Origin of the sequence: Streptomyces sp. NPDC005761 (assembly GCF_040630635.1) — a bacterium.
Taxonomy (GTDB): Bacteria; Actinomycetota; Actinomycetes; order Streptomycetales; family Streptomycetaceae; genus Streptomyces.
This window is the reverse complement of record NZ_JBEXXX010000035.1, coordinates 1-57,671: the sequence shown is the minus strand read 5'-3', so window position 1 is coordinate 57,671 and position 57,671 is coordinate 1. Positions and strand designations below refer to the sequence as shown.

Here is a 57,671-nt window from a genome sequence, read left to right as displayed (position 1 = left end):
GATCCGGCGCCGGGACCCGCGCGGTCGCGGGCCGCCGCCCGGGGCTGGTGATCGTTCATCCACTGGGGCGCACGGATTACACCGACCCGCACACCGGCACCACCGCGGCGTGGGACTACGCCACCTGGACCTCACCGGTCCACCGCTCCACCGTTCCTGCGACCGAGGTGATCGCGTCCTGGAACGCGGACACGCCCGCGGGCACCTGGATCCAGATCGAACTGCGGGGCGACTACTCGGACGGCACCGAGACACCCTGGTACGTCATGGGCCGCTGGGCCGCGGGCGACGGCGACATCCGCCGGACCTCCGTCGACGACCAGACCGACGGCAAGAGCTCCATCTGGACCGACACCTTCTCGGTGGACGACGCGGCGGGCGGCCTGCGCCTGCTGTCCTACCGCCTGCGTCTGACCCTGTACCGCACGCCGGGCACCCGGCTGACGCCCACGGTGTGGCGGGTGGGGGCGATGGCTTCGGACATCCCCGACCGCTTCACCGTGCCCGCTTCCGCCCCCGGCCTCGCCGGGGAGCTGCCGGTGCCGCGCTACTCGCAGAACGTGCACGTGGGGCAGTACCCGGAGTACGACAACGGAGGCGAGGCGTGGTGCAGCCCGACCTCCTCGCAGATGATCGTCGAGTACTGGGGCCGCAGGCCCAGCGCCGAGGCCCTCTCGTGGGTCGAGCCGGGTCTCGAGGACCCGCAGGTCTGCCACGCGGCGCGCTTCACGTACGACAACCAGTACGAGGGCTGCGGGAACTGGCCGTTCAACGCGGCCTACGCGGCCACGTACGAGGACATGAGCGCCGTGGTGACCCGGCTCGGCTCGCTGAACGACCTGGAGACCCTGATCCGGGCCGGCATCCCGGTCATAACGTCTCAGTCGTTCCTCAAGACGGAACTGACCGGTGCGGGCTACGGCACATCCGGCCACCTGATGACGGTGATCGGCTTCACCGAGGACGGCGACGTGATCGCCAACGACCCGGCGTCGCCGAGCAACGAGGCGGTGCGGCGGGTCTATCTGCGGCACGAGTGGGAGACGATCTGGCTCCGCACGAAGCGCTACAACGCGAGCGGCAACGTGTCGTCGGGTACGGGCGGGGTCTGCTACGTGTACTTCCCCGCACACCCGGCCCCCGCCCAGCGTCGCGCTCTGCGGTCGCTCGGTCTGCTGTGAGCACGTAGGACCCACGGCCGCCTCGACGACCTCACGGACCGCGTGTCCGACTGCTTCGTGCGAGGTGGCCGTACCGGTCCACCGTGGCCCTGACCGAGCGACGGCCGAGCCGGCGGGACACGCCGCGCGGACGGACCCCGCCGGCCGAGGTCACGGCCGTTCCTGCGCGCGCCCCCGGCGATCGTGCTGCCGGGCAAATGTGTTCGAGGAGTCCGGTGGCGCGGGCGTGGACCTCTGTCCGGAGCGCGGTGGCTCAGTGCCGCGACGGCGGTGGAGCCGTGCTCGCGCGGATGACGAGGCGGGTGGGGACCAAGGTCGTGCCGTGGTCCGGCCCGCTGCGGCGCATCTGGTGCAGGACGCCCTCCACGCAGCGCCGGCCGACCTCGCCGAAGTCCTGGTGGACGGTGGTCAGCGGGGGCTGGAAGGAACCTGCTTCGGCGATGTCGTCGAAGCCGACGACGGACACCTCATCGGGCACTTTGCGGCCCCGCTCGTTCAGGGCGCGCAGCAGGCCGAGTGCCATCTGGTCGTTGGCCACGAACACCGCGGTGCAGTCGGCCTGTTCGGCCAGGTGAAGGCCCGCCCGATAGCCCGACTCGGCCGACCAGTCGCCCCGCACGATCTCCGGCGTGGCCCGACGGGCCCTGCGGAGCGCGGTGCGCCAGGCGTCCGTCCGGCGCTGCGCCGCGTACGACTCCTCGGGTCCCGCCAGGTGCCAGACCGTTTCGTGGCCGAGGTCGAGCAGATGATGAACCGCCTCGCGGGTGCCGCCGGCCTGGTCCGTGTCCACCACCGCGTACCGGTCGCCGGCGTCGGAGTCCGCCACCACGACCTTCACGTGGGGCGGGAGCGAAAGGCGGGCCTCGTCGAGGAGGTGGACCTCCATGATGACGATGACCGCGTCCACCGCGAGTTCGCCGAGCCGTGAGAAGGCGCCGCGCACCTCGTCCTGCGTGGGGACGGCGACCGGCAGCAGCGTGACGGCGTAGCCCTCCTGGGCGGCCGACGTGGCGATGGCCTCCAGTGTCCGGACATTGCCGGTCGTGGAGAGGGTGAACGTGATGACGCCGATGGTGCGGAACTCGCCGCGCTTGAGGGCGCGCGCGGCGCTGTTGGGGCGGTAGCCGAGGTCCTTCATCGCCGCGAGAACCTGCTGACGCGTCTCCTCGTTGACGCCGGGAAAGCCGTTGGACACGCGCGAGACCGTCTGCGACGAGACCCCCGCGAGGTGGGCGACGTCCGCCATCGAGACGGACCTGCGGGCGCGCGAGGTCCGTTTCGCCGGGCCCGGCCCGGTCTGCTCCGCATGCGGTTCTGGGGCGTGTCCGCCTGCTCCGTCCACCGGTTCCCTCATCAAGTGCCGCCCTTTCAGAGCGACTCTTGACCGCTCATCTGGAGGCAGTGTAGACATGCCGCCACCGAATGTTTACGCAAACATAACGCCTGGCGGCGGAATGACCCAGCCGGTGAACCGGCCCGGAACATATGCGTGGATCACCGTTCGGTCGGGTGAAGCAGGAGCGAGGGGCGCGAGATGACGACGCTGCAACCGCCGGCGGCCGCGGTGGCCGAGCCGGCCGGGCCACCGGTGCGCAGGACGCGCCGTTCGTGGACGGGATGGGGGTTCATCGGCCCCTTCGTCCTCGTCTTCGCGCTGGTCTTCCTGGCCCCGCTCGCCTACTCGGTCTACCTGAGCCTCTTCCGTACACAGCTCATCGGCGGCACCTCCTTCGTGGGCCTGGACAACTACCAGCAGGCGCTCCAGGACGGGCAGTTCTGGGACGGCGTCCTGCGCGTCGGACTGTTCCTGCTGATCCAGGTCCCGATCATGCTGGGCATCGCCCTGCTCGTCGCGCTGGCGATCGACAGCGGCCGGCTGTTCGGCAAGGACTTCTTCCGGATCGCCGTCTTCCTGCCCTACGCCGTGCCCGCCGTCGTGGCGACCCTCATGTGGGGCTTCATGTACGGGCCCCGCTTCGGTCTCGTGGGCGACATCAACGACGCCCTGGGCGCGAACCTGCCCGACCCGCTGTCCTCCGACCTGGTCCTGGCGTCCATCGGCAACATCGTGACCTGGGAGTTCGTCGGCTACAACATGCTGATCTTCTACTCCGCGCTGCGCGTCGTCCCGCACGCCCTGTACGAGGCCGCGGAGATCGACGGCGCGGGTCAGTGGCGGGTGATCTCGGCGATCAAGCTCCCGGCGATCCGGGGGGCCCTGGTCATCGCCACGATCTTCTCGGTCATCGGCAGTTTCCAGCTCTTCAACGAGCCCGCCATCCTCCAGAAGCTCGCGCCGAACGCGATCACCACCGACTACACCCCGAACTACTACACGTACTCGCTGTCCTTCTCCGGTCAGCAGCACAACTACTCCGCGACAGTCGCCATCGTCATGGGCGTCATCACGATGGTCGTGGCCTATGTCGTCCAGCTGCGCGGCATGCGCAAGGGAGCGTGACCACGATGAGCAGCACCGCCACCGCCCCGCGTCCGGTGAAGCCGCCGAGGTCCGCAGCCCCGCGTCTGCGTACCCCCCGCCGTGCGCACGCGCCGGGCCGGCCGCGCCGCAGCGTCCTGCTGACCGCGCTCACCGGCATCGTCCTCCTCTACAGCCTGCTGCCGCTGCTGTGGCTCGTCATCAGCGCCACCAAGTCACAAGCCGGGCTCGCCCGTTCCTTCGGCCTGTGGTTCGACCAGGACTTCGACCTCTGGGACAACGTCAGCCAGACCTTCACGTACCAGGACGGCGTCTTCGGCCGCTGGCTCCTCAACACCCTGCTGTACGTGGTGGCGGGCGCGGGCGGCGCGACCCTCCTGGCCGTGCTCGGCGGTTACGCCCTCGCCAAGTTCCGGTTCCCCGGCAAGCGTGCCGTGTTCGCGGTCGTCATCGGGGCCGTCGCGGTGCCCACCACGGCCCTGGCCGTACCGACCTTCCTGATGTTCAGCAAGATCGGGCTGACCGACACCCCGTGGGCCGTCATCATTCCCTCCCTGATCTCGCCGTTCGGCCTGTACCTGATGTGGGTCTACGCCACCGACGCGATCCCCGCCGAGCTGATGGAGGCGGCCCGCATCGACGGCGCGAGCGAGCTGCGTACCTTCTTCCAGGTCGCCCTTCCCCTGCTCGCACCCGGCACGGTCACCGTCCTGCTCTTCACCACGGTCGCGACCTGGAACAACTACTTCCTGCCGCTGATCATGCTCAAGGACCCCGACTGGTATCCACTGACTCTCGGCCTCGACGCCTGGAACAAGCAGGCGGCCACGGCCGGCGGTGAGGCCGTCTTCAACCTGGTCGTCACCGGCTCGCTGCTCACCATCGTGCCGCTCGTCGCCGCCTTCCTGCTCCTCCAGAAGTTCTGGCAGTCAGGCCTGTCCGCCGGAAGCGTCAAGGAGTAGCGCAGTCGCGAGCGGCCTCCCCGAAGCGCTCCGGAGCAGGTCACCGCGCCGGGGCCCCATAGGCCATGCATCCGTGGGTCACACCCGCGGAGTTGCGCGTCCGTAAGTCCTGTCGAACCACGAGGAAGTGGAAGTACCGCCATGTCCAAGCACTCCCGCCGCCTGCTGCGCGGCCTCGGCCTCGTCTGCGCCCTGGCCCTCGGGGCGACCGCCTGCGGTTCCGACGACGACAGCGGTGGCCACGAGCAGGTGGGCGCCACCGACCTGCAGACCGCGCTGAAGAACGGCGGCACCGTCACCGTGTGGGCCTGGGAGCCCACGCTGAAGCAGGTCGCCGCCGACTTCGAGAAGAAGTACCCGAAGGTCGACATCAAGCTGGTCAACGCGGGCACGAACAACGACCAGTACAAGGCGCTGCAGAACGCCATCTCGGCGAAGAAGGGCGTCCCGGACGTCGCGCAGATCGAGTACTACGCGCTCAGCCAGTACGCCCTGACGAAGTCCGTCACCGACCTGAAGGCCTACGGAGCCGACAAGCTGGCCGGGTCGTACTCGCCGGGTCCGTGGAACTCGGTGCAGGCCGGTGACGGAATATACGGCCTGCCCATGGACTCCGGCCCCATGGCGCTGTTCTACAACAAGAAGGTCTTCGACAAGTACGGCATCGCCGTGCCGACGACCTGGGACGAGTACGTCGACGCCGCCCGCAAGCTCCACAAGGCCGACCCGAAGGCCTACATCACCAGCGATGTCGGCGACGCGGGACTGACCACCAGCCTTCTGTGGCAGGCGGGTTCGCACCCCTACAAGGTTGACGGGACCGAGGTCGGCATCGACTTCGGCGACGAGGGAGCCAAGAAGTTCACCGATACGTGGCAGAAGCTCATCGACGAGAAGCTCGTATCGCCCGTCTCCGGCTGGAGCGACGACTGGTACAAGGGCCTCGGTGACGGCACCATCGCCACCCTGCCGACCGGTGCGTGGATGCCCGCGAACTTCGCGTCCGGCGTGAAGGGCGCGTCGGGTGACTGGCGCGCGGCCCCGCTGCCGCAGTGGACGAAGGGCGCCGACTCCTCCGCCGAGAACGGGGGCAGTTCGCTCGCGCTGCCCGAACTGGGCAAGAACAAGGAACTCGCCTACGCCTTCGTCGAGTACGCCAACTCGGGTGCGGGTGTGCAGACCCGGATCAAGAACGGCGCCTTCCCGGCGACCACGAAGGACCTGAACGACCAGGCCTTCCAGGACACCGCGTTCCCGTACTTCGGAGGGCAGAAGGCCAACAAGGTCTTCGCCGACGCCGCGAAGGCGGTTCCCGCCGGCTGGAACTACCTGCCGTACCAGGTGTACGCCAACTCGATCTTCAACGACACCGTGGGCAAGGCCTACGTCTCGGACACGAAGCTCGTCGACGGGCTTAAGGCATGGCAGGACGCGTCCGCCAAGTACGGCAAGGAGCAGGGCTTCACCGTCGAGAAGTAGCCCACCCCGCGACACGACCACGCATCACTGGAAGGACCGGTATGACCTCCCCCCTCACCTCTCGGTTCCCGTACGCGAAAGGGCCCGACGGCAGCCGTCGGCTCGGCTACGGCGCCGACTACAACCCCGAGCAGTGGCCGCGGGAGGTGTGGGAGGAGGACGTCCGGCTGATGCGCGAGGCAGGGGTCAACATCGTCTCCCTGGCGATCTTCTCCTGGGCCCGGATCCAGCCCACCGCCGACACCTGGGACTTCGGCTGGCTGGACGAGGTGATGGACCTGCTGCACGCCGGAGGCATCGGTGTCGACCTGGCCACGGCCACGGCTTCACCGCCGCCCTGGCTCACCACCGCGCACCCGGAGATCCTGCCGGTGACCGCGACCGGCGAGACCGTGTGGCCGGGCGCCCGCCAGCACTGGCGCCCCACGTCCCCCGTCTTCCGGGAGCACGCCCTGCGTCTCGTCGAAAAGCTGGCGACGCGCTACGCGGACCACCCCGCGCTCGTCGCCTGGCACGTCAGCAACGAACTGGGCTGTCACAACGTCTACGACTTCTCCGACGACGCCGCACATGCCTTCCGCGCCTGGCTGCGCCGCCGGTACACCACGCTGGAGGCCCTCAACCACGCCTGGGGCACCGCCTTCTGGTCGCAGCGCTACAGCGACTGGGGCCAGATCCTGCCTCCGAGGCTGGCCGCCTCACATCCCAACCCCACGCAGCAGCTCGACTTCAAGCGCTTCTCGTCGGACGCGCTCAAGGTCCATCTTCTGGCCGAACGCGAGCTACTGGGCGAGCTCACCCCCGGCGTGCCCGTCACCACCAATTTCATGGTGATGAGCGGTATCAAGGGCATGGACTACGCGGACTGGGCCGACGCCGTCGATTTCGTGGCCAACGATCACTATGTGATCCCCGGGCCGCAGGACCGTGACGAGCTGTCGTTCTCCGCCAATCTGACGAGCGGCATCGCCGGCCACCGCCCGTGGTTCCTGATGGAGCACTCCACCAGCGCGGTGAACTGGCAACCCGTCAATGTGGCCAAGCGTCCGGGCGAGCTGGCCCGCGACTCGCTTCTGCACGTGGCACACGGCGCCGACGCCGTGTGCTTCTTCCAGTGGCGTCAGTCGGCGGCCGGCGCGGAGAAGTACCACTCCGCGATGGTTCCGCACGCCGGTGCCGACAGCGAGCTCTTCCGGTCGGTGGTGGACCTCGGCGGGACACTGGAGGCCCTCGCTCCGATCGCGGGCACCGAGCGTGAACCCGCCCGGGTGGCCGTTCTCTTCGACTGGGACTCGTGGTGGGCCGCAGAGCACGACTCCCACCCCACCTCACGACTCGACTACCACCGCGAGGCCCTCGACTGGTACTCCGCACTGCTGCGTCTGGGCATCCGCGCCGACATCGTGCCCGCCCACCGCACCGACCTCTGCGCGTACGACGTCGTGATCGCCCCGGTCCTGCACATGGTGTCGCAGACGGCCGCCAAGAACCTCACCCGGTACGCCGAGAACGGCGGCCACCTCGTCACGACGTACTTCTCGGGCATCGTCGACGAGAACGACCACATCTGGCTCGGCGGCCACCCCGGCGCGCTGCGCGAGCTGCTGGGCATCCGGATCGAGGAATTCGGGCCGCTGCTGGACGGTGAAACCGTCGACCTCGGCCTCGAACTGCCCGACGGCACCGCCACCGGGAGCCTGTGGACCGACCGGATCGATGTCACCGGGCCGGACGTCGCGGTCCTCGCGCGCTACCGCACGGGTGCGTACGCGGGGCGGCCGGCGGTCACCCGCCGCAGCACCGGCGGTGGCACGGCCTCCTACGTCTCCACGCGCCTCGGCGTCGAGGGTCTCGCGGGACTGCTGCCCTCTCTGCTCGCGCCGGCGGAGGTCACGAGTGAGCTACCGCAGGCGGCGCACGGGGCTGTGGAGCTCGTGGTGCGTCGCGACGCGCACAACCGCTACCTGTTCCTGGTCAACCGGGGCGGGACTCCGGTCGACCTGCCGGCGATGGCCGGTGAGGTGCTGGTCGGCCCGGCCGCCGACGAAGGGCTTGTCGTGCCGCCGCGCGAGGTCGTGGTCCTGCGGCAGCAGGTACCGGGGAGCGTCGGCGCGGAGCACGGTCGCCCCATCGGGTGACGCTCGCCGAAAGGCCCGGGGCGGGGGGCCGCATCGGTGAGCTGCCGTCCTGGGCCTGCGCCCCGGCGTGACGGGGGCGGGGGCCAGCCGGACCGGGAGGGGGGATGCCCTGATGGACTGCGGCGGTGTGGTGTCGGGCACAGGCGGCCCTCGCCGCCGGTGCGCCCCGCTCGCCCGTCACCGCCCGGCGCCGGGCCCGGTGGGGGCGGGCGGCCGCTGACGCCGTCGGGCCGCCCCGGGGGCAGTGACGCAGATCTCTACCCCGGGAGCCCGTCCGGCTGGCACTGTGGTCGGGTCCTCGGGGGACACCGACTGCCGGCCGACCGAACGAGATGCCATGACCGCGACTGCTGCCGCAACCACCACCCCTGCCCGCCGCCGCGCGCGGACCGGCGGGCCCGAGGACGGCTCCAAGCTGCTGGAGAACGTCCTGGGCTGGACGCTCGTCGTCGTGATCGCCATGTTCGTCACGCAGCTCGGCCTCATGTGACCCGCGTCCCTTTCCGGAAGTGAAGGGGGCGGGAGGCCCGCCCGGCCTGCCGCCCCCTTCACGCCTGCCGCGACGACGTCAGTCGATCGCCTTGATCAGCTCGCCATCAGTCGTGTCTCCGCTGAGCTCCCAGAAGAAGGTGCCTCCCAGACCCTGCTGGTTCTTGTACGCCATCTTGGTGCCGATGGTGGCCGGGGTGTCGTAGCTCCACCAGTCGGTGCCGCAGTGCGCGTACGCCGTACCGGCGACGGTGCCCGTCGTGGGGCAGCTGTTCCTCAGCACCTTGTAGTCCTCGATGCCCGCCTCGTACGTGCCCGGGGCCGCACCGGTCGCCGTACCGCCGGGCTCGTCCTGGGTGACGCCCGTCCAGCCGCGGCCGTAGAAGCCGATGCCGAGCAGCAGCTTCGAGGCAGGAACGCCCTGCGCCTTCAGCTTGTCGATGGCCGCCTCACTGTTGAAGCCCTCCTTGGGGATGCCCGTGTAGGAGGTGAGCGGGGAGTGGGGGGCCGTCGGGCCCTTCGCGTCCCAGGCGCCGAAGAAGTCGTACGTCATCGGGTTGTACCAGTCGACGTACTTCGACGCGCCACCGTAGTCGACGGCGTCGAGCTTGCCGCCCTCGGAGCCGTCCGCGCTGATCGCCGAGGTGACCAGAGCGTCCGTGCCGAACTCGGTGCGCAGGGCGGACAGCAGGTTGCCGTAGGCGTCACGACCGCTGGTGTCGCAGGTGAGACCACACGCGTTCGGGTACTCCCAGTCGATGTCGATGCCGTCGAAGACATCGGCCCAGCGCGGGTCCTCCACCAGGTCGTGACAGGACTTGGCGAACGCGGCCGGGTTCTGTGCCGCCTCGCCGAAGCCGCCGGACCAGGTCCAGCCGCCGAACGACCAGATGACCTTGAGGTCGGGGTGCAGCTTCTTCAGCTTGCGCAGCTGGTTGAAGCTGCCCCGCAGCTCCTGGTCCCAGGTGTCCGCGACCCCGTCGACGGACTGGTCGGCGGTGTAGGCCTTCTCGTAGTCGGCGTAGGAGTCACCGATGGTGCACTTGCCGCCCTGGACGTTGCCGAAGGCGTAGTTGATGTGGGTGAGCTTGTCGGCCGAACCGGAGGTCTCGATGTTCTTGACGTGGTAATCGCGCTGGTAGACACCCCAGTTGGTGAAGTATCCGACCACCTTGCTGCCGGCCGCTGTGGGGGCGGCCGGTGCTGCTGCCGGTGCGGCGGCCCGCTGGGCGGCGGGGGCCGCTCCGGCCGGCCCGGTGCCCGCGACGCCCAGCAGGGCGGCGCCCAGGGCGGCGGTACAGGCCACAGCGGCGAGAGCCCGCGGACGGGCCCACGGGCGACGAAGTCCGGTCATGGTTGCTCCTCGTGGGGGAGGGGACGTGCCAGTGGACGACCGGCTTCCGGCGGACGTGCGAATTTGGCATGAACGCGGAAAGCCGGTTGGCCGAAACCGTAGATGGACTAGACCAGTTGGGTCAATGGTTCGGACCAGTTCCCGTGATCGTCCCGGCCGTCACCACCGCTTTCCGGGCGTGATCTGTCAACCGGTGACGGATACCGTCCGATCGGGCATACTCAAGCCGCCACAGCCGCCTGCCTGCGCCTCTCGTAATCCGGGAGGGCAACATCGGCTGGGCAGCAGTGTTTTCCGGGCATCGTCCGGAGATCCCCCCGGCGGCGCCGCTCACACCCCGCGCGCGCGACCGCCGCAACGCCCGACAGGGAGGAGAGCGCCGTCATGTCCGACCGTGCCCCGCAATCGGTGGAACGCCGTCTGCCCACCGAGGAGTCCAGGCAACTCGTCGCGCTCGTCCGTGACATCGCCCAGCGGGAGATCGTGCCGCGGGCAGCCGAGGAGGAGGACGCGGGCCGTTTCCCGCGCGAGATCTTCACTCTGCTCTCCGAATCAGGCCTGCTCGGCCTGCCCTACGACTCCGCCCACGGCGGTGGGGACCAGCCGTACGAGGTCTACCTCCAGGTACTCGAAGAACTCGCCGCGGCCCGGCTCACCGTCGGACTCGGCGTCAGCGTCCACTCCCTCGCCTGCCACGCGCTGGCCGGCTACGGCACGAAGGATCAGCAGACCGAACACCTTCCGGCGATGCTCGGGGGCGGCCTGCTGGGCGCCTACTGCCTCTCCGAGCCCGCCTCGGGCTCCGATGCCGCCTCGCTGCGGACCAAGGCCGTACGGGACGGTGAGGACTGGGTCATCACCGGCACCAAGGCGTGGATCACCCACGGCGGCATCGCCGACTTCTACACGGTCCTGGCCCGCACGGGGGTCGAGGGCCCCCGCGGGATCACCGCCTTCCTCGTCCCCGGCGACGCCGCGGGTCTGAGCGCCGCCGTCCCCGAGAAGAAGATGGGGATGAAGGGCTCACCCACCGCCCAGCTGCACTTCGACGGAGTGAGGATCCCCGACGCGCGCCGGATCGGTGACGAGGGGCAGGGCTTCGCGATCGCCCTGTCCGCGCTCGACTCGGGCCGGCTGGGCATCGCCGCCTGTGCCATCGGTGTGGCCCAGGCCGCGATGAACGAGGCCGTCGCGTACGCCACCGGGCGCCGGCAGTTCGGCCGTCCCATCGCGGACTTCCAGGGCCTGCGGTTCATGCTCGCCGACATGGCCACACAGATCGAGGCGGGCCGCGCGCTCTACCTGGAGGCCGCCCGGCTGCGCGACGCGGGCAGCCCCTTCTCGCGGCAGGCGGCCATGGCCAAGCTCTTCTGTACGGACGCCGCGATGCGCGTCACCATCGACGCCGTCCAGGTGCTCGGCGGATACGGCTACACGCTGGACTTCCCCGTCGAGCGGCTGATGCGTGAGGCGAAGGTGCTGCAGATCGTCGAGGGCACCAATCAGATCCAGCGGATGGTCATCGCCCGCCACCTCGCGGGTCCTGAGACGCGCTGACCCGCAGCAGCCGGTCCGACCACACCGGCGTCGTCATGATCCGGTTCCACTCCTGGTCATGGCGGCCCGGCAGGGTCCTGCCGGTGCTCTCCCAGTGCTGGAGCAGCGCCCGGTAGATGGGCGGATCGGTCGAGTGGGGCGCCGATCGCGGTGCAGGGCCCGGCGAATTCGACGGTGCCGGCGAGGGGCGGGACTGCGGAACCGATTCTTCGGAGGCCGGAGCGGCGAGACGGCGGCGGCCGGGGCCGGCCGTGGAGTGCAGCAGGGTCATGCCGGGCCAACGGCGCGATGCCGGGCCGGGTCACTGCCCGGCCGATGCGAGCGCCTGTTCGGCACGTCCTCTTGGCGCGCCGTGACCGGCCGGGGGCGGCGGACTGCCCGCGGCTCCGGCGGGGGCCGTGGTGCGGGCAGCCGGGCTCATCGCCCCCGGGCGGCGGGTCTCAGGCGGCGTCGCGACGCAGCTGGTGGGGCACCCGGAGCGGGCGCGAGCCCGAACCCCCGGCGTGCGAGAACGGTTGCATCCTCCAGTCGAGCCCCTGAGGGAGCGTCAGCAGCAGCGCCGTCTCCTGCTCCTGGGCGCCGGCCGACTCGTCGGCGGGCCGGGCCTCGGACGCGGCACGTCCGGTTCCGGCGCACACCGTCAGGACGAACGGGTTCCACGGCGTGGGGCACAGCGCGTGCTCCGGCAGTACGTCCTCGTCCGCCAGGAGCGCGATGGGCTGCGCGCAGTCCGGGCAGACGACCCGGTACATCTCGAACATGTCGTACGCGTCGGGAGCGGTGTCCTCGAAAGGATCAACGGGCTCCGGTTCGGTACGTCCGGTGAGCTTCAGGCTCTGCATGGGAAATTCCCCCCTCGGGTGGGCCGACAAGGCGCCGCGGCCTCGACCACAGCAAGCACTTCCCGTCGCACCTCCGCCGTAACCGCGAGGGGCTCGGCTACCGGCGCGTAAACCTGTGGCATTGGTCACATGCCGCTCGCAGGTGCCCTTCACGGGCCCTCCACGACTGTGCCTGGAGGGCCCGGGGCCATAGATTGATCCATATGGAGGAGCTGGACCGACAAATCGTGGAGTTGCTCGTCAAGGACGGGCGGATGAGCTACACCGACCTGGGCAAGGCCACCGGCCTGTCCACCTCGGCCGTTCATCAGCGCGTCCGCAGGCTGGAACAGCGCGGGGTGATCCGGGGCTATGCCGCGGTCGTCGACCCCGAGGCCGTCGGCCTGCCGTTGACCGCGTTCATCTCGGTGAAGCCCTTCGACCCGAGTGCGCCGGACGACATCGCGGAGCGGCTCGCCGGCGTCCCGGAACTGGAGGCCTGCCACAGCGTCGCGGGCGACGAGAACTACATCCTCAAGGTGCGGGTGGCGACCCCACTGGAGCTGGAGCACCTGCTCACCCGGATCCGCTCGCTCGCCGGCGTCTCCACCCGCACCACCGTGGTCCTCTCCACGCCCTACGAGGCGCGCCCGCCGCAGATCTGACGCCCTCACCCGCCGCCGTTCGCGGGTGAGGCCGTAAGGGGGGCCGCGCGCCGCGCGGACCCCGGCAGGCGGGAGACTGGTGCCCATGACCGAGAGCACCGCCCCCCAGAGCGAACACCGCACCGTGCTGCTGCGCGGTGGAGACGTCCACAGCCCCGCCGACCCCTTCGCGACCGCCATGGTGGTCGAACGCGGGCATGTCGTGTGGGTGGGCTCCGAAGGGGCCGCCGACGCCTTCGCGAGCGGTGTCGACGAAGTCGTCGACCTCGACGGGGCCCTGGTCACTCCCGCGTTCACCGACGCGCACGTCCACACCACCTCGACCGGTCTGGCCCTCACCGGTCTCGACCTCTCGGGCGCCCGCACCCTCGGCGAGGCCCTTGCCCTCGTGCGGACGTACGTGGCGGCGCACCCCGCCGACCGGGTGGTCCTGGGCCACGGCTGGGACGCCACGCGCTGGCCGGAGCAGCGCCCGCCCACGCGCGGCGAACTGGACGCGGCCGCCTCCGGGCGGCCGGTCTATCTGCCCCGGATCGACGTGCATTCGGCGGTCGTCACCACGGCCCTGCTCGATCTCGTCCCCCACATCGCCTCGATGGGCGGCTACCGGCCCGACGCGCCGCTGACGGGTGCCGCCCACCACGCGGTGCGCGCGGCCGCCCACGGTGCCGTCTCGCCCCGCCAGCGTGCCGACGCCCAGCGTGCCGCGCTGGCCCACGCGGCGTCCCTCGGGATCGGTTCCGTCCACGAATGCGGTGGCCCGGACATCTCCGACGAGGACGACTTCACTTCGCTGCTGAAGCTGGCGGCCGCCGAGCCGGGGCCGCGGGTCTTCGGCTACTGGGCCGAGCAGGTCGGCAGCGAGAAGGACGCCCGGCGTGTGCGGGAGCTCGGTGCGGTGGGCGCGGCGGGGGACCTCTTCGCCGACGGGTCGCTGGGCTCCCACACCGCCTGCCTCCACGAGCCGTACGCCGACGCACCGGTCACGGGCGCCGCCCATCTGGATGCCGCGCAGATCGCCGCCCATGTCGCCGCCTGCACCGAGTCCGGGCTTCAGGCGGGCTTCCACGCCATCGGCGACGCCGCTCTCTCCGCCGTCGTCGACGGCATCCGGGCGGCCGCCGGGAAGGTCGGCCTCGGGCGGGTGCGGGCCGCCAGGCACCGGGTCGAGCACGCGGAGATGCTCACGCCCGAAACCGTGGCCGCCTTTGCCGAGCTCGGCCTCACCGCCTCGGTCCAGCCCGCTTTCGACGCCGCCTGGGGCGGTGAGGAGGGCATGTACGCCCGCAGGCTCGGTGCCGGGCGGTCGAGGACCCTGAACCCGTACGCGGCGCTCCTGCGGGCCGGTGTGCCCCTCGCGTTCGGCTCGGACAGTCCGGTGACCCCCCTGGACCCGTGGGGGACCGTGCGGGCCGCCGCGTTCCACCGGACACCCGAACACCGGATCTCGGTACGGGCCGGCTTCACCGCCCACACCAGGGGCGGCTGGCGGGCCGTCGGCCGTGATGACGCGGGCACGCTGGTGCCGGGTGCCCCTGCCGACTACGCGGTCTGGCGCACCGAGGAACTCGTGGTCCAGGCCCCGGACGACCGGGTGGCCCGCTGGTCCACGGATCCCAGGTCGGGAACGCCGGGGCTGCCGGATCTCAGCCCCGGGGCCGAGCTCCCGGTCTGCCTGCGCACGGTTGTCTTCGGACAAACTGTCTACGTACGGCCGAACGAGTGACGTCGGGACATTTCGTACCGCCGATCGAAGTCGCCCTCGTTCTGCCACGACCTGGGGATCTTCGGGACTGACCAGGCAAGTTCGGTAAACGGTGCAGGTCAGGCAACTATTGACAGAATGCGCCCACAGGCCGGTAGGTTCGGCCGAGTCCACCACAGGACGTCCGACCGGTTAAACCTCCACGCAGTCGTCGAACGCCGCTGGGTCATGGGGTGGTGTGCCGCACCGGCGCACCACCCCTGACAGCCAGGTTCAGCGCCCGCGCCTCGGGGGCGAGGGAAGGTTTCAGCCGGTTGGAGGGTGCGACCCGGGTGGGGCCCGGACGTTCAGTAGACAACGGCTCTAGGTCGACCCGCAGCCGGCGGGTCCCAGGTCGGCCCGAAGGGCGCCGGGCCCCGATCCGCAGTTCTGTCCGCACTTCCGCTCTTCTGTCCGCCGTCGCCTCCCACGCCGCCCGACCGCGTCGGTCGGCGCGCGCGCCGCGCTCGATATGGTGTGCATCTGCGTACGGACTTAAGGGGCAGTAAGTGAACGACGGCGGTCAGAGGCGATACGGCCCGCTCGGCAGAGCTCTGGTGATCATTCCGACCTACAACGAGGCCGAGAACATCAAGCCGATCGTCAGCCGGGTGCGCGCCGCCGTGCCGGAGGCTGACATTCTGGTCGCCGACGACAACAGCCCGGACGGCACCGGAAAGCTCGCCGATGAACTCGCCGCGGCCGACGACCAGGTCCACGTGCTGCACCGCAAGGGCAAGGAGGGACTCGGCGCGGCCTACCTCGCCGGGTTCCGCTGGGGCATCGACCACGACTACGGCGTCCTCGTCGAGATGGACGCCGACGGCTCCCACCAGCCCGAGGAACTGCCCCGCCTGCTCACCGCCCTCAAGGGCGCCGATCTCGTGCTCGGCTCCCGATGGGTCCCGGGCGGCCGGGTGGTCAACTGGCCCAAGTCCCGCGAGATGATCTCCCGCGGTGGCAGCACGTACTCCCGGCTGCTGCTCGGACTGCAGACACGGGACGTCACCGGCGGTTACCGGGCCTTCCGCACCGAGACGCTGCAGGGCATCGGCCTGGACGAGGTCGCCTCCCAGGGATACTGCTTCCAGGTCGACCTGGCCCGCCGCGCGATCGAGGCCGGTTTCCACGTGGTCGAGGTCCCGATCACCTTCGTGGACCGGGAGATCGGTGACTCCAAGATGAGCCGCGACATCCTGGTCGAGGCGCTCTGGCGCGTGACCGCGTGGGGTGTCACCACGCGTACGAACCGGGTGTTCGGCCGCCGGACCCCCTGACCCGGGCCGCGCGGGCCTCTGTCACCCCCTTACCCCGTCCGGACGCCGCTCCAGGCACACTGGGGGCATGACGACCGGCACACCGCCCCCGACCGCCCGCAGGCGCTCGCGCGCCCGGACCTTCGTACCTCTCGCCATCGCCGCCTGGGCGGTGCTGGAGATCTGGCTGCTCATCGTGGTGGCGGACGTGGCAGGCGGGTTCACCGTGCTGTTGCTCCTGGCCGCGGGGGTCGTCCTGGGGGCCGTGGTGATGAAGCGGGCCGGCCGCCGCGCCTTCCGCAATCTCACCGAGACGCTCCAGCAGTCGCCCGGGCAGCCGGGTGCCGGTGGATCGACGCCCGCCCCTGCGAGCACCCGGGGGAACGGCTTCCTGATGCTCGCCGGGCTGCTGATCATGATCCCCGGGGTGATCTCGGATGTGGCCGGCCTGCTGCTCCTGGTGCCGCCGGTCAGGTCGGCACTCAGCAGGTATGCGGAGAGCTCACTCGAACGGCGGATGAGGGCGGCGGGTCCCGGCAGCCTCTCGGACGCCTTCCAGCAGGCCCGGATGCACCGCCCGGACGGGAAGGTCGTCCAGGGCGAGGTGATCCGGGAGGAGCCCTCCCGTCCGGACGACAACCCGCGCCCGCCGCTGACGCCGTAACCTACGCCCAACACAGAGCCGCGGGCCGCGACACACAAGGTGTCGCGGCCCGCGGCTCTGTCTCGATGCTGTGCTACGCGGTCAGGCAGACTTTCTGCTGTCCCGCGGATGCACGGCGATGTTCATGGCGCCGGAGCGCAGAACCGCCAGCCTCTCGGCCAGCACCTCCTCAAGCTCCTCGCGTGTGCGCCGCTCCATGAGCATGTCCCAGTGCGTACGCGCAGGCTTGCCCTTCTTCTCCTCGGGGCCATCCCCGTCCACCAGGAGTGCCTGGGCGCCACACGCCTTGCACTCCCACTCCGGCGGAATTTCCGCCTCTACCGAGAACGGCATCTCAAATCGATGTCCGTTCTGGCATGCGTACTCCACCGCCTGGCGCGGGGCCAGATCGATGCCGCGGTCCGTCTCGTAGCTGGTAACCACGAGTCGCGTGCCGCGGAGAGCTCGCTCACTCATGAATCGTGCCTCCCGGGCTTGTCGCCCACAGGACAAATGTCGCTGTCGTCGTCATCCGGTCAACGTCCGGTCGGCGGCAAAGATTCCCGTTGCCGGTCATGCGTCGCCCGTCGTGCCGCTGCTTTTTCAGGTTTGCGAGTGTTGAAGTACCCGCCAATGCCCGGTTTGTCACATCTGGCGGAAGTTGTCACCCAACGGTTTGGATTCTTCCACTCGCAGTAACGGTCCTCCGGGCAGGCCAAAGGCGTACACTACCGGCCTTTCACTTCAACGTCTAAATCCGTTCGGGAACAGGGTTCCCGGCGGCCGCCACCGCCTGCCGCACCGGCACCCTCGCGAGCAGCACGGAACCGACCACGAAGAAGACCACCAACGAGATGATCGCATCCCGATAACTGCCGGTCAGCTGGTACGCGAGCCCGAACACCAGTGGCCCCAGCCAGCTCAGTCCGCGGTCGCTCATCTCGTACGCGGAGAAGTACTCCGCCTCCTTCCCGCGCGGCACCAGATGCGAGTAGAGGGACCTGGAAAGCGCCTGGCTGCCGCCGAGGACGAGGCCGATCGCCGCGGCCAGCGCGTAGAAGAAGACCGGCGAGTCGGCGGGCAGGAAGTAGCCGGCGACCAGGATGAGCGTCCAGACCACGAGTGAGCCCAGGATCGTGTGCTTCGCGCCGTGGACGCGCGCCATGCGTCCCATTCCGAGCGCCCCGGCGACCGCCAGCACCTGGACCAGCAGTACAGCCGTGATCAGCGTCGTCTGGCTCAGGCCCAGTTCCTCGGAGCCGTACACGGACGCCTGGGAGATGACCGTCTGCACACCGTCGTTGTAGACGAGGTACGCCAGCAGGAAAGAGAGAGTGAGCGGGTGACGGCGCATGTCGCGCAGGGTTGCCATCAGCTGCCCCCACCCGGATCCGACCACCTCGCCGCCGCCGGCCCCGGTGTTCCGGTCGCGCAGCCGGCGCAGCGGGATGACGGTGAACGCGCCCCACCAGACACCGGCGGAGGCAAGACAGATCCGCACGGCGTCCGACTCCGAGAGGCCGAACGAGTCGTGGCCGGTGTACAGGATCAGATTGAGGACGAGGACCAGTGCGCCCGAGGTGTAACCGAACGCCCAGCCGCGGGAGGAGACCGCGTCGCGTTCGTCGGGCTCCGCGATCTGCGGCAGATAGGCGTTGTAGAGCACCATCGACACCGAGATCGAGGCGTTCGCCACGATGAGCAGGAAGGCGCCGAGCAGATAGCGGTGGCCGTCCAGGAAGAACATCGCAGCCGTCGCGGTGGCACCCGTGTAGGCCGCTGCCGCGAGGAGGGGCTTCTTGCGGCCCGTACGGTCGGCCGCGGCGCCGGCCATCGGCATGAGGATCACGGCGAGGACGAGGGAGGCCGAGATCGTGTACGCGAACAGCGATCCCGCGCGGACCGGGATGCCCAGCGGATGGACGTAGCCCTCGGCGTCGGCGGCGGCCTTGGCGACCGACGTCAGATACGGCCCCAGGAACACCGTGACGACGCTCGTCGAGTAGACGGAGCACGCGAAGTCGTAGAAATACCAGCCACGCTGCTCACGGCGCCGGGCGTCGGGGCCGTTCGCCCCGGCGGGGCCGTCCGCCGGCTCGGCGGTGTCCGTGGTCTCGGCGCTCATTGCGCACCCCTCGTCTCTCCCCGTGGAGACGTGACCGGGCCGGCGTCAGGGCCAGGCCCCCCGCTCGCTCAGCACCGTGCGCAGCGTCTCGATGTGATCGGTCATGATGCCATCCACTCCGAGGTCCAGGAGCGCGGTCATCCGCTCCGGCTCGTTCACCGTCCAGACGTGCACCTGGAGGCCGCGCGCGTGTGCCTCCCGCACGAAGCGCCGGTCGACGACGCGCACGCCGCCCTGCGTCTCCGGAACCTGTGCGCAGACCGCGCCGGCGCGCAGCGCCGCCGGGATCCCGTACGAGCGCAGGCGCAGCCCCAGGACGCCTCGGACACCGTAGGAGGTGGCGAGCCGGGGGCCCGCCAGCCGGTGCGCCGCGGCCACCCGTGCCTCGGAGAAGGAGCCGACGCACACCCGGTCCCAGGAGTCCGTCCGGCGGATCAGCTCCACGAGCGGTGCGAGCGCCGGCCCGGCCTTGATGTCCACGTTCCAGCGGGCCTCGGGGAATGTCTCCAGGAGTTCCTCGAACAGCGGCAGCGGCTCACGCCCGGCCACGCGGGCCCGTCGTATCTCGCTCCACGGCAGCTCCGCTATCCGGCCCCGGGAATCGGTGACCCGGTCCAGGGTGGAGTCGTGGAAGGCGACCAGTCGGCCGTCCGCCGAGGCGTGCACATCGGTCTCGAAGTACCGGTACCCGGCATCTGCGGCGCGGCGGAAGGCGGCCGCCGTGTTCTCGATCCCGTCCGCCGCCCCGCCCCGGTGGGCGAACGCGAGAGGGGCGGGGTGGTCCAGATAGGGGTGGCGTACGGAAGTCACCGCCGCAGTATGGCCTGCCCGGATGTCCGGGCGGCAGCCGTGGTGCCCCCGTCGTCCGTGGACGCGAAGAAGCGCAGGAAGAACTGGGCGAGCGGGCCGATGGCCAGGGCGTACAGGACCGTACCCACGCCGAGGGAGCCGCCGAGCAGGAACCCGGTCACCACGACCGCCACCTCGATCGCCGTGCGGACGAGCCGGATCGACCGGCCGGTCCGCCGGTGGAGACCGGTCATCAGCCCGTCCCGCGGCCCGGGACCGAACCGGGCGGCAATGTAGAGCCCCGTCGCCACGCCGTTGAGGACGACCCCCGCCACCATCGCCCCGGCCTGTGCGGGCAGCCCGTGCACCTCGGGGACGAGGGCCAGCGTGCCGTCCATCGCGAGACCGACGACGAAGACGTTCGAGACGGTGCCCAGGCCCGGCCGCTGCCGGAGCGGAATCCAGAGCAGCAGCACGATCGCACCGACGATGATCGAGACGACGCCGATGCTGATCCCGGTGCGCTCGGCGAGCCCCTGGTGCAGTACTCCCCAGGGCTCCAGGCCGAGTCCGGCGACAACCAGCAGAGCGGAACTCGCCCCGTACAGCGCCAGGCCCGCGTAGAGCCGGATCAGCCGCCGGGTGAGGTGAGCCCCGCGCGGCACGGCGGTGATGGACAAGTGGTGCCCCCTGGTGTGGTGGTTGTGGACTGCTGCATGTCACTCTGTGGCAGGGGATTGGCTGCCAACTATGGCCAATCCGAGGAAGGTGGACTGATTCTCATGGCGCAGTGGACTTCGGCCGTCGGTGCGGCACAGCTCGCCCGGCAGCTCCACGCCCAGCAGCCCCGGCCCGCGGGCCCCGGCACCCGCAGGCCGCCCGCCTATCGTGCGCTCGCCGACGGCATCCGGCTGCTCGTCCTCGAAGGCCGCGTCCCGGTCGCCGCCCGGCTGCCCGCCGAACGTGAGCTGGCACTCGCCCTCTCCGTCAGCCGTACGACGGTCGCCGCCGCCTACGAGGCCCTGCGGGCCGAGGGCTTCCTGGAGTCCCGGCGCGGGGCCGGCAGCTGGACGGCGGTCCCGGCGGGCAATCCGTTGCCCGCCCGCGGACTGGAGCCGCTGCCGCCCGAGGCGCTCGGATCGATGATCGACCTGGGCTGCGCCTCACTGCCGGCCCCCGAGCCGTGGCTCACCCGGGCCGTCCAGGGTGCCCTGGAGGAGCTGACCCCGTACGCCCACACCCACGGCGACTATCCGGCCGGGCTGCCGGCGCTGCGGCAGATGATCGCCGACCGCTACACCGCGAGCGGTATTCCGACGATGCCCGAACAGATCATGGTCACCACCGGGGCGATGGGCGCGATCGACGCGATCTGCCACCTCTTCGCCGGTCGCGGCGAACGGATCGCGGTGGAGTCCCCGAGCTACGCCAACATCCTTCAGCTGATGCGGGAGGCGGGCGCCCGGCTCGTGCCGGTGGCCATGGAGGAGGGGCTCGGGGGCTGGGACATGAACCGGTGGCGCCAGGTGCTGAGGGACGCGGCCCCCCGGCTCGCGTACGTCGTCGCGGACTTCCACAATCCCACCGGCGCCCTCGCCGACGAGGACCGCCGCCGCGCGCTGGTGGATGCCGCCCGCTCGGCCGGCACGGTCCTGGTGGTCGACGAGACGATGAACGAGCTGTACCTGGACGACGACGTGGACATGCCGCGCCGGGTCTGTGCCTTCGACCCGGCCGGCAGCACCGTGCTCACCGTCGGGTCGGCCAGCAAGGCCTTCTGGGCCGGCATGCGCATCGGCTGGGTCCGTGCCGCCCCGGACGTGATCCGCAGCCTGGTGGCCGCGCGCGCCTACGCGGACATGGGGACCCCGGTCCTCGAGCAGCTGGCCGTCAACTGGCTGATGCGTACCGGTGGCTGGGAAGAGGCCGTGCAGATCCGCCGGGAGCAGGCGCGGGACAACCGGGACGCGCTCGTCGCTGCGGTGCGCCGGGAACTGCCGGACTGGGAGTTCGCCGTACCGCGCGGCGGTCTGACCCTCTGGGTGCGCACCGGCGGGCTCTCCGGCTCGCGGCTCGCGGTGGCCGGGGAACGGGTCGGGGTCCGGGTGCCCTCCGGCCCCAGGTTCGGAGTCGACGGGGCCTTCGAGGGCTATGTGCGGCTGCCGTTCACGGTGGGCGGGCCGGTCGCGGACGAGGCGGCCCAGCGCCTCGCCGCCGCCGCCCGGCTGGTCGGTTCGGGGGCGGGCGCGGGGGCGGAGGCGCCCCGTACCTTCGTGGCCTGAGCGCCTGCGGCATACGACGAGGGGCCCGCGGATCCATCGGTCCGCGGGCCCCTCGTCCCTCAACGTCCGGGTCAGTCGCTGAGGGCCAGGCCCTCGATGGCGACGGACGCGGTCACGGTCTCCGCCATCACGGGATCGGGCATGCTCGCCTCGATCGCGGTGCGCCGCTCGGGGAGCAGGTCGAGCACCGCCTGGCGCTGCGCCTCGCTCGTCGCGTCGTCGTACGGATCGGGGGTGGCGGGCACCTGGATGCGCAGGACCGGTCCGGTGCCGAGTCGCGCGTACCCACGGCCGGGCGGGACGTCCGGAGTGGGGGTGGTGTGCGGCTCGAGACCGAGGACGGACTCGATCTGGCCGGGGGAGCAGTGGCCGAGCACGACCCGGGCCCTGGTGTGGGACCGGACGGTGTCGCTCAGGCCGTCCAGGCTGTCGAACTGCTCGGTCATCACCACGGTGACGTTGGCCGCCCTGCCGTGCCGCAACGGGACCTGGAGCAGTTCCTGCGGGTCGGGCCCGCCGTCCGCGGCGGCGAGGTGGCCGAGCACGCTGGGCCGGTCCAGCAGGATCCAGAGGGGGCGCCGGGTGTCCTCCGGGGCGGCCTGACCTGACTGCCGGGCCCGGTTGGCCTCGATCAGCCGGCGCTCCGTCTCGGTGGCCGCCCATTCGAGGGTGGACAGCGCCCCTGCCAGGGCGCATTCGACGGCAAGGACGCCCTCGCGTCCGGTGAAGCACGCGTACTCGCCGGTGCCGCTGCCCTCGATGATCAGGATGTCGCCCTGCTGGAGCGCCTGGAGGGCGATGGAGCGCAGGAGTGTGGTGGTGCCGCTGCCGGGCTGGCCGGCGATCAGCAGATGCGGTTCGGTGGAGCGTTGGCCGGTGCGCCAGACGACGCCGGGCGCGTCCCGGGTCTCGTCGCCGTCGCTCACCGGCACCGTGCGCTGCACCGCGTCGTCGTCGGTGAACCCGAGGACGGTCTCGCCCGGGGCGGTGACGAAGCGCTGGGCGGTGAGAGAGGTGGGCAGGGCGTCGAGCACGTTCATACGGAGCTGGTTGCCCTCCTCGTCCCATGTGAAGAGGTACTCCCGGCCACGGCCCGACTTGGCGTGCAACAACTGTTCGATCCGGGCGCGGGAAGCGGCCTCGCTGTCGGTGAAGTAGGCGGGGTACGTCACACGGAGACTGCTGACCCGGCCGTCGCCGTCGAACGCGTACTCGCTGAAGACCTTGTCCCAGTCGCCCCCGTGGGTGAACAGCGGACTGGGGTCGTCGGACGTCGAGAAGTACGGCACGAGAGCCTCGTACAGGGCCTGCAGGCGCCCGGTCTCCGCCTCGTCCGGGCCGGTCCTGACGGGCGTGCGTTCCCGTCCTTTCCACGCGGCGGCGCCCATCACCGTGACGAGGGCCAGCAGCGGCCCGTACGGGATGAGCGCGACCACGAGCACGCAGGCCGCGACGAGGAACAGCGTGGGACCACGCCGGTCCTTGGGCGTCGCGGCCCACTTCTGCCGTCCTGCACCGGCCAGCAGCCGCAGACCACGAGTGATCATGATCAGCGGATGGAGCACGTCGGTGGCGCTGTCGGCGGCCGTGCGCGCGAACTCTCGACTGCGAGTGATCGAAGCGCTGCCGCTGCTCAGAATGCGGGGGAGTGGTCGCCGGGCCACGTCGGTCTCCTGACGGGGGTGGGAGCGGTAGCGGAGGGTCAGAACTTGATCCCGCCCAGGAGGCCGGCAAGGCTCGCTCCGCCCGCGGTGATGCTCGGTGCGATGGCGGTGCCGGCCAGGTAGAAGCCGAACAGGGCGGTGACGAGGGCGTGCGATGCCTTGAGGCCGTCCTTCCTGAAGAACAGGAAGACGATGATGCCGAGGATGACGACGCCTGACATGGAAAGGATCATGAGTGGTTCTCCTGGTTGGGGGGACAGTCACCATGAGTCCTTCCAAGCTCACCGGAAGTATCTATATGATAAAAGCTGCAATTGGGTGAAAAGTCTGATTGTTCACTGAACTGGCGCACACGGCGGGGCCGGCAGGAGAGGTTTTCGTGGTCCGGCCCGTCTTCGTCGTCACTCGACGTGATCTTTTGCCATGGGTGGGCCGGGGCATGTGCGCGCCCGGGCAGTACCCTGTCGATTCACTCGTACGGCCTACGCGGCGCACGCCCCGGCAGGCCGGCATCAGCGCGAACGGTTAAAGGAAGGCGGTCCCCCGATGAGCGAAACCCCTGATCCCGAGGTGGTCGAGCTGGCGACCAAGGTCTTCGACCTGGCCCGTCACGGCGACGCCGACGCACTGGCGGCCTACGTCGACGCCGGGGTCCCGGTGAACCTCACCAACGACCGGGGCGACTCGCTGCTGATGCTCGCGGCCTACCACGGGCACGCCCCCGCGGTCATCGTCCTGGCCGGCCGCGGCGCCGACCCGGACCGCGCCAACGACCGCGGGCAGACGCCGCTCGCCGGAGCCGTCTTCAAGGGCGAGGACGCGGTGATCAAGGCGCTGCTCGACGCGGGGGCCGATCCGGCGGCCGGAACACCCTCCGCGCTGGACACGGCGCGCATGTTCGACAAGGCCGACCTGCTGGAACTCTTCGGCGCCCGCTGAAGGGGCTTCGCCGTAAATGTGGTCGCGGTGGCGAAATGGCTGGGTCATCATGACGTCGCGGGCCCGATTCGGGCCACCGACGAGAGGCAGAGGAAGATGGTCTACACCAGGCAGAAGACGGCGGTCGGCCGATCATGTCGCTGCGCGGTCTAGTGCCCACCCGGCACGTGGAACTGCACAGTCCCCGGTTGCGTCGACAGCTTGATGTGAGGCTTTTCCCATGTTCGATCCGTTCATAGCGCCGAGCGGCACCCTGCTCGGCCTGCTGCAGAGGGGCCGCGGCGACGGCACGCTCCACGCACTCGCCGCACCACGCCCCGAGGCCCTGGCGGCTCTCAACCACTGCGTCCTGAGCGACCCGCGTCACGACTGGCAGGTGGAGAACCGCTCCCTCTACTACGCACGCCTCTATCTCGACCTGGACGGCGGGATCGAGGAGATCGAGCGGCACCTCTGGGACCCTGACGACCACCTCGACACGGAGGACTCACGGACCGGCCTGGCCCTGGCCGTCCTCGGCCACCTCGCCTCGTACGGCCGCGACGACGCCCTGGCCCTGCTGCGGCGCTACGCCGCGACCGGATCCAACTGGGCCTGGGCCCTGGACGAGCTGGCGCTGCGTGACGACGACGCAGGGCTCCGGTCCCTCGCCGTGCCCGTGCTCGCCCGGTTCCCCGACGACGCCGAGGGCCGGGCCGAGCTGGCCGCCACCGTGCGGGACGCCTTCGAGCCCCGCCCCTGGCGTCTGTGGGCCGACGATCCGCGCCCAACGGTCGGCGCCCGGGTGCGAGCCGCCTCGGAACAGGGCTCGTTCGACCGCTGGCAACGGCAGATGCGACCCGGCGGGCCACGCCCCGGCTGGGGCGTCCGCGCCGTCCTCGACTGGGCCCAGCAAGGGCTCGACCGGGGCAGCGTCCTCCACGTACCGGCAGCCCGCTGCCTCTCCGCCGTGGCCGGACCCGAGGACCGGCCCGCGATCGTCGAGGCCGCCCGCAGCGGTCCCGAAGGCGCCCGCTGCGCCGCGCTGCACTACCTCGCCGCCGAGGTGCGAGACCCGGCCGTGCTCGACCTGATCGAGGCCGCGGCGGTCAGCGCCTCACGCACCGTCGCCGAAGCGGCCGTCGCCGCGTTCGAGCGGATGTGCGGCGAGGCGGCCGTGGAACGTGCGCGCCGCTGGGCCAGGAGGCCCGACGCGCTGGGTGCCTCGGCGGCCGGTGTTCTCGCCGCCCGCGGCGGCCCCCAGGACGCCCCGCTGGTCCTCGGCGCCCTGCGTGACACCGTACGGGGTGAGGGGCCGGACGCACCCCGCTTGTGGACCCTGGTCGACGGCACCGGCCGGCTCGGCATCGTCTGCGCGGCGCCCGTACTGCGCCACGTCTACCGGGAGACCTCTTCCTCCCATCTGCGGGGCAGGGCCGCCCGGGCCCTCGCCGCCACCGACCCCTCCTTCGCCACCGGTTTCGCGGTCGAATGCCTGTGGGACTGCGAGGAGACGACCCGCGAGGTCGCCGCACGCCATGCGGAGACCGGCGACATCAGGGTGGCCGAGCGCCTGCGCAGGCTGGCCGCCGACCCGGCCGAGGAGGCCGAGGTGCAGTCGGCCGTACGCAGCAGGATCGGGCCGGACGCGCCGGCGGTCTGACCGCGTCGGAACCGCCGCGGAAGCCCGCGCAACCGGGAAAACGCAGGAGCGCAGCGCGTCGGGGGCGCGCCGCGCCATACCGCCCGGGGCTCCGCAACCTCCCGCCGCCGGATACCCCTCGCGTCGTGCGCCCCTCCCGAAAGGCCGCGCGCCACTATGGAGGGATGACCGGACGCTGGGAGTTCTGGATCGACCGAGGCGGTACGTTCACCGATGTGGTGGGCCGGGACCCGGAGGGCCGGCTGGTCACCCGCAAGCTCCTCTCGCACGACCCGGACCGCTACCGGGACGCCGCCGTGGCCGGGATCCGCCTGCTGCTGGGACTCGGTCCGGACGAACCGGTCCCCGCCGACCGGGTCGCCGCCGTCAAGATGGGCACCACCGTCGCCACCAACGCCCTGCTGGAGCGGCGCGGAGAACCCACCGTCCTCGTCATCACCGAAGGCTTCCGGGACGCCCTGCGCATCGCGTACCAGAACAGGCCCCGGCTCTTCGACCGCCGCATCCTGCTTCCCGAAGCCGTGTACGAGCGAGTGATCGAGGTCCCCGAGCGCATCGACGCCCAGGGACGGACCGTCAGGCCCCTGGACCGGGCCGCGGTGGCGGAACGGCTGCGTGCCGCGCACGGTGACGGGCTGAGCAGTGCGGCCGTCGTCCTCATGCACGGCTACCGCCACCCGGACCACGAGAAGGCGGTAGCCGACGAGGCCCGTGCGGCGGGGTTCACCCAGATCAGCTGTTCCCACGAGGTCAGCCCGCTGATCAAGCTGGTGCCGCGCGGCGACACCACCGTCGTCGACGCCTACCTCTCACCGATCCTCCGCCGGTACGTCGACACGATCGCCGCCGAACTCGACGGCATCCGGCTGATGTTCATGCAGTCCAACGGCGGTCTGCGCGAGGCCGCCCGGTTCCGGGGCAAGGACGCCGTGCTCTCCGGTCCCGCCGGCGGCGTGGTCGGCATGGCCCGCACCTCCGCGCAAGCCGGATACGACCGGGTCGTCGGCTTCGACATGGGCGGCACGTCCACCGATGTCTCGCACTACGCGGGCGAGTTCGAACGCGAGCTCGGCACCGAGGTGGCGGGCGTGCGGATGCGCGCCCCCATGATGAACATCCACACCGTCGCGGCCGGCGGCGGCTCGGTCCTGCACTTCGACGGCCGTCGTTACCGGGTCGGCCCCGACTCGGCCGGAGCGGCGCCCGGCCCGGCCTGCTACCGCAGGGGCGGGCCGCTGACCGTCACCGACGCCCAGGTCATGCTCGGCCGGATCCAGCCTGCCCATTTCCCCGCGGTCTTCGGGCCGGACGGCGACCTGCCCCTCGACGCGGAGATCGTGCGCAGACGCTTCGAGGCCCTGGCCGACGAGGTCGAACGGGCCAGCGGGACCCGCCGGACCGCTGCCGCGACGGCAGCCGGGTTCCTGGACATCGCCGTGCTCAACATGGCGAACGCGGTCAAGAAGATCTCCGTGCAGCGGGGCCACGACATCACCCGGTACGCCCTCACCGGCTTCGGCGGCGCCGGCGGCCAGCACGTCTGCGCCGTCGCCGACGCCCTCGGCATCGACACCGTGCTCGTGCCCCCGCTGGCCGGGGTGCTGTCCGCCTACGGGATCGGGCTGGCCGACGCGACCGCCATGCGCGAACAGTCCGTCGAGGCACCGCTCGACGCCGCCACCCGGGCCCGCCTGGGCGAACTCTGCGACGCGCTGGCCGCCCGCACCCGGGCCGAACTGCGCGCCGACGGCGTCCCCGACCGCGCGATCAGCACCCGGGCGCGCGTACTCCTGCGGTACGAGGGGACCGACGCGAGCCTCTCCACCGGACTGGACACGGTGGCCGCCATGACCGAGGCGTTCACGGGCGAGCACCGCGCCCGCTACGGCTTCACGATGGAGCGGCCGCTCGTCGTCGAGACGGCCTCCGTCGAGGCCACCGGGGCGGCGGGGGAACACGCGCCGCCGCGGCCGCCCGGACCCGGGCGGGGCGAGGCCACCGCGCCGCGACCCCACGACACGGCGCAGATGTTCGCCGAGGGCCGCCGGCAGGACGCCGCCCTCCACCGCCGGGCGGACCTGCGGACCACGGACACCGTGACCGGCCCGGCCGTCATCGCCGAGGACGGTGCGACCACCGTCGTCGACCCCGGCTGGCAGGCGGCCCTCGCCCCCACCGGCCATCTGCTCCTGACCCGCGCCCGCCCCCGCCCCGCGAGACAGGCCGTCGGCACCCGCGTCGACCCGGTCCTGCTGGAGGTCTTCAACAACCTCTTCATGTCCATCGCCGAACAGATGGGCGTGCGCCTGGCGAACACCGCCCGCTCCGTCAACATCAAGGAGCGGCTCGACTTCTCCTGCGCCCTGTTCGACGCGGACGGCAACCTGATCGCCAACGCACCGCACATCCCGGTGCACCTCGGCTCCATGGGGGAGTCCATCAAGGAAGTGCTGCGCCGCAACGGGGCCACCATGCGGCCCGGCGACGTGTACGCCATCAACGATCCGTACCACGGCGGTACGCACCTGCCCGACGTGACCGTCGTGACACCGGTGTTCGACGAGACGGGCGGCGCTCGGACCTTGCGGTTCCTGGTTGCCTCGCGGGGCCACCACGCCGAGATCGGAGGCATCACACCCGGCTCGATGCCGGCCTTCAGCCGCACCGTCGAGGAGGAAGGAGTGCTCTTCGACAACTGGCTCCTGGTGCGGGACGGCACCTTCCGCGAAGCCGAGACCCGCGACCTGCTCGGCTCCGCCGCGTACCCCTCCCGCGACCCGGACACCAATCTCGCCGACCTCCGCGCCCAGATCGCCGCCAACGAGAAGGGCATCGCCGAACTGCGCCGCATGACCGCTCAGTTCGGCCCCGAGGTCGTCGACGCCTATATGGGCCACGTTCAGGACAACGCCGAGGAGTCCGTGCGCCGCATCGTCGCCGGGCTCCGGGACGGGCATTGCCGGTACGAGACCGACAACGGCGCCGTGATCGAGGTGACGCTGACCGTGGACCGGGACGCCCGGAGCGCTCTCGTCGACTTCACCGGCACCTCACCGCAGCAGCCGGGCAACTTCAACGCGCCCAAGTCCGTGGTCATGGCCGCCGTCCTGTACGTGTTCCGGACCCTGGTGGCCGACGACATCCCGCTCAACAGCGGCTGCCTCACCCCGCTGGAGATCAGGGTCCTCGAAGGCTCGATGCTCGCGCCCGTCCACCCCGCGGCCACCGTCGCGGGCAACGTGGAGACCTCGCAGGCCGTCACGGGAGCCCTGTACGCGGCCCTGGGCGTCCAGGCCGAGGGCTCGGGGACCATGAACAACCTCACGTTCGGTAACGAACGGGTGCAGTACTACGAGACCGTGGCGAGCGGCTCGGGCGCGGGGGAGGACTTCGACGGCACCGACGCCGTACAGACGCACATGACCAATTCGCGGCTCACCGACCCCGAGATCCTCGAATGGCGCTACCCGGTACTCCTGGAGGGCTTCCGGGTACGCGAGGGGAGCGGGGGAGCGGGCCGGCGGCACGGCGGATGCGGAGTGGAACGCCGGATCCGCTTCCTCGAACCCGTCACGGTGGCCCTGCTCACCGGGCACCGCCGTGTCCCGCCGTACGGCATGGCGGGCGGTCGCCCGGGCGCCCTCGGCAGCCAGCACATCGAACACGCCGACGGCGGCAGCACCGCGCTGAAGGGCTGCGACACCGCCGACCTGGACGCCGGGGACGTACTGGTCGTCCGCACCCCCGGGGGAGGGGGGTACGGGACCCCGGACACGACGGGCGACCGGGCACGGGGAGGCCCCCACCGGAGGGCATGACCGACTCCGGGGCAAGCGGCCGCTTCTGCGCCGTTTCGACCGTTGTCAGTCCGAGGACCTAATCTGTGCAGCGTGACTTCGCCTGCCTACACGGAAAACGCTGCGCCCCAGCTCAGCGCGGGGCCGCGGCCCGCACCGGGCCCGGCCGCCGACGAGGGGCTGTCGCGACGGCTGCGCGCGCTCGCCTGCACGGCGCCGCTGCACGACCTCGACGTGCGCAAGGCGAATCTCGCCGGTGAGTACACCGTGTACGCGATGGCCGAGGTCGCCCTCGCGGCGATCGACCACGTCACCCTCAACATGGACTTCGACACCGGAGCCGACCACGACCAGATAGTGGCCAGGCTCCTTCCCCGCGTCGCCGCGCAGGCCCCGCGCCGCCCCGCCGCCGAGCACGAACGGGTCGCCCGCTGGGTGCTGGAGAACCTGATCAACGTCGGCAGCGTGGACCGCGGTTTCCGGGCGGTCTACGGCACCTTCGGACCGGACGGCGTCTACGTCCGCCGGGACTACGACTTCAAGCTGATCGAGGAAGTCCCCGGATACGGCGGCAGCGTCTACCTCCGCGCCACCGACGAGGCGGTCAACGTCCTGGTCGGCGCGCTCGACACGGACGTCACCAGTGCCCAGATCGCCGCCGAGGTGAAGCTGGAGGTCCTGATCAGCCGGGGCCGCCTCGCCGATGCCCAGCTCGCCGCCGAACAGGCCCGTTACCGGACCGTCCAGTACGCGGAAACGCTCCGCAGGACGCTCGACGCGACCCGGCGCAACGTCCGCGCGGTCGACTGGCTCAACGCCGTGCCCGACATGATCGCAGAGGCGCTCGACCACGTCGCCGACCGCTACCGCCACGAGAACGCGATCCTCACCAACATCCGCAAGGCCCGGGACGAGGCCGAGGAGCCCGAGCACAAGAGGCGCGCCGCCGAGCTCGTCGACATCGTCAAGGACTGCATCCGCCGCCACACCCAGCTCCAGTCCCGCCTCCTGGAGGCGGGGCCGCTGTTCCGTGCCGAGCAGGACCGACAGGCCTTCGCCGCACCGGCCGCCCGTACGGGGCTCGACCTGTACGGACAGCTCCTGGCCCCGCTGCTGCCGCTCCCCGTCGAGCAGGGCATCAGGGCCACCGACGCGTTCTTCGCCCGCGGCACGGGGCTGCGCACCCCCACCTCGGTCCGGGTGGGCGACCTGGTCGACATGCTGCTCACCCCGCCGCTCGAACGGGAACACCTGGGCGCCGAGATGCCCGAGCCCGATCTGATCGCCACCCCGGACGACAGCCGCTTCAGCGAGGAGCAGCTGGCCTCCGCCATGGAGCTGCTCGACCTGGAGCACGACGCCCCTCGGCGCCTGTCCGGGCTGCTGGCCGAAGCCCGGCGGCGCGACGCGGAACTGCCCTACCTGGTCGCCCTGCTCGCGGTGCACGCCGCCAGCCCGCCGGTCGGCACCGCCTACCGCCAGGGAGAGCGCCGCCTGCTGTTCTCCGTCGACGACGGCACGCAGCTCGACGACCCCGAGTTCGGCGGCGCCGACCTGATCGTGGGCATGGCCCTGCTCGACGCCGCCGGCATGGTGGCGGACCGATCGGAGGCGACATGAGGACGCCACGGCCCGCCCCGGCGCACCGGGCTTCCGATGCACCGACGCCGCGGCAGGCTCGGGCGGACCGGGCTTCCGGGAGACCGACGCCACGGAACGCCCCGGCGCACCGGGCTGCCGGGAGACCCGGCGCCGCCCCCTCCGGCGCGAGCGCAGGAGCCCGGGCCGGGCACCCCGTACCGAAGACTTCCCGCAACGAGGAGCGACCGTCGTGAGCGACCACCGCGCAGAGCACACCGACGCGTGGAGCGACCCGACCGCCGCGCACCCGGCCGACCGGGCAGCGCCCGGTCATCCCGCCGAGCGCCCCGCGCCCGCCGCGGTCACCCCGGCCGATGCGGCGGACGCCTCCCGTCTCGTCGCCTTCGGACTCCAGCCCAAACTGCTGCCCGCCCGCGACGCCGAGTACGCCGAGCTGCTCCGCCGCTACCGCGAGGAACCGGCCTTCGCCCGGCTCGCCGACGCCGTCGCCACCGGGCTCGGCCTCGTCGTGCTGGAGGTGTCGACCCGGGCCGGAATGGCTGTCACCGCCGGCGAGGACTCGGTCTTCGCCGTGCGCATGGGCGACTACGCCCGGCGGGCCTCCCCGGACTCCGCCGACCGCTTCCTGCACGGACTCGCGCACCTCGCCGTCGCTGCCATGGCCTTCCCGCGCCCCGAGGACCTCGCCGACGACGCGTACATCGGCCGGATCACCGTCAACGGCGTCGACGCGTTCGTACGTCAGGCGTGCCACCGCCTCGAGGAGCGCGCGGACGAACACGGCGACAACACGGACCCGGCCAGTGACACCCCCGGTCTCGAGGCGGGCTGGCGGGTCTACTCCCGGCGCAGCGCCACCGGAGCGACGAAGGACGCACGGCGGCTGGCCGGATCCACGACCGGCATCGTCGGCAAGGCAGTGGCCTTCCTCACCGACTCCGGCTTCCTCCAGCGCACCGGGGACGACGCCGGGGGCGCCTTCCGCACCACGGCCCGCTACCAGCTCCAGGTCCGTGACATGGCAGGAAGCGCCGCCCTGGCGGAGCTCCTGGAGCTCGGCGTGGTGCCGGTCACCGACGGATCCGCCACCCTGCTGCCGCCCCCCGACCCCGACGACCTGGAGCTGGCGGCCGACGCCGGTCTCCCGTTCCACAGCTGACCGGCCCACCACCGCCGAAACCGGTCACCGACCGGCCACGCCACCGACGTCTCCCTCCCGCTCCCTGAACGACGAGAGTCCGCCGCCATGTACGAGCTGTCCCGGGTCCGCCTCTACTCCATCGGGCCTGCCGGCGCGCGCTACGCCGACACCGTGCTCGACCTGCGCGGCGTCGGTGAGCCCGTGCCCCACCCCGCACCGGCACAGGCGGAGTTCTTCGAGGAGGAGCCGGTCGGCCCGCCGCGCCGGCCCGCCCCCGCCGGGGTCCTCTTCCTGGAGAACGGGGGCGGCAAGTCCGTCCTGCTCAAGCTCATCTTCTCGGTGATGCTGCCCGGTCACCGCAACACCCTGGGCGGCGCCAGCTCCGGTGTCCTGCGCAAGTTCCTGCTCGCGGAGGACTGCGGACACGTCGCGCTGGAGTGGCAGCACACCCTGACCGGCGAGTGCGTGGTGGTCGGCAAGGTCAGCGAATGGCGTGGGCGCCAGGTCTCCAACGACCCCAGGAAGTTCGCCGAGGCCTGGTACTCCTTCCGCCCCGGCCCCGGACTCAGCCTCGACTCGCTGCCCGTCGCCGAGGCCACCTCGGTCGGCCGCCCCGCCGAAGGCGTCTCCGGTGCCAGCGGCAGGCGCCGCACCATGAAGGGCTTCCGCGACGCGCTCACCGAGGCGGGCAAGTTCTACCAGCACCTCGACGTGCACTGGGAAGAGATCCACGACCGCTGGAACGAGCACCTCGGCGACCTCGGTCTGGACCCCGAACTCTTCCGCTACCAGCGCGAGATGAACGCCGACGAGGGCGAGGCGGCCGGACTCTTCGCGGTGAAGAAGGACTCCGACTTCACCGACCTCCTGCTGCGCGCCGTCACCGACACCCGCGACACCGACGGGCTCGCCGACCTCGTCAGCGGCTTCGGCAACAAGCTGGGCCGCCGCGCCGAACTCACCGCCGAACGCGACTTCACTGCCGGCTCCGTGGACCTGCTCGGCCGCATCGTGGAAGCGGGCGAAGCGCGGGCCAGGACCCGGGACATCCACGCCGGCGCCGAGCGCCGTACCCGCACCCTGGCCCGCAGGCTCTCCGCCCGCGCCGGCCAGGAGCGCGGCCGGACGGCGGAGCTCGCCCAGCAGGTCACCGGCGCAGCCCACACCGTCACCGGCGCCGAGGAGACCCGTAGCCGCAGCGCCCTGATCGCCGCCGAACTCGCCTACCGTCACGCCTCCCTGGCGCTCACGGCCGCCGAGAAGAGCGCCGCGGCCCAGCGCCGCGAACTCGGCGACGCCCGCACTCTGCACTCCGCCTGGCAGGCCGCCGAGGCGGTGCTCCGCCACCGCGCCGCCGCAGACCGCTCCGCCCGCGTCGCCGTCGCCATCCGTGAGGCCGAGCGTGACGCCGCACCGGCCCTGGCCGCACGCGCCACCGCCGCGGCCGATCTCGTAAGGGCCCTGCACACCGCCGCGGAAGCGGGCGAGAACGTGGCCAACGAGGAGGAGGAGCGCTCCGACGCCCTCCAGAGCGCGGGTGAGGCCGCCCACCGCGACGCCACCACGGCCGCCACCGAGGCCCAGCGCGCCCGCAGCGAGGCCGGCCATCTGCGCCAGCGCCTCGCCGAGGTGGAGCAGGAGACCGCCGAAGCCGTCCGTGCGGGCTGGCTCGACGACACCGCCCCCAACGCGGACCCGGCCCGCGCCGCGCTCGCCGCGAACGATGCCGAGCACTCCGCCGTGGCCGCCTGGGACAGTGCCCGCGACGCCGCCGGAGCCGCGTCGGAGCGGTCCAGGCAGGCCGCCGCTGCCGAGAACCGCGCCGAACTCGCCGCCGCGCGGGCAGCGGACGGCGCACGCGCCGCGGAGCAGGCGTACGAGGCCGAGCTGAGAGCCGCCGAGTCGATCGCCGCCGAACACCGTCTCGCCGACCTCCTGGGCCTGCCCACCACAGGAGGCGTTCCCCGGCCCCGGCAGGGCGCGCCGGGCGCACCGGGCGGTGCCGAGGACCGGCAGCAGTACGAAGAGGGCCCCGAGGCGGGCTCCGCCGCGGACGGCACCGGAGCAGCCGCTCACGGAGCCACCGCCACGGCCGCGCTGCCCGGGTCCGCGGAACAGCCCCTCACCGCAGACGAGTTCGACCGCAACGCGGAAGAGCTGCGGGACCTCCTCGACCAGGGTGTGGCCGCCGCCGAGCGCCGTCTCTTCGAGCTGCGGACCGCGGCCGCGGACGACTCACGCATCCTCGGCGCGCTCGGCGACGGCGGACTGCTGCCGCCGGGACCGGACGTGCTCGCCACCGTCGAATACCTCGGCGAACACGGCATTCCGGCTCTGCCCGGCTGGCGCTACCTCGCCCAGGCCGTAGACCCCGCCGACCACGCGGCCGTGCTCGCGGCCCGCCCCGAGCTCGTCGACGGTGTGGTCATCACGGACCCGGACGCGCACGCCCGCGCCCGTGAAGTGCTCGGCGCCGCCGCTCTGCTGCCGCGCTCCGCCGTGGCCGTGGGCACCGCAGCCGCGCTGCTCGCCCCGGTACCCGACCCTGCCGCCGGATCCGCCGCGAGCGCCGACGGGGTGTTCCTCGTCCCGCCGAACCCGGCCATGCACGACGAGCACGCCGCCGACGAGGAGCGGCAGGCGCTCAGGAGCCGGACCGCGGCCCGCGACGAGGACATCCGCACGCTGGCGGCCCGCCTCGCCGGGGACCGCGCGCTCGCCGCCCGCATCGGCTCCTGGCGCGCGGACTGCCCGCCCGGCAGGCTCACCGAACTCGCGGAAGCCTCCCGCACGGCGCGCACGGCCGCCGAGACGGCCGAGGCCGTACTCGCCGAGGCCCGCACCGAGCGGGCCGAGGCCGACGAGACGGCCGCGGACACCGCCCGCGTCCGCGACGAACGCCAGGAGGCCGCCCAGCGCGCCCGCCGCGCCGCCGACGCCCTGGCCGGACTCGCCTTCCGGCTCCGGGAACGGGCCGGCTGGCAGGCGAAACTGCGCGAACTGGTCGACGAGGCGGCCGAGTCGGAGGCCCGCGCCACCGTCTGCCTCGAGCGGGCCCGCGCCGCCGACGAGGATCGAAGGGCAGCCCAGCGCGCGGCGGACGACGCCCGCCGCACCGCCCGTGCCCTGCGCGCCGAACGGGCCGAGATCGCCGGCGCCCCGGAACACCTTCCCGAGCCGGAGCCGGATGCCCCGCGGCACACCCTGCCCGCCCTGCGCGAGGCCTACCGGGCCGCGTCCCAGCTGTACGAGAAGGTCGGTGTCGGCGCCGACCTGCGCGCCGAGCAGGCCCGTGCGGAGAGCGACGAGAGCGCCGCGCTGGCCGAGCTCGACCGGCTCACCAACAAGGTCCGCACCCGGGCCGCCCAGCTGCTGGAAGGCACGGACGGCGCCGACGGGCCCTCCCGGCAGGCGGCCGCAGCCCGCGCCGAATCCCTGGTACAGCTTCTGGAGACACGCGCCTCGGCCGCCAGCGAGCAGCTGGGCCGGCTGCGCGGCGAGGCCGAGCGGCTGGCCCCCGCCGACGGCGAGAGCCTGCACACCGAACTCCCCGACGACCAGGTCCCCGCCGATGCCGAGCAGGCCCAGGCACTGCTGCGTACCGCGACGGCCGAGCTCGCCGCCGCGACCGCCGCACTGGACACCGCCCGCGCCGCCCACGCCGAGCTGCTCCACGCCCACCGCACCGCCGAGGACTCGGCGGGCGGCTTCGACGAGACCGCGGCCCTGCTGCGTGACCTGCTGCGGGATCACGGCGCCGAGGACGACGCGGAGGCCCCCGAGCCGTATCCCGGCAGCCTGGAGGAGGCCCGTCAGTCCGCGGCCGAGGCCCGTCGTTCACTGCGCGGATGCGCCGCCGACCTGTCCACCGCGGAAGCGTCCGTCCGCGAGGCCAGTGACGTCCTCGTCCGGCATGCCAACTCCACCCGCTACGAACAGGTCCGCACCCCGGCCCGCCAGCAGATCCGCGAACTCCCGGCCGCGGCGCTGCCCGAGCACGCACAGAAGTGGGCGACGGCGTTCGCACCCCGGCTGCGGGTCCTCACAGATGAGCTGGCCCAGCTGGAGCGCAACCGCGACTCCATCGTCGACCGGCTCCGCGGCCTGGTGGACTCCGCGCTCACCACGCTCCGCTCCGCCCAGCGGCTCTCCCGGCTCCCCGAGGGCCTGGGGGAGTGGTCCGGCCAGGAATTCCTCCGGATCCGCTTCGAGGAACCCGACCAGGCCACGCTCACCGAACGGCTCGGCGACGTCATCGACGAGGCGACCAAGGCGGCGCTGAAGAAGAATTCCGACCTGCGCCGCGACGGGATGTCCCTGCTGCTGCGCGGCGTACAGGCGGCGCTGGAGCCCCGCGGCATCGCCGTCGAGATCCTCAAGCCGGACGCGGTGCTGCGGGCAGAGCGGGTGCCGGTCGGGCAGATGGGCGATGTCTTCTCGGGCGGTCAGCTGCTCACCGCCGCCATCGCCCTGTACTGCACGATGGCCGCCCTGCGCAGCAACGACCGTGGCCGCGACCGGCACCAGCACCGCCATGCGGGGACGCTGTTCCTCGACAACCCCATCGGCCGCGCCAATGCCACCTATCTGCTGGAGCTCCAGCGCGCGGTCTCGGATGCGCTGGGCGTACAACTGCTGTACACCACCGGCCTTTTCGACACGACGGCACTCGCCGAATTCCCGTTGGTGATCAGGTTGCGCAATGACGCCGACCTCAGGGCAGGGCTGAAGTACATCAGCGTCGAGGAGCACTTGCGCCCCGGTCTGCCGCAGCAGGCCCCGGGCAGCGAGACCGTGCACGGAGAGATCACCGCCACTCGCATGTTCAAGCGGTCCGCTCCGACACCGGACGTGCCCGCGGCCCGGACCGGGAGCGAGGCCAGCACCACGCCAGAACTCGATACGGCCCCCTGAGGGCCGTCCCGCAATTCCTGGTGGCTCGGCGTGCGGCGTCGGATGCGGTGCATCGCAACGCGGAGAAGGGCCCGCCTACTGGATGTATTCGGGCTTTTCGACAACACGGCGAGGTGCCGCAGCTGTCCTCGTGCGCCTGCCAGGAGTTGCGGGACAGCCCTGGGCCCTGTCGTCGAACTCCCACCTGCCGGGCGGCCCCTGGCACGCACCGGACGTCGCGCGGCCGCCCTTCTAGCGGCGGCGGGAGGTCGACGACAGGCCCCAGGGCGGCCAGGACGCGGGTCAGGCCCGGGAGAGGCGGCGGCTCGCGTCCCGTCGCCCTATCCGCGCGTCGTCCCGCTCGGCCGCCCGCGCCGCCCTTCTTGCCCTGCGCCGCTCGCGGCGCAGCCGCCGTGCCGAACTGCTGGGCACCGACACCACGCCGTTGCGCTGGTTCCACACCTGCCGGGTGACCCACACGTCCAGCACCGACCAGGTCGCCAGCACCGTGCTGCCCACACTGCTGAGCACCATCGGGAAGGCCAGCCAGGAACCCGTCACCGAGGCCAGGAACGCGACCATCGCCTGGATGAGGGTCAGCGACATGATGAGCACGGCCCGCACGGCGGCCGTGCGCACCGGATCCGGCATCCGCCGGCGCGCGGCCGCCTCCTCGACCCAGAGTGGCTGCTGCTCTCTCTCCGACCGGTCCCGCACGGCCGAGGCCGCGGTGCTCGCCTCCGTCGCCCTCCGGGCCGGTGGCACCTCCACCGCACCTTGACGCTCCTGCGTGTCCAACGACTTTCAACTCCCCACCGCTGTCCGACTTCAGGGTTGCTGCCCCGGATGCACCCTTTCTACGCGGACGGGCCGCCCCGTCCTGCACAGTGCACCCCTGCAGCTCTCCTGCCCCCGTACAGACAGACGAGTGCCGGGCGGTGAAGATTCCTCCGGTCCGGCGCGGAACGAAGAGTTCCAGCCAACCGGCAGGGGGAGGAATATGCCGCTCTGGTCGGCGCCTTCTGTCGCATTCGCGAATTTCATCTCCCGGAATACCGGGACAACTCATGGTCAACTCCCAGCAAGGCGGCCGAAAATCGTCCGGACACGCCTTCGAGTTGTCTGTGTGTCGGTAGTAGGCTCGCGCCGTTTGTTGACGGAACACCATCCCCGCCCTGCGGGGCGGAGCTGGGGGAGGCCATGCGCTTTCGCGGGAAGTCCATCCGCAGGAAGATCGTGGCGTTGCTTCTGGTGCCACTCGTCTCCCTCACCGCACTCTGGGGCTTCGCCACCTACCTGACCGGGCGCGAGGCCGGCCAGCTGCTGAGCGCGAGCACCATCGTGGAGAAGGTCGGCCACCCCCTGGAGGACACCGTCCGGGCCGTGCAGAACGAGCGCCGCCAGACCCTCGTCCTCCTCGCCGACCCCCGGGCCTCAGACGCCCTTCCGCTTCTGCGCACGCGGCGCGCGGCCACCGACCGGGTCGTGGAGCGCGTGACCTCGAGCGCGCAGCAGAAGGACATCCGCGACGCACTGCGCCCCGACGCGGAGACCCAGCTCAACTCGATCCTCGGGGCGGTCGAGGAGCTCGACGCCCTCCGCGACTCCGTCGACCGGCGCACCATCGGCCGGGCCAGGGCGATGGACTACTACAACCGGCTCATCGACCCCTGCTATCGCTTCCTGACCGGACTTCACACCATGGAGAACGTGTCCATGGACAAGCAGGTCCGGGCGCTGACCGGGGTCTCGCGCGCCCGCGAGATGCTCTCCCGGGAGGACGCGCTGGTCGCTTCCGGACTCCTGGCAGGGCGGTTCACCGCCCCCGACCTCCGGCAGATCTCCGATCTCGTGGCCAAGCGGGAGCTGTTGTACGAGCTCAACCTCCAGGTGCTCCCCGCCTCCGAGCGCCGCCGTGTGGAGCAGTACTGGTCGGGCCCCGACAGCGAACCGCTGCGCACCGCCGAGGACAGACTCATCGCCCAGGGGCCCACGCGCGAGTCCCGCGCCGTGGACACCGCCCGCTGGCAGGAAGTGGCTCCCGGAGTCCTGGACCGGCTGGCCAACGACTCGACCGAGATGAACAACCGCTTCCAGGACCGGGGAAAGCCCGCCGGCTACGGCGTCCTGATCAAGGCGGGCGTCGCCGGCGTACTGGGATTCCTGGCCCTGCTCATCTCCGTCTTCGTGTCCGTACGCATCGGCCGCGAGCTCGTCCGTGACCTCTCCCGGCTGCGCAAGGACGCCCACGAGGTCTCCGGAGTGCGGCTGCCGAGCGTGATGCGCCGCCTCGCCGCGGGCGAACACGTCGACGTCGAGACCGAATCGCCGCACCTCCAGTACGAGCGGGACGAGATCGGCCAGGTCGGCCAGGCGCTCAACACGCTGCAGCGGGCCGCGGTCGAGGCGGCCGTCAAGCAGGCGGACATGCGACGCGGGGTCTCCGAGGTCTTCGTCAACCTCGCCCGCCGCAACCAGGTGCTGCTGCACCGCCAGCTGACGCTCCTGGACACGATGGAGCGCCGCACCGAGAACACCGACGAACTCGCCGACCTCTTCCGCCTCGACCACCTCACCACCCGGATGCGGCGCCACGCCGAGGGGCTGGTGATCCTCTCGGGTGCGGCGCCCTCCAGGCAGTGGCGCAAGCCCATCCAGCTCATGGACGTGGTGCGGGCCGCGGTCGCCGAGGTGGAGGACTACGAGCGGATCGAGGTCCGCAGGCTCCCGCGGATCGGCGTGGGCGGCCCGGCGGTAGCCGACCTCACCCACCTCATCGCCGAACTCCTGGAGAACGCCACGGTGTTCTCGCCCCCGCACACCGCGGTCCAGGTGCACGGCGAACAGGTCGCGAACGGCTTCACCCTCGAGATCCACGACCGCGGCCTCGGGATGCCCCCCGAGGTCCTCCTGGACGCCAACCTCCGGCTTGCCGAGACCCCCGAATTCGAGCTGTCCGACACCGACCGGCTCGGCCTCTTCGTCGTCAGCCGGCTCGCCCAGCGGCAGAACGTGCGCGTGTCCCTCCAGACCTCCCCGTACGGGGGCACCACCGCCGTCGTCTTCATCCCGGCGGCGCTGCTCACCGACGCGCCGGACTCGCACGGCACGGGATTCCGTCTCGACCGCAGGTCCGAGAAGGCGATCGCCAGCAGCAGGCCGGGCAGCGACCCCAGGCAGGACGCGCCGGACCGCAGTCTTGCCGCCGCCCGACCGCAGGACCGGCCGGGCAGCCTCTCCCCGGTTCCCAGCGGGCTGCTGGACCCGGCCCTGCTGGATGGTCCGGTCGAGCTCGAAGGGCCGGTCGCCTCACTGGACTTCGAGCGTGACCCGCTCCTCGAAGCCGTCGCCGGCCGGGACGCGGATCCCGTCCGCGACGGCGTCGCCGACCTGGACGACACCGAGAGCGAACGCGGCGGCATCTTCCGCGCCCGCGAGCTCCGGCGGGACGGTGACCGCGAACAGCACCAGCAGGCCCCCGACCGGACGGAGGATCCGGACGGTGTACGGGCCCTGCGTCCGGACGGTGTGCGCGCACTGCCCCGCCGCAAGCCGCCGACCCTGGTCACCGACCGGGGCCGCCGCGTCGACGAGAGCGGCCGCGCCCACCCCACGACCGCCGACCGGGAGCCTGCGCGCACCTCGGCCCGGCCCCCGGCGACCGGCCCCGTTCCGCACGAGGACGGGCGGCGCCGCACAGAACCCCGGCAGCCCATCGGCTTCCGGACGCCGACCGGACCCGCCGACACCCCGGCCACGCCGTCGGTGCCGGCGCCCCGGTCACACACATCATCCGCCCCGTCCCCGACGGCCGCTCCCGACACCGTGGGCGGACTGCCCCGCCGGATCCGTCAGGCCAGCCTCGCCCCGCAGCTCCGCGAGGGCTCGGGTCCGGCCGGACCGGACCCGGTGGAAAGCGTCGAGGACATCGAGCGGGATGCCGACGAAGTACGCAACCGCATGGCTTCGCTCCAGCGCGGCTGGCAGCGCGGACGCCTCCAGAACAACGCCGAGGACGTGACCGGCCCCGGCGATACAGCACAAGGAACCACTCCGGGAGGGGACGGTCCATGACCGCACCGAACGCCGCAGCACTCAACTCCGCACGTCAGGGGTCGGGTGAACTCAACTGGCTCCTCGAAGAACTCGTCGAGCGCGTCGCCAGCATCCGCAAGGCGCTGGTCCTTTCCAGCGACGGCCTCCCCACCGGCGCGTCCAAGGATCTGACCAGGGAGGACGGCGAGCACCTGGCAGCCGTCGCCTCGGGATTCCACAGCCTCGCCAAGGGCGTCGGCCGCCATTTCGACGCGGGCCGGGTCCGCCAGACCGTCGTCGAACTCGACGAGGCGTTCCTGTTCGTCACGGCGGCCGGTGACGGCAGCTGCCTCGCCGTACTGGCCGATTCCGACTCGGACGTCGGGCAGGTGGCGTACGAGATGACGTTGATGGTCAAGCGCGTGGGAGCCCACCTGGCCAACGCCCCCCGGACGACCGGTCTGTCCTCCGGAGGGTGAGTGGATGGGATGAGCGCCGACACCTCCCGCAACCCTCGGAACCCCGACGACCCCCAGTCCTCGCGCTGGTACGACGCCGACGCGGGGCCGGTGGTCCGCCCGTACGCGATGACCAGGGGACGCACCAGCAGTGCGTCCCGGCACCGTCTCGACCTGATCGCGATCGTCATGCCCGAACCCGCGGCCGACGATCCCGGCAGGGACCAGATGCTCTCCCCGGAACACGTGGAGATCGTCGAACTCTGCACTGACATGCCCCAGTCGATCGCCGAGCTCGCGGCCGGTCTGGACCTCCCCGTCGGGGTGGTCCGGGTCCTGGTCGGGGATCTCGTCGAGGACGAGCTGGTGCACGTAACCCGTCCCGTTCCGCCGGCCGAGCTGCCGGACGTGAACATTCTTCGCGAGGTGATCAATGGCCTTCGGGCGCTCTAGCCGCAACAGGCGGCCCGTTGAGCCCGTTACCCTCAAGATTCTGGTGGCGGGCGGCTTCGGAGTGGGCAAGACGACCCTGGTGGGCGCGGTCAGCGAGATCAGGCCGCTGCGCACGGAGGAGAGGCTGAGCGAGGCGGGGCGTCCGGTGGACGACCTGGACGGTGTCGAGGCGAAGACCACGACGACGGTGGCGATGGACTTCGGGCGGATCACCCTGCGCGAGGACCTGGTGCTGTACCTGTTCGGGACCCCCGGGCAGGACCGTTTCTGGTTCCTCTGGGACGAACTCGCCCAGGGTGCGCTGGGAGCGGTCGTCCTCGCGGACACCCGCCGGCTGGAGGACTGCTTCGCGGCGGTCGACTACTTCGAGCGCCGTGAGATCCCGTTCGCCGTGGCCGTCAACTGCTTCGAGGGCGCCGACCGGTTCCCCACGGCGACGGTGCAGGCGGCACTGGACCTGGATCCGCAGGTACCGGTGCTCATGTGCGACGCGCGGGACAGGTCGTCCGTACGTGACGTACTGGTGGCCGTGGTCGAACACGCCATGGCCCGAGTGGCCCGGCTCCGCGAGCCTGTCACCACGTAGCCGGCGGAACGCGGCCCGTACCCCCGCCGACAGGGGTACGGGCCGCGCGTCGATGGGCGCGAGGGGGGATGGGGGCCGCCCGCTACTCCTGCCCGCCCCCGGCCTCGTCCTGCCAGCCGAGGCTCCGCTCCACCGCCTTGCGCCAGTTGCCGTACTCGCGCTCGCGGTCCTCCGGTTCCATCCGGGGCTGCCACTCCACATCGCGCTGCCAGTGCGTCTTGAGCTCGTCGAGCCCGGACCACACCCCGGTCGCCAGCCCCGCCGCGTACGCCGCGCCCAGACATGTGGTCTCCGCGATCCTGGGCCGGATCACCGGAACGCCCAGCACATCCGCCTGGTGCTGCATCAGCAGCTGGTTGGCCGTCATGCCTCCGTCCACCTTGAGCGTGGTGATCGGCACCCCGGAGTCCTGGTACATCGCGTCGACGACCTCACGTGTCTGCCAGCTGGTCGCCTCCAGGACGGCGCGTGCCAGGTGCGCCTTGGTGACGTAGCCGGTCAGCCCGGTGATCACGCCCCGGGCGTCGGAGCGCCAGTAGGGGGCGAAGAGCCCGGAGAAGGCGGGCACGATGTACGCCCCGCCGTTGTCCTCGACGCTCGCCGCCAGGGTCTCGATCTCCGCGGCGCTTGCGATGATCCCGAGCTGGTCCCGGAACCACTGGACGAGTGCCCCGGTGATCGCGATCGACCCCTCCAGACAGTAGACGGGCGGCTCGTCGCCTATCCGGTAGCCGAGGGTGGTGATCAGACCGTTCTTGGACGGCACGGGGCGGTTACCGGTGTTGAGCAGCAGGAAGCTGCCGGTGCCGTAGGTGTTCTTGGCCGTTCCCGGGTCGTAGCAGGCCTGCCCGAACACCGCGGCCTGCTGGTCGCCCAGGGCGGAAGCCACCGGTACGCCGGCGAGCGCGCCCACGGCCGTTCCGTACACCTCGGACGAGGACCTGATCTCCGGCAGTACCGCCTCCGGGATGTTCATCGCGGCGAGGACAGAGGGGTCCCACCGGAGCGTCTCCAGGTCCATCAGCATCGTGCGTGACGCGTTGGTCACGTCCGTGACGTGGACGCCGCCGGCCGTGCCGCCCGTGAGATTCCAGATCAGCCAGGAGTCCATCGTGCCGAACGCGATCTCGCCCCGCTCGGCCCGTTCGCGCAGTCCTGGGACGTGGTCCAGCAGCCAGGCAGCCTTGGGGCCGGAGAAGTAGCTGGCCAGTGGAAGGCCGGTGGTGGCGCGGAACCGGTCCTGCCCGTCGGTCCCGCCGAGTTCATGGCAGAGAGCCGCCGTACGGGTGTCCTGCCAGACGATGGCGTGGTGGACGGGGACACCGGTGGCCCGGTCCCAGAGCACGGTCGTCTCGCGCTGGTTGGTGATGCCGAGCGCGGTGAGCTGGTCCGCCCGCAGCCCGGCCCGGTCCAGGGCGCCGGCGACGACGGCCTGCACGGTCGTCCAGATCTCCGATGCGTCGTGTTCCACCCAGCCGGGGCGGGGGAAGATCTGCCGGTGCTCGCGCCGGTCGACGGCGACGACGGCACCGTCCTGGTCGAAGATGATGCAGCGGCTGGAGGTGGTGCCCTGGTCGATGGCGGCGACAAACCTGATCGTCATGACTCCCCTAGTCCCTCGGGTCCTTCTGCCGGGTCCTCAGAACGCGACGTTGAACACGACACCGCCCAGCAGTCCGCCCAGGAGCGGTCCCACGACCGGTATCCAGGCGTAACTCCAGTCGGACGTGCCCTTGTTCGGTATCGGAAGCAGCGAATGCACCAGCCGGGGACCGAGATCGCGAGCCGGATTGATGGCGTATCCGGTGGGCCCACCGAGCGAGAGCCCGATGCCCACCACGAGGAGGGCCACCAGGAGAACCGAGATCCCGGAGCCGTAGATCCCGGCCTCCGCCCCCGCGACCGGGCCGATCCCGATCCCCGCGTTCTTCCCGAAGGCCAGGATCGGCAGGACCAGAGCGGTCGTGGCGATGATCTCGGTGACCAGGTTGGCCACCGGATTCCGAATCTCCGGGGCGGTCGCGAAGATGCCCAGCGTGGGCCCGGACGTGTCCTTCTCGGCGTTGGCGCGGAACTGTGCGTAGTACGTGAGCCAGGCCAGCACCGCCCCGATGACGGCGCCGGTCAGCTGACCGGCGATGTAGAGGGGAACCTTGTCCCACTCGCCGGTGTCGACGGCGATGCCTACGGTCACCGCCGGATTGAGGTGCCCGCCCGACAGCGGGGCGGAGGTGTAGGCCCCCGCCAGCACCCCGAAACCCCATCCGAAGGCGATGACGACCCAGCCCGCGGCCCGGGCCTTCGAGTAGTGGAGCGTGACGGCGGCGCAGACGCCCGCGCCGAAGAGGATGAGGATGGCCGTACCGAGGACTTCCCCGGTGAAGATGTCTCCATTGCTCATGGCGCTCCCAGTGGTTGTTCCGGCGGGTTTCGCCGGGCGCTTCCATGGCTACGGAGGCCGAGGGGTGTTCGCGTGTCCTCGGCGACCGTGACGAGCGTGGGACCGGCCGGCCGCCGCGGTGTGGGAGGACGGCATCGGCTGGGAATGGAGTGTTCACCGTGCTTGATGGGCCGTCAAGGAGGCTGACAACAAACGCTGTTGGTGCCCGGTGGGCGCAGCGGGAGTGCTGCCTCAGCGCACTGCGACAACCGCCGATCCGTGTCCGAACAGCCCCTGATTCGCCGTGATCCCGGTGCGCGCACCCGGAATCTGCCGTTCTCCCGCCGTGCCGCGCAGTTGCCAGGTCAGCTCGCAGACCTGCGCGATGGCCTGGGCCGGCACCGCCTCGCCGAAAGAGGCGAGGCCACCGCTCGGGTTCACCGGGATGCGTCCGCCGAGCGCAGTCGCCCCGGCCCGCACGAGCGCCGCACCCTCGCCCGGAGCGCACAGCCCGATGTCCTCGTACCACTCCAGCTCCAGCGCAGTGGACAGGTCGTACACCTCCGCCAGGGACAGGTCCCCGGGGCCGATGCCCGCCTCCTCGTACGCCGCACGGGCGATCGAGCCCCGGAAACTCAGGGGAGAGGGTTCCACGGCGGCCGCCGAATCCGTGGCGATGTCCGGAAGGTCGAGCACCGCCCTGGGGTACGTGGGCGTCACGGTCGACACGGCACGGATGCGGACCGGGTCGGCCGCCCCGTGTCGCCGGGCGAACTCCATGCTGGACAGCACCAGGGCCGCCGCGCCGTCGGACGTGGCGCAGATGTCCAGCAGCCGCAGCGGATCGGCGACCAGGGCGGAGGCCGCGACCTGCTCGACGCTCACCGGCGCCCGGTAGCGGGCGTTCGGGTTCAGCGCGCCGGCCGCCGCGTTCTTCACCTTGACCAGCGCGAAGTCCTCGGGTGTGTCGCCGTGCAGGGCCATCCGGCGGCGGGCGTACAGCGCGAAGTACGCGGGATTGGTCGCGCCGAGCACCCGGAACCGCAGCCAGTCCGGATCGTCCGGCCGTTCCCCGCCCGCCGGTGCGAAGAACCCCTTGGGCGCCGCGTCCGCGCCGACCACGAGCACCACGTCCGCCATGCCGGCCAGGATCTGCGCCCGGGCGGTGTTCACCGCCTGGGCGCCCGACGCGCAGGCCGCGTACACGCTGGTCACCCGGGCGCCCTGCCACCCCAGCGCCTGGGCGAACGTCGCCCCGGCCACGTATCCCGGATAGCCGCCGCGCACGGTGTCGGCGCCGACCACGGACTGAACGTCCCGCCACTCGATGCCGGCGTCCCCGAGCGCGTTCCGGGCTGCCACGGTGCCGTATTCCACGAAACTGCGGCCCCATTTGCCCCAGGGGTGCATCCCCGCCCCGAGGACGGCCACGTCCCCGCTCATGCCGCACCGTCGCCGCGGCCGGTGGCGACCGGTCGCCAGCGCCAGGTCGTCCGCACCACGTCGTGGTCACCGGGGCCCGGGTCCAGCACTCCCGGCACGGCCTCGACCGTCATCCCGACCGAGAGGTCCCCGACGCCGACGCCGGGTACCGCCTGCCCGAGCACGACCATCCGCTCGGCCGCCAGCTCCACCGCCACCAGTGTGTACGGCTCCCAGGGCACCTCCGGATCCGACAGGTAGGGGGCGGGCGGCCGGTAGCGGCCGTCGGTGAACGACCAGACCGTGCCGCGCCGGGACAGCGGCACCTCGGCGAGCTCGCCGCCTGTACAGCCCGGATTGCGGCAGAGACCCTTCTGCGGCGGGAAGAAGACCGATGAGCAGGCAGGGCAGCGGGTGCCCAGCAGCCGGAAGTCCTCGTCCGTACCGTCTTCGGTGAACCACCCGGCCACCACAGGTATGCGCTTGCGCGGCAAAGCCCCTCCCGGCACTGGATCTGACGGAACGTCAGAAGTGTGCCACGGTCAGCTGTTGTCGGCGAGCCACTTGGCAGCGGTCTCCGCGAGCTCATGGTCGCGGCCGGCCAGCATCATGCCGATCATCTGGGCGTCGCCGCGCAGCGACCACGCGGGATGGCCGAAGGTGGCCGGGTTGTTCTTCTCGATCAGGAAATGGGCCGGCCAGGCGGTCCCGTACCCGATCAGGGGCAGTGCGGCCGCGTACCGCTTCCGGCCGCGCGCCAGGCCGTAGGCGGTGATCGCGAGACCGGTCAGGGTGCCGGTGAGATGGACCCAGCGGGTCGCGGCCCGGGAGTGCATCGCGACGTAGTAGGGCCAGAACTCTTCGTACGATTCGAACGTCTGCTGTGACATACCGGCACCGTAATGGCTGGATCGGCAACCGGATACGGCCGATCCGCGTCCGAGAAGAAGAGCGGGCGGCCGGAACCCACGGGGGTGGTCCCAGCCGCTCGCTCGCACCTCTGCCCGGACGTGCGCTTTCAGTGGCCGGCGACGGACCTGCGGGCCACCGGGAAGTCGAAGTAGGTGTCGGGGAAGAGTTCCGGCTTGAAGGTGTAGTGCCACCACTCCTCGGCCAGATTCACGAATCCCACGTCGGTCAGCGTCCTCTTGAGGAACTGGCGGTTGGCGCGCTGCACACCCTCGATCCGCGGGTCGTCGGTGTGCGAGAGCGTGTCGAAGCAGTCGAAACCGGTTCCCATGTCGACCGAGTTGTCCGGGAAGCGGTCGGCCTGCGGGGCATAGCACGGCACCAGTTTCTCGCCCGGGCGGTACGGCCTGGTCGGCAGGGCAGGCAGCCGCACCAGGGTCAGGTCCACCGTGCTGCCCCGGCTGTGCCCGGACTTCTCGGCGATGTAACCGTCCGCGAACAGGCGGGTCTTGTCCACCTGCGGATAGAACTCGCCCTTCATGGTCTCGTCGTCGAGATCCTTCGCCCAGCGCACGAAGTGGTCGACGGCCCGCTGCGGCCGGTAGCAGTCGTACACCTTCAGCGAGTACCCCTGGGCCAGGAGCCGGACCTGGGCCCGGTGCAGGGCTTCGGCCGCCGGCCGGGTCAGGATGCACAGCGACTGGCGGTACCCGTCCACCGGTACACCCATGAAGTCATGCCCGGTGGGGTAGCGGATCTCCTGGATGATCGTGGGATCGACGGTGCGCAGCGCGACGAAGTCCCGGGGAGCCCTGGGCTCGGGTTTCGCCTGCGCCACCGGGGCGGCGGCGGTGACGGCGAGCAGCGTGGCGGCGGTCGCTGCCAGGACACGGAAAACGGAACCAGTACCTGTCATGAGCACATCGTCCACTAGTCCGGCCGCCCCGCGCGGGCGATCGGATACAGTCCGCGCGTGGCCGCGACGAGGAAACGGAGAAGCCCGTGAAGCACTCCCACTGCGGCAGCTGCGGAACCCCGTACACCGCACTCCCGTCCCCGGACGCCTGGCCCCGCTCCTGCACCGCCTGCGGCACCACCGCCTACCGCAACCCGCTGCCGGTCGCCGTCGCCCTGCTCCCCGTCACCGATGACGACGGCACCGGGCTCGTCGTCATCACCCGCACCATCGAACCCTGTCTCGGCGGTACCGCCCTCCCCGGCGGCTTCATCGACCACGACGAGGACTGGCAACACGCGGTCGTCCGCGAACTCCGCGAGGAGACCGGAATCGAGGCGGACCGCGACGACGTCCGCCTCGCCGACGCCCTCAGCGCCCCCGACGGCCACCTGCTCCTGTTCGGGCTGCTCCCCGCACGGCCCGCCGCGGCTCTCCCGCCCTCCGCCCCGACCGACGAGACCACCGGATACGGAGTGCTGCGCACCCCCGGGACGCTCGCCTTCCCCCTCCACACCGAGGCGGTCCGTTCCTGGTTCGCCGGCCGCTACCGCTGACCGCGCTCACCCCCGGCCCGGAGCCCCCTCACCCGGACCGGACAGTTCACCAGCCCCTCCTCACCGTCCCGCTCGACCACGACCCGTCCGCCCACGAGCCGGGTCGCGTACCGCTCGACCACCGCCGGCTCCCAGCCGTCACCCACGTCGCGGACCACGTAGCCGCCCCCGCCGGGACCCTCCACCGGAGCCCACACCTCCAGTTCGAGTCCGCCGCCCGCACCCCGCACCGGAATCACCGAACCGGCCCGCGCCAGCACCGGCACCCGCGACAGCGGCGCCTCGACCACCACCTGCCCCGGCCCCTCGTACACCGCACCGCTCGCCGTGTCGTACCAGCGTCCTGCCGGCAGCAGGACCGACCGCTCATCGACCCCCGGCTCCAGCACCGGTGCCACCAGCAGCGCGTCACCCAGCAGGAACGCGTCCCCGCACTCGCGCAGTGCCCGGTCGCCCGGCGTCGCCCACCACAGCGGACGCACATACGGGGCACCGGTCAGCCGGGCCAGCTGCGCCAGAGTCACCCAGTACGGCCGCAGCCGCTCCCGCTCCATCAGCACCTCGCGCGCGCCCTCGAGCACCCGCGGGCCGAACTCCCACGGTTCCCGGCGCCCCGCGTCGATCGCCGCATGGGTACGGAACAGCGGAAGATACGCCCCCAACTGGAACCACCGCAGATACAGCTCGGGCGACGGCGAACCGTCGAACCCGCCCACATCCGGGCCCGAATACGGCACCCCGCACAGCCCGAGACCCAGCACCAGCGCCAGCGAGGCCCGCAGCCCCGGCCAGCCGGTCGCCACATCACCGGACCAGGTCCCTCCGTACCGCTGCATCCCCGCCCAGCCGGACCGCGAGAACAGGAACGGCCGCTCCCGCGGCCGCAGCCGGAGCAGCCCCTCGTACCCGGCACGCGCCATCGTGAGCCCGTACACGTTGTGGGCCTCACGGTGATCTCCGCCGCGCCCCTCCAGCGAGTGCCTCGACGAACGGGGCAGCGTCGGGTCACCGAACGCCATGAACGACACCGGCTCGTTCATGTCGTGCCAGACACCGGAGAACCCCTGGGCCAGCCGCTCCTCGTACAGCCCGCCCCACCACTCGCGCACCCGGGGATCGGTGAAGTCCGGATACACGCACTCACCGGGCCACACCTCCCCGCGGACCGTCCGCCCCCGGTCGTCCCGGACGAACGCGCCCGAAGCCCCCAGCGCGGCACCGGTGTCGAAGACCGTGTTCCCCGGCGCCGCCGCCACCGCCGGATCCACGATCGACACCAGTCGCACCCCGTCCTCGCGCAACTCCTCCGCCAGCCCGGGCAGATCGGGGAACCGCTCGCGATCCACCGTGAACACCCGGTGCGCGGAGAAGTGGTCGATGTCCAGATGGAGCACCGACAGCGGCAGCCCCCGCTCCCGGTACCCCGCGACGACCCGGCGCACCTCCCGTTCGCTCCCGAATCCCCACCGCGCGTGCTGCGGACCCAGCGCCCACGACGGAGGCACCGCCGGAGTGCCCGTCAGGGCCGACCACCCCTGGAGCACCCGGGCCGGCGTCCCCACGACCACCCAGCAGCGCAGCGGCCCGCCGTCCATCCACACCTCGCACGTGCCCGGCCGGTCGTGACCGGAGCCCGCCCCCTCCTCGCCCTCGCACAGCGCAACCCGCCCCGCCCAGGAATTGTCGTGGAACGCCAGATGCGTCCCCGCGTCCGAGACCACCATCTGCACCGGCATCGTCAGATACAGGGGATCGTCCCCGGGCTCGAACCGGCCGCCCGGATCGGTGTTCCACAGCCGGTACGCGCCGTCCCTCAGCCGTGGGCCCGCGGCCCGCCCGCCCAGCCCGAAGAACCGCGCGTCCGCCGGGACCTCGGACCGCTGCACCCACCGCGCCGGACCACCGGCCACCGGCTCCCACCAGCGCGGCGGCAGCTCCCGCCTCAGCACCACGCCGCCCGGGGTCCGCAACTCGACGGCACCGTGCCTGGACACCACCACCGTGAGCCGCTCCGACACCACCTGCCAGCCACCGTCCTTGTCCGGCTCCAGCACAGCCCGCGGATCGGTGTCGGGCGCGGCCCCCGGCAGCGCGTACGACGGCACGGGCTCCGCTCCGTCCCACCCCCAGAAGACCGCCCCTCCCACCGCCACACGGATGCGCAGCTCCGAACGGGCGAACCGCACCACACCGCCGCCCGGCTCCGGTTCCGCGCCCGTCACGGTCCCCGGCACCCGCGCCCGCTCCGGGCCGCGCGCAGGCAGGGCCCGCGCATCCGCCCGCTCCCGCCGCCACGCCGAGCGCACCGTACGCAGCCCCTGCTTCGAACCGACCAACTTCACCGAGCGCACCAGGTCACGACCGTCCATGCGGCTCACCCTGCCACCCGGTGATCCGCGAACGGGTTCTGTTCAACTTCCGTTCACCCGCGGCCGGCCGGGGCGAGGCGTGGCCGGACCACACAGAGGGACACGCGACCATGGGCGGGCAACCCTGGTGCCGGAGACGATCACATGGCATCGTCCGTGAAGCCGCCTCACGCGCACACCCCAGCCCGTGCGCGCGACACACGCACACACCGCGTACCCGTACAGCCAGGGAGCCGCCCCATGACCTCAGCAGCCGACGAAGCCCCCCTGTGGCAGCCCGGCCCGGACCGCATCGCGGCCGCGGCCGTCACCCGCTTCCAGAGCTGGGCGGCCGAGCACCACGGAGCGCCGTCCGAAGGCGGCTACGCGAGCCTGCACCGCTGGTCCGTCGATGAACTCGACACCTTCTGGAAGGCCGTCGCCGAATGGTTCGACGTGCGGTTCTCCACCCCGTACGACACCGTCATCGGCGACCGCGCCATGCCCGGCGCCGAATGGTTCCCCGGCGCCACCCTCAACTACGCCGAGCACGCGCTGCGCACCGCCGAGGACCCCCTGCGAGCGGACGCCCCCGCCCTGCTCCACGTCGACGAGACCCACACCCAGGCCGCCGTATCCTGGTCCGCGCTGCGCCGCCAGGTCGGCTCGCTCGCCGCCGAACTCCGGGCCCTCGGCGTCACCCCCGGCGACCGCGTCAGCGGCTACCTCCCCAACATCCCGCAGGCGGTCGTCGCCTTTCTCGCCACCGCCGCCGTCGGCGGAGTCTGGACCTCCTGCGCCCCCGACTTCGGCGCCCGCAGCGTCCTCGACCGCTTCCAGCAGGTCGAACCCGTCGTCCTGTTCACCGTCGACGGCTACCGCTACGGCGGCAAGGAACACCACCGCGCCGACACCGTCGCCGAACTGCGCAGCGAACTGCCCACCCTGCGCGCCGTCGTCCACATCCCGCTGCTCGGCACCGACGCACCCGAAGGCGCCCTCGACTGGGCCGCCCTCACCGCCGCGGACACGGAACCCGTCTTCGAACAGGTCCCCTTCGACCACCCGCTCTGGGTGCTCTACTCCTCGGGTACGACCGGACTGCCCAAGGCCATCGTCCAGTCCCAGGGCGGCATCCTGCTCGAACACTTCAAACAGATCGGTCTGCACTGCGACCTCGGTCCCGAGGACCGCTTCTTCTGGTACACCTCCACCGGCTGGATGATGTGGAACTTCCTCGTCTCCGGCCTCCTCACCGGTACCACTCTCGTGCTGTACGACGGAAGCCCCGGCTACCCGGACGTCAGCGCCCAGTGGCGCGTCGCAGAACAGACCGGCGCCACCCTGTTCGGCACCTCCGCCGCCTATGTCATGGCCTGCCGCAAGGCCGGCATCCACCCGGGGCGGGATTTCGACCTCTCCCGCATCCAGTGCGTCGCCACCACCGGCTCCCCCCTTCCGCCCGACGGCTTCCGCTGGCTCCACGACGAAGTGGCGGACGACCTGTGGACCGCCTCCGTCAGCGGCGGCACCGACGTCTGCAGCTGCTTCGCCGGCGCGGTCCCCACCCTCCCCGTCCACATCGGTGAACTCCAGGCCGCCTGTCTGGGCACGGACCTGCAGTCCTGGGACCCCGCGGGCGAACCCCTGACCGGAGAGGTCGGCGAACTCGTCGTCACGAAGCCCATGCCGTCCATGCCGATCCGCTTCTGGAACGACCCCGACGGCAGCCGCTACCACGACAGCTACTTCGAGACCTACCCCGGCACGTGGCGGCACGGCGACTGGATCACGATCACCGACCGCGGATCCGTCGTCATCCACGGCCGCTCCGACTCCACGCTCAACCGGCAGGGCGTACGCATGGGCTCGGCGGACATCTACGAAGCCGTGGAGCGACTCCCCGAAATCCGCGAGTCCCTCGTCATCGGACTGGAAGAGCCCGACGGCGGCTACTGGATGCCCCTCTTCGTCCACCTGGCCGACGGCGCCGCACTCGACGACGCCCTCCGCGACAGCATCAAGCGCACCATCAGGGAGAACCTCTCACCGCGCCACGTCCCCGACGAGGTCATCGAGGTCCCTGGCATCCCGCACACCCTCACCGGCAAGCGCATCGAGGTTCCGGTCAAGCGCCTGCTCCAGGGCACCGCCCTGGCCAAGGCCGTCAATCCCGGCTCGATCGACAACCTGGAACTCCTCCACTTCTACGAGGAGCTGGCCCGCAAGCGCCGATGACGGAGGCCACTGTCAGTGCCCGTGATTACGCTGAGTGAGCAATGTTCGACAGTGCACTGGGGGAATCATGGCGCAGACCAGGAACAAGCGGACCACCGTCCGCGGCCGGACCGGCAGCACGATGCGTCGCACGCTGCGCCGCGAAGCACCGAGCACCATCGGTCTCCTGACCGACGAGCAGGACTTCGCGGCGATGCGGCGCTACCGCACCTTCACCTTCGACGACCACTCCGTCTACCTGCAGCAGGTGGAAGGCCTGCTCAGGGCCCTCGCCGCACAGGGCGTGCACACGACGGTCGCCCTCTTCGACCCCGAGGAGTACGAGGAGTTCTGCGCCGAATCGGGGATCGCACCCGACACACCGGGTGGCCGCAGCCGGTTCACCGCGGAGGTCGCGGCCTGCGGAGCCACCGTCGCCTACACGGGACAACCCATCGACACCCTGATCCCGCTCCTCGTCTCCCGGGCAGTCCGGCAGGCCACGTGGGAGTACGCCACGATGCTCCTGTCCGGGCTCGGGGACTGCGCGGACTGCGGACAGGACATCGGCCGTGCCGCCTTCGACCGGGCATCCCACCTCTTGCTGCGCACGCTGGAGACGGCCGGCCCCGGCACGCACCACCTGGTCTGCAGCACTCCCACGGAGAACGAGCAACTGCTGGCAGCCCTGCACACCGAGCGCGACACCACCGGCCCCGCTCACCTCGACTCGGCGGAAGGCGCCGAGTTCGTGACCGTCCTGGCCGTCGGCATCGCCCTCGACAGCCATGGGGGAGTCGTCCTGCGGACCAGCGCACCGGGGATGGCGGACCGGGTCCACGGCTGGCGCCTCACCCGCGGCAGTCTCGTCCCGCTCACCGCGGGGGAGGTGTTCAGCGCCTACTGCACCGACGCCGACACCGGTGACCCCGTCGCCCCCGAATCCGGCGTGGAGTACTGCGCGGGGTTCGACATCGGTGCCGACGAGCCGGAGGCCCACCGCTGACAGCCGGAAGGGGCTCCCCGCCGGTGCTGGCGGGAAGCCCCTTCTCACCCATCGCCCGACGCCGGGATCCGGCGTGGGCCCTACTCGCCCGACAGCACCGCCTGCGCGGCAACGCGCGCTTCCTCGGCGGAGTCCGCCGCACGCGCGGCCGACGCGGCACGCTCGCACTGGGCGAGCGTGTACTTCGCCAGCGTGCTGCGTACATAGGGAATGGACGCGGCACCCATCGACAGCGACGTGACACCCAGACCGGTCAGCACACAGGCGAGCAGCGGATCGGATGCGGCCTCACCGCAGACGCCGCAGCTCTTGCCCTCGGCCCTGGCGGCATCGGCCGACATGGCGACCAGATCCAGCAGCGCGGGCTGCCACGGGTCCTGAAGCCGGGACACCGCACCCACCTGACGGTCCGCGGCGAAGGTGTACTGCGCCAGGTCGTTGGTGCCCAGCGAGAGGAACTCCACCTCCTGCAGCACCGAGCGCGCCCGGAGTGCGGCGGACGGGATCTCGACCATCGCCCCGAACTTCGCCTGCAGCCCGGCGGCACGGCACGCATCGGCGAAGGCCTTGGCATCCGCGCGGTCCGCGACCATGGGAGCCATGACCTCGAGGTAGACAGGGAGCCCCTCGGCCGCCTTCGCCAGTGCGGTCAGCTGGGTCCGCAGCACGTCGGGGTGATCCAGCAGACTGCGCAGGCCGCGCACGCCGAGCGCCGGGTTCGGCTCGTCGGCCGGAGTCAGGAAGTCCAGGGGCTTGTCCGCCCCGGCATCCAGCACCCGCACCACGACGCGGCCTTCGGGGAAGGCCTCCAGCACCGCGCGGTACGCGGCGATCTGCTTCTCCTCGGACGGTGCCTGCTTGCTGTCGTCCAGGAAGAGGAACTCGGTACGGAAGAGGCCCACACCCTCCGCGCCGGCCTCGAGAGCCGCCGGCACATCGCCGGGCCCGCCGACATTGGCGAGCAGCGGCACCTTGTGCCCGTCGGAGGTCGCGCCGGGCCCGGTCGACGCGGACAGCGCCGCCTTGCGCGCGGCGGCGGAGCTCTCCATCTCCGCCCGCTTCTCGGCGCTCGGCTCGACGAAGATCTCGCCGGTGCTGCCGTCCACGGCGATCACCGTGCCCTCGGCCAGCTCTCCGGCACCGGGGAGCGCCACGACAGCGGGCACACCGAGCGCCCGCGCCAGGATGGCGCTGTGACTCGTCGGCCCGCCCTCCTCGGTGACGAAGCCGAGGACCAGAGTGGGGTCGAGCAGCGCGGTGTCGGCCGGAGCCAGGTCGCGTGCGATCAGCACGTACGGCTCATCGCTGTCGGGCACACCCGGCATCGGCACGCCGAGGAGGCGGGCCACGATCCGGTTGCGCACGTCGTCGAGGTCGGCGACGCGGCCGGCCAGGTACTCGCCGGCGCCGGCGAGAAGCGCGCGGTACGAGGCGAATGCGTCGTACACACCGCGCTCGGCGGTGCTGCCGACGGCGATGCGCCGGTCGACGTCCGCCATGAGTTCGGGGTCCTGGGCCATCATGGCCTGGGCCTCCAGCACGTGCTGGGCCTCACCCCCGGCCAGGTTGCCGCGCGCGACGAGGTCGGCCGCCACGGCCTCCACGGCCTGGCGGGCCCGCCCCTGCTCGCGCTCGGCCTCCTCGGCCGGAATCTGCTTGGCCGGCGGTTCGAGCACTGCCGTGCCCATGTGCCGTACCTCGCCGATCGCCACACCGTGGCTCACGCCTACGCCTCGCAGCGTTGTCTGCATTGCACCCGTCTCCGGTTGTGCGGCGGACGAAGCCCCCGCGATGGATATCCAGTCGGCTGTCACTGCGCCGAACGCGTTACTGCCAGCCGAACAGTGCGTCGCCGACCTTCACGTCGCCGTCCTCGATCACGTCGGACAGTGAATCGGCAGTGGCTTCGAGCGCCACGACGGGGCACACCGGCGACTTACCGGCTGCCTCGACGGCGACCGGGTCCCACCGGACGATGCCCTGGCCGCGTGTGACGGTGTCGCCCTTGTTCACGAGCAACTCGAAACCCTCGCCGTTCAGCTGGACGGTGTCGATGCCCAGGTGGGTCAGCACCCCGTGACCCTCGCTGTCCACGACCACGAAGGCGTGCGGATGAAGGGAGACGACGATCCCGTCGACGGGCGAGACGGCCTCGGACGGCTCGCGCACGGGGTCGATGGCGGTCCCGGGACCGACCATCGCCCCGGAGAAGACCGGGTCGGGTACCGCAGCGAGCCCGATGGCACGTCCGGCAAGAGGGGACGTCACAGTGGTCATGGGGAGCCTCCCAGAGTGGAGCTTCAATGGCGCCGCCGCGGCTTGTAGGAGGACGGCGTACTGCTCAGCAGCGTAAGTCATAAGAAGTCCCGGTTCCGCCCGAGTCCTGGTGGTTCAAGGACCTAGGGGTGTACCGGCAACGATTTGCCTCGACTCCGGGCAGCCTGTACTGTCGTACTCCTGCCTGGCCCCAACGCGACATTGAGTCGGGGGTCGGCGGCGAATATTAAGACCAAACCCTAACCCGATATCGGGCACCCGCATGTCTGCGGGGGGCCGGTCAGCGGGTGCGGAAAGGCCTGATAGAGTCTGGCTCGCCGGAAAGGGAAAGCGCGAAAGCGAATTCTCGTAAAGGCGAAGAGTTGTGAATTGCAAGGCCCGCTTCGACCGGGAATCGGACGCGAAAGAGTCTGATAGAGTCGGAAACGCAAGACCGAAGGGAAGCGCCCGGAGGAAAGCCCGAGA

44 protein-coding genes (1 of these 44 running past the window's edge) are annotated in these 57,671 nt (G+C 71.6%); 25 read left to right on the top strand and 19 right to left on the bottom strand.

All coding sequences use genetic code 11. The features are described 5' to 3' along the window. Window positions 1–1,181 carry the 3' portion of a peptidase C39 family protein gene (locus ABZ434_RS26845; RefSeq protein WP_359141963.1) on the top strand. 184 nt of this gene lie to the left of the window's left edge, so 1,181 of the gene's 1,365 nt are visible here — the last part of the coding sequence; its start codon lies beyond the left edge, outside the window; its stop codon occupies window positions 1,179–1,181. A gap of 253 nt (window positions 1,182–1,434) precedes the next feature. Here the strand turns inward: ABZ434_RS26845 and ABZ434_RS26840 are convergent, their stop codons facing one another. Further along, window positions 1,435–2,427 (bottom strand): LacI family DNA-binding transcriptional regulator, encoded by a 993-nt coding sequence (locus tag ABZ434_RS26840; RefSeq protein WP_359141961.1) that lies wholly within the window; start codon window positions 2,425–2,427, stop codon window positions 1,435–1,437. Window positions 2,428–2,715: 288 nt separating this feature from the next. On the opposite strand from ABZ434_RS26840, the gene ABZ434_RS26835 reads away from it, so the two are divergent. The 5 genes from ABZ434_RS26835 (at window position 2,716) to ABZ434_RS26815 (ending at window position 8,690) form a co-directional block, all read left to right on the top strand. Next, window positions 2,716–3,642, top strand: coding sequence for a sugar ABC transporter permease (locus ABZ434_RS26835; RefSeq protein ID WP_359141959.1), 927 nt, complete (start codon window positions 2,716–2,718; stop codon window positions 3,640–3,642). A gap of 5 nt (window positions 3,643–3,647) precedes the next feature. Further along, entirely contained in the window at window positions 3,648–4,583 is a 936-nt protein-coding gene (locus ABZ434_RS26830; protein WP_359141957.1) for a carbohydrate ABC transporter permease, read from the top strand. Window positions 4,584–4,724: 141 nt separating this feature from the next. Continuing rightward, the gene (locus ABZ434_RS26825) at window positions 4,725–6,062 is read left to right on the top strand and encodes a sugar ABC transporter substrate-binding protein (protein ID WP_359141955.1); all 1,338 of its coding nucleotides are present in this window, start codon (window positions 4,725–4,727) and stop codon (window positions 6,060–6,062) included. Window positions 6,063–6,103: 41 nt separating this feature from the next. Next, entirely contained in the window at window positions 6,104–8,200 is a 2,097-nt protein-coding gene (locus ABZ434_RS26820; RefSeq protein WP_359141953.1) for a beta-galactosidase, read from the top strand. A gap of 337 nt (window positions 8,201–8,537) precedes the next feature. Then, entirely contained in the window at window positions 8,538–8,690 is a 153-nt protein-coding gene (locus tag ABZ434_RS26815) for an SCO1431 family membrane protein (RefSeq protein WP_326735044.1), read from the top strand. Between the two features lie 78 nt (window positions 8,691–8,768). Here ABZ434_RS26815 and ABZ434_RS26810 read toward each other — a convergent pair whose 3' ends face one another. Then, window positions 8,769–10,043, bottom strand: coding sequence for a glycoside hydrolase family 18 protein (locus ABZ434_RS26810; protein WP_359141950.1), 1,275 nt, complete (start codon window positions 10,041–10,043; stop codon window positions 8,769–8,771). A gap of 384 nt (window positions 10,044–10,427) precedes the next feature. Between ABZ434_RS26810 and ABZ434_RS26805 the strand changes: the two genes are divergently transcribed. Next, the gene (locus ABZ434_RS26805; RefSeq protein ID WP_359141948.1) at window positions 10,428–11,600 is read left to right on the top strand and encodes an acyl-CoA dehydrogenase family protein; all 1,173 of its coding nucleotides are present in this window, start codon (window positions 10,428–10,430) and stop codon (window positions 11,598–11,600) included. A gap of 440 nt (window positions 11,601–12,040) precedes the next feature. On the opposite strand, the gene ABZ434_RS26800 is transcribed toward ABZ434_RS26805, so the two are convergent. Continuing rightward, window positions 12,041–12,442 (bottom strand): hypothetical protein, encoded by a 402-nt coding sequence (locus ABZ434_RS26800; protein ID WP_359141946.1) that lies wholly within the window; start codon window positions 12,440–12,442, stop codon window positions 12,041–12,043. A 203-nt stretch (window positions 12,443–12,645) separates the two neighbouring features. Here ABZ434_RS26800 and ABZ434_RS26795 point away from each other — a divergent pair, with 203 nt between their 5' ends. The 4 genes from ABZ434_RS26795 (at window position 12,646) to fxsA (ending at window position 16,750) form a co-directional block, all read left to right on the top strand. Next, a complete protein-coding gene (locus ABZ434_RS26795; protein WP_024493538.1) occupies window positions 12,646–13,086 on the top strand; it encodes an Lrp/AsnC family transcriptional regulator in 441 nt (146 codons plus the stop codon). An 85-nt stretch (window positions 13,087–13,171) separates the two neighbouring features. Beyond that, a complete protein-coding gene (locus tag ABZ434_RS26790) occupies window positions 13,172–14,812 on the top strand; it encodes an amidohydrolase (RefSeq protein WP_359141944.1) in 1,641 nt (546 codons plus the stop codon). A gap of 527 nt (window positions 14,813–15,339) precedes the next feature. After that, on the top strand, window positions 15,340–16,107 hold the full coding sequence (locus tag ABZ434_RS26785; RefSeq protein WP_359141942.1) for a polyprenol monophosphomannose synthase: 768 nt from the start codon (window positions 15,340–15,342) through the stop codon (window positions 16,105–16,107). A 67-nt stretch (window positions 16,108–16,174) separates the two neighbouring features. Next, entirely contained in the window at window positions 16,175–16,750 is a 576-nt protein-coding gene (gene fxsA / locus ABZ434_RS26780; RefSeq protein WP_359141940.1) for an FxsA family membrane protein, read from the top strand. A gap of 81 nt (window positions 16,751–16,831) precedes the next feature. Here fxsA and ABZ434_RS26775 read toward each other — a convergent pair whose 3' ends face one another. The 4 genes from ABZ434_RS26775 to ABZ434_RS26760 form a co-directional block, all read right to left on the bottom strand. Further along, window positions 16,832–17,206: an RNA polymerase-binding protein RbpA gene (locus tag ABZ434_RS26775; protein ID WP_003959706.1), complete on the bottom strand. Its 375-nt coding sequence runs from the start codon at window positions 17,204–17,206 to the stop codon at window positions 16,832–16,834. 274 nt (window positions 17,207–17,480) lie between these two features. Further along, window positions 17,481–18,854, bottom strand: coding sequence for an MFS transporter (locus tag ABZ434_RS26770; protein ID WP_359141938.1), 1,374 nt, complete (start codon window positions 18,852–18,854; stop codon window positions 17,481–17,483). Between the two features lie 45 nt (window positions 18,855–18,899). Then, window positions 18,900–19,664 (bottom strand): glycerophosphodiester phosphodiesterase, encoded by a 765-nt coding sequence (locus tag ABZ434_RS26765; RefSeq protein ID WP_359141937.1) that lies wholly within the window; start codon window positions 19,662–19,664, stop codon window positions 18,900–18,902. Beyond that, window positions 19,661–20,323 carry a hypothetical protein gene (locus ABZ434_RS26760; RefSeq protein ID WP_359141935.1) on the bottom strand — a complete coding sequence of 221 codons (663 nt, stop codon included), beginning with the start codon at window positions 20,321–20,323 and terminating at the stop codon, window positions 19,661–19,663. Before ABZ434_RS26760 ends, ABZ434_RS26765 begins: the two co-directional genes overlap by 4 nt. Before the next feature lie 102 nt (window positions 20,324–20,425). On the opposite strand from ABZ434_RS26760, the gene ABZ434_RS26755 reads away from it, so the two are divergent. Then, window positions 20,426–21,925, top strand: coding sequence for a PLP-dependent aminotransferase family protein (locus ABZ434_RS26755; protein ID WP_359141933.1), 1,500 nt, complete (start codon window positions 20,426–20,428; stop codon window positions 21,923–21,925). A gap of 71 nt (window positions 21,926–21,996) precedes the next feature. On the opposite strand, the gene ABZ434_RS26750 is transcribed toward ABZ434_RS26755, so the two are convergent. Beyond that, window positions 21,997–23,589: a hypothetical protein gene (locus ABZ434_RS26750; protein ID WP_359141931.1), complete on the bottom strand. Its 1,593-nt coding sequence runs from the start codon at window positions 23,587–23,589 to the stop codon at window positions 21,997–21,999. A gap of 38 nt (window positions 23,590–23,627) precedes the next feature. Beyond that, a complete protein-coding gene (locus ABZ434_RS26745) occupies window positions 23,628–23,822 on the bottom strand; it encodes a hypothetical protein (protein WP_018103962.1) in 195 nt (64 codons plus the stop codon). A gap of 313 nt (window positions 23,823–24,135) precedes the next feature. On the opposite strand from ABZ434_RS26745, the gene ABZ434_RS26740 reads away from it, so the two are divergent. From ABZ434_RS26740 to ABZ434_RS26715, 6 genes are all read left to right on the top strand, one after another. Then, entirely contained in the window at window positions 24,136–24,528 is a 393-nt protein-coding gene (locus tag ABZ434_RS26740) for an ankyrin repeat domain-containing protein (protein WP_359141929.1), read from the top strand. Between the two features lie 220 nt (window positions 24,529–24,748). After that, a complete protein-coding gene (locus ABZ434_RS26735; protein ID WP_359141927.1) occupies window positions 24,749–26,170 on the top strand; it encodes a HEAT repeat domain-containing protein in 1,422 nt (473 codons plus the stop codon). 164 nt (window positions 26,171–26,334) lie between these two features. Then, on the top strand, window positions 26,335–29,988 hold the full coding sequence (locus ABZ434_RS26730) for a hydantoinase B/oxoprolinase family protein (protein WP_359141926.1): 3,654 nt from the start codon (window positions 26,335–26,337) through the stop codon (window positions 29,986–29,988). A gap of 72 nt (window positions 29,989–30,060) precedes the next feature. Next, entirely contained in the window at window positions 30,061–31,587 is a 1,527-nt protein-coding gene (locus tag ABZ434_RS26725; protein ID WP_359141925.1) for a hypothetical protein, read from the top strand. Between the two features lie 211 nt (window positions 31,588–31,798). Next, entirely contained in the window at window positions 31,799–32,728 is a 930-nt protein-coding gene (locus ABZ434_RS26720) for a hypothetical protein (protein WP_359141923.1), read from the top strand. A gap of 87 nt (window positions 32,729–32,815) precedes the next feature. Then, complete coding sequence (locus ABZ434_RS26715; protein ID WP_359141921.1) at window positions 32,816–37,624, top strand: hypothetical protein; 4,809 nt, start codon at window positions 32,816–32,818, stop codon at window positions 37,622–37,624. Window positions 37,625–37,906: 282 nt separating this feature from the next. Here the strand turns inward: ABZ434_RS26715 and ABZ434_RS26710 are convergent, their stop codons facing one another. Continuing rightward, window positions 37,907–38,320 (bottom strand): hypothetical protein, encoded by a 414-nt coding sequence (locus tag ABZ434_RS26710; RefSeq protein WP_359141998.1) that lies wholly within the window; start codon window positions 38,318–38,320, stop codon window positions 37,907–37,909. A 483-nt stretch (window positions 38,321–38,803) separates the two neighbouring features. On the opposite strand from ABZ434_RS26710, the gene ABZ434_RS26705 reads away from it, so the two are divergent. The 4 genes from ABZ434_RS26705 to ABZ434_RS26690 are packed head-to-tail and all read left to right on the top strand — an operon-like array spanning window position 38,804 to window position 43,135. Next, window positions 38,804–41,677 carry a nitrate- and nitrite sensing domain-containing protein gene (locus ABZ434_RS26705; protein WP_359141919.1) on the top strand — a complete coding sequence of 958 codons (2,874 nt, stop codon included), beginning with the start codon at window positions 38,804–38,806 and terminating at the stop codon, window positions 41,675–41,677. Continuing rightward, entirely contained in the window at window positions 41,674–42,117 is a 444-nt protein-coding gene (locus tag ABZ434_RS26700) for a roadblock/LC7 domain-containing protein (RefSeq protein WP_359141916.1), read from the top strand. Before ABZ434_RS26705 ends, ABZ434_RS26700 begins: the two co-directional genes overlap by 4 nt. A gap of 9 nt (window positions 42,118–42,126) precedes the next feature. Then, window positions 42,127–42,549, top strand: a complete 423-nt coding sequence (locus tag ABZ434_RS26695) for a DUF742 domain-containing protein (RefSeq protein WP_359141914.1) — start codon at window positions 42,127–42,129, stop codon at window positions 42,547–42,549. Beyond that, complete coding sequence (locus ABZ434_RS26690; RefSeq protein ID WP_359141911.1) at window positions 42,530–43,135, top strand: ATP/GTP-binding protein; 606 nt, start codon at window positions 42,530–42,532, stop codon at window positions 43,133–43,135. Before ABZ434_RS26695 ends, ABZ434_RS26690 begins: the two co-directional genes overlap by 20 nt. 82 nt (window positions 43,136–43,217) lie before the next feature. Here ABZ434_RS26690 and glpK read toward each other — a convergent pair whose 3' ends face one another. The 6 genes from glpK to ABZ434_RS26660 form a co-directional block, all read right to left on the bottom strand. After that, the gene (glpK, locus tag ABZ434_RS26685; protein ID WP_359141909.1) at window positions 43,218–44,738 is read right to left on the bottom strand and encodes a glycerol kinase GlpK; all 1,521 of its coding nucleotides are present in this window, start codon (window positions 44,736–44,738) and stop codon (window positions 43,218–43,220) included. A gap of 36 nt (window positions 44,739–44,774) precedes the next feature. Next, complete coding sequence (locus tag ABZ434_RS26680) at window positions 44,775–45,536, bottom strand: MIP/aquaporin family protein (RefSeq protein ID WP_359141907.1); 762 nt, start codon at window positions 45,534–45,536, stop codon at window positions 44,775–44,777. Between the two features lie 231 nt (window positions 45,537–45,767). Continuing rightward, a complete protein-coding gene (locus ABZ434_RS26675) occupies window positions 45,768–46,958 on the bottom strand; it encodes a lipid-transfer protein (protein WP_359141905.1) in 1,191 nt (396 codons plus the stop codon). Further along, entirely contained in the window at window positions 46,955–47,431 is a 477-nt protein-coding gene (locus ABZ434_RS26670; protein ID WP_359141902.1) for a zinc ribbon domain-containing protein, read from the bottom strand. The genes ABZ434_RS26675 and ABZ434_RS26670 overlap by 4 nt, the downstream gene beginning before the upstream one ends. Window positions 47,432–47,479: 48 nt before the next feature. Next, a complete protein-coding gene (locus ABZ434_RS26665; RefSeq protein WP_359141899.1) occupies window positions 47,480–47,827 on the bottom strand; it encodes a DUF962 domain-containing protein in 348 nt (115 codons plus the stop codon). A 128-nt stretch (window positions 47,828–47,955) separates the two neighbouring features. Continuing rightward, window positions 47,956–48,762 carry a M15 family metallopeptidase gene (locus tag ABZ434_RS26660; protein WP_359141896.1) on the bottom strand — a complete coding sequence of 269 codons (807 nt, stop codon included), beginning with the start codon at window positions 48,760–48,762 and terminating at the stop codon, window positions 47,956–47,958. An 86-nt stretch (window positions 48,763–48,848) separates the two neighbouring features. On the opposite strand from ABZ434_RS26660, the gene ABZ434_RS26655 reads away from it, so the two are divergent. Then, window positions 48,849–49,358, top strand: a complete 510-nt coding sequence (locus ABZ434_RS26655; protein WP_359141893.1) for an NUDIX domain-containing protein — start codon at window positions 48,849–48,851, stop codon at window positions 49,356–49,358. On the opposite strand, the gene ABZ434_RS26650 is transcribed toward ABZ434_RS26655, so the two are convergent. Then, window positions 49,349–51,727 (bottom strand): glycoside hydrolase family 31 protein, encoded by a 2,379-nt coding sequence (locus ABZ434_RS26650; RefSeq protein WP_359141890.1) that lies wholly within the window; start codon window positions 51,725–51,727, stop codon window positions 49,349–49,351. The two genes, ABZ434_RS26655 and ABZ434_RS26650, sit on opposite strands and share 10 nt — an antisense overlap. Before the next feature lie 240 nt (window positions 51,728–51,967). Here ABZ434_RS26650 and ABZ434_RS26645 point away from each other — a divergent pair, with 240 nt between their 5' ends. Continuing rightward, the gene (locus tag ABZ434_RS26645; RefSeq protein WP_359141887.1) at window positions 51,968–53,944 is read left to right on the top strand and encodes an acetoacetate--CoA ligase; all 1,977 of its coding nucleotides are present in this window, start codon (window positions 51,968–51,970) and stop codon (window positions 53,942–53,944) included. A gap of 67 nt (window positions 53,945–54,011) precedes the next feature. Beyond that, window positions 54,012–54,929: a hypothetical protein gene (locus ABZ434_RS26640; protein ID WP_359141885.1), complete on the top strand. Its 918-nt coding sequence runs from the start codon at window positions 54,012–54,014 to the stop codon at window positions 54,927–54,929. 80 nt (window positions 54,930–55,009) lie between these two features. On the opposite strand, the gene ptsP is transcribed toward ABZ434_RS26640, so the two are convergent. Then, window positions 55,010–56,680, bottom strand: a complete 1,671-nt coding sequence (gene ptsP, locus ABZ434_RS26635; RefSeq protein ID WP_359141882.1) for a phosphoenolpyruvate--protein phosphotransferase — start codon at window positions 56,678–56,680, stop codon at window positions 55,010–55,012. Window positions 56,681–56,756: 76 nt separating this feature from the next. Continuing rightward, on the bottom strand, window positions 56,757–57,206 hold the full coding sequence (locus ABZ434_RS26630) for a PTS glucose transporter subunit IIA (protein WP_359141879.1): 450 nt from the start codon (window positions 57,204–57,206) through the stop codon (window positions 56,757–56,759). Window positions 57,207–57,671: the final 465 nt, after the last annotated feature.

What these genes read in the sequence shown, in the direction of transcription:
- ABZ434_RS26840 (WP_359141961.1), bottom strand. Translation starts at nt 2,427, where the DNA reads ATGGCGGACGTCGCCCACCTCGCGGGGGTCTCGTCGCAGACGGTCTCG.
- ABZ434_RS26835 (WP_359141959.1), top strand. Translation starts at nt 2,716, where the DNA reads ATGACGACGCTGCAACCGCCGGCGGCCGCGGTGGCCGAGCCGGCCGGG.
- ABZ434_RS26830 (WP_359141957.1), top strand. Translation starts at nt 3,648, where the DNA reads ATGAGCAGCACCGCCACCGCCCCGCGTCCGGTGAAGCCGCCGAGGTCC.
- ABZ434_RS26825 (WP_359141955.1), top strand. Translation starts at nt 4,725, where the DNA reads ATGTCCAAGCACTCCCGCCGCCTGCTGCGCGGCCTCGGCCTCGTCTGC.
- ABZ434_RS26820 (WP_359141953.1), top strand. Translation starts at nt 6,104, where the DNA reads ATGACCTCCCCCCTCACCTCTCGGTTCCCGTACGCGAAAGGGCCCGAC.
- ABZ434_RS26815 (WP_326735044.1), top strand. Translation starts at nt 8,538, where the DNA reads ATGACCGCGACTGCTGCCGCAACCACCACCCCTGCCCGCCGCCGCGCG.
- ABZ434_RS26810 (WP_359141950.1), bottom strand. Translation starts at nt 10,043, where the DNA reads ATGACCGGACTTCGTCGCCCGTGGGCCCGTCCGCGGGCTCTCGCCGCT.
- ABZ434_RS26805 (WP_359141948.1), top strand. Translation starts at nt 10,428, where the DNA reads ATGTCCGACCGTGCCCCGCAATCGGTGGAACGCCGTCTGCCCACCGAG.
- ABZ434_RS26800 (WP_359141946.1), bottom strand. Translation starts at nt 12,442, where the DNA reads ATGCAGAGCCTGAAGCTCACCGGACGTACCGAACCGGAGCCCGTTGAT.
- ABZ434_RS26795 (WP_024493538.1), top strand. Translation starts at nt 12,646, where the DNA reads ATGGAGGAGCTGGACCGACAAATCGTGGAGTTGCTCGTCAAGGACGGG.
- ABZ434_RS26790 (WP_359141944.1), top strand. Translation starts at nt 13,172, where the DNA reads ATGACCGAGAGCACCGCCCCCCAGAGCGAACACCGCACCGTGCTGCTG.
- fxsA (WP_359141940.1), top strand. Translation starts at nt 16,175, where the DNA reads ATGACGACCGGCACACCGCCCCCGACCGCCCGCAGGCGCTCGCGCGCC.
- ABZ434_RS26775 (WP_003959706.1), bottom strand. Translation starts at nt 17,206, where the DNA reads ATGAGTGAGCGAGCTCTCCGCGGCACGCGACTCGTGGTTACCAGCTAC.
- ABZ434_RS26770 (WP_359141938.1), bottom strand. Translation starts at nt 18,854, where the DNA reads ATGAGCGCCGAGACCACGGACACCGCCGAGCCGGCGGACGGCCCCGCC.
- ABZ434_RS26755 (WP_359141933.1), top strand. Translation starts at nt 20,426, where the DNA reads ATGGCGCAGTGGACTTCGGCCGTCGGTGCGGCACAGCTCGCCCGGCAG.
- ABZ434_RS26745 (WP_018103962.1), bottom strand. Translation starts at nt 23,822, where the DNA reads ATGATCCTTTCCATGTCAGGCGTCGTCATCCTCGGCATCATCGTCTTC.
- ABZ434_RS26740 (WP_359141929.1), top strand. Translation starts at nt 24,136, where the DNA reads ATGAGCGAAACCCCTGATCCCGAGGTGGTCGAGCTGGCGACCAAGGTC.
- ABZ434_RS26735 (WP_359141927.1), top strand. Translation starts at nt 24,749, where the DNA reads ATGTTCGATCCGTTCATAGCGCCGAGCGGCACCCTGCTCGGCCTGCTG.
- ABZ434_RS26730 (WP_359141926.1), top strand. Translation starts at nt 26,335, where the DNA reads ATGACCGGACGCTGGGAGTTCTGGATCGACCGAGGCGGTACGTTCACC.
- ABZ434_RS26715 (WP_359141921.1), top strand. Translation starts at nt 32,816, where the DNA reads ATGTACGAGCTGTCCCGGGTCCGCCTCTACTCCATCGGGCCTGCCGGC.
- ABZ434_RS26705 (WP_359141919.1), top strand. Translation starts at nt 38,804, where the DNA reads ATGCGCTTTCGCGGGAAGTCCATCCGCAGGAAGATCGTGGCGTTGCTT.
- ABZ434_RS26700 (WP_359141916.1), top strand. Translation starts at nt 41,674, where the DNA reads ATGACCGCACCGAACGCCGCAGCACTCAACTCCGCACGTCAGGGGTCG.
- ABZ434_RS26695 (WP_359141914.1), top strand. Translation starts at nt 42,127, where the DNA reads ATGAGCGCCGACACCTCCCGCAACCCTCGGAACCCCGACGACCCCCAG.
- ABZ434_RS26690 (WP_359141911.1), top strand. Translation starts at nt 42,530, where the DNA reads ATGGCCTTCGGGCGCTCTAGCCGCAACAGGCGGCCCGTTGAGCCCGTT.
- glpK (WP_359141909.1), bottom strand. Translation starts at nt 44,738, where the DNA reads ATGACGATCAGGTTTGTCGCCGCCATCGACCAGGGCACCACCTCCAGC.
- ABZ434_RS26680 (WP_359141907.1), bottom strand. Translation starts at nt 45,536, where the DNA reads ATGAGCAATGGAGACATCTTCACCGGGGAAGTCCTCGGTACGGCCATC.
- ABZ434_RS26675 (WP_359141905.1), bottom strand. Translation starts at nt 46,958, where the DNA reads ATGAGCGGGGACGTGGCCGTCCTCGGGGCGGGGATGCACCCCTGGGGC.
- ABZ434_RS26665 (WP_359141899.1), bottom strand. Translation starts at nt 47,827, where the DNA reads ATGTCACAGCAGACGTTCGAATCGTACGAAGAGTTCTGGCCCTACTAC.
- ABZ434_RS26660 (WP_359141896.1), bottom strand. Translation starts at nt 48,762, where the DNA reads ATGACAGGTACTGGTTCCGTTTTCCGTGTCCTGGCAGCGACCGCCGCC.
- ABZ434_RS26650 (WP_359141890.1), bottom strand. Translation starts at nt 51,727, where the DNA reads ATGGACGGTCGTGACCTGGTGCGCTCGGTGAAGTTGGTCGGTTCGAAG.
- ABZ434_RS26645 (WP_359141887.1), top strand. Translation starts at nt 51,968, where the DNA reads ATGACCTCAGCAGCCGACGAAGCCCCCCTGTGGCAGCCCGGCCCGGAC.
- ABZ434_RS26640 (WP_359141885.1), top strand. Translation starts at nt 54,012, where the DNA reads ATGGCGCAGACCAGGAACAAGCGGACCACCGTCCGCGGCCGGACCGGC.
- ptsP (WP_359141882.1), bottom strand. Translation starts at nt 56,680, where the DNA reads ATGCAGACAACGCTGCGAGGCGTAGGCGTGAGCCACGGTGTGGCGATC.
- ABZ434_RS26630 (WP_359141879.1), bottom strand. Translation starts at nt 57,206, where the DNA reads ATGACCACTGTGACGTCCCCTCTTGCCGGACGTGCCATCGGGCTCGCT.